General features: G+C 42.5%; 25 protein-coding genes, 1 pseudogene and 1 riboswitch. Of the genes and pseudogenes, 5 read left to right on the top strand and 21 right to left on the bottom strand.

Going from position 1 to position 40942, the window contains the following annotated elements; translation table 11 throughout:
• Nucleotides 1-130: 130 nt before the first annotated feature.
• The 17 genes from V7077_RS24115 to V7077_RS24035 all read right to left on the bottom strand — a co-directional run bounded on the left by V7077_RS24115 (nucleotide 131) and on the right by V7077_RS24035 (nucleotide 32843).
• Nucleotides 131-2413, bottom strand: coding sequence for a glycoside hydrolase family 3 N-terminal domain-containing protein (locus tag V7077_RS24115; RefSeq protein WP_335506682.1), 2283 nt, complete (start codon nucleotides 2411-2413; stop codon nucleotides 131-133).
• A 31-nt stretch (nucleotides 2414-2444) separates the two neighbouring features.
• The gene (locus tag V7077_RS24110) at nucleotides 2445-5570 is read right to left on the bottom strand and encodes an alpha-mannosidase (protein ID WP_335506681.1); all 3126 of its coding nucleotides are present in this window, start codon (nucleotides 5568-5570) and stop codon (nucleotides 2445-2447) included.
• A 176-nt stretch (nucleotides 5571-5746) separates the two neighbouring features.
• A complete protein-coding gene (locus V7077_RS24105; RefSeq protein WP_335506679.1) occupies nucleotides 5747-8746 on the bottom strand; it encodes an endo-beta-N-acetylglucosaminidase in 3000 nt (999 codons plus the stop codon).
• 827 nt (nucleotides 8747-9573) lie between these two features.
• Complete coding sequence (locus tag V7077_RS24100; protein WP_335506678.1) at nucleotides 9574-10449, bottom strand: ROK family protein; 876 nt, start codon at nucleotides 10447-10449, stop codon at nucleotides 9574-9576.
• Between the two features lie 20 nt (nucleotides 10450-10469).
• Entirely contained in the window at nucleotides 10470-11378 is a 909-nt protein-coding gene (locus V7077_RS24095) for an ROK family protein (RefSeq protein WP_335506676.1), read from the bottom strand.
• Between the two features lie 39 nt (nucleotides 11379-11417).
• Complete coding sequence (locus tag V7077_RS24090) at nucleotides 11418-12827, bottom strand: glycoside hydrolase family 1 protein (RefSeq protein ID WP_335506674.1); 1410 nt, start codon at nucleotides 12825-12827, stop codon at nucleotides 11418-11420.
• A 39-nt stretch (nucleotides 12828-12866) separates the two neighbouring features.
• Complete coding sequence (locus V7077_RS24085) at nucleotides 12867-14372, bottom strand: response regulator transcription factor (protein ID WP_335506671.1); 1506 nt, start codon at nucleotides 14370-14372, stop codon at nucleotides 12867-12869.
• Nucleotides 14365-16161, bottom strand: a complete 1797-nt coding sequence (locus V7077_RS24080; protein WP_335506669.1) for a sensor histidine kinase — start codon at nucleotides 16159-16161, stop codon at nucleotides 14365-14367. Before V7077_RS24080 ends, V7077_RS24085 begins: the two co-directional genes overlap by 8 nt.
• Nucleotides 16162-16319: 158 nt before the next feature.
• The gene (locus V7077_RS24075; protein WP_335506667.1) at nucleotides 16320-17777 is read right to left on the bottom strand and encodes an ABC transporter substrate-binding protein; all 1458 of its coding nucleotides are present in this window, start codon (nucleotides 17775-17777) and stop codon (nucleotides 16320-16322) included.
• A gap of 23 nt (nucleotides 17778-17800) precedes the next feature.
• Nucleotides 17801-18790 (bottom strand): carbohydrate ABC transporter permease, encoded by a 990-nt coding sequence (locus tag V7077_RS24070; protein WP_335506665.1) that lies wholly within the window; start codon nucleotides 18788-18790, stop codon nucleotides 17801-17803.
• A 48-nt stretch (nucleotides 18791-18838) separates the two neighbouring features.
• Entirely contained in the window at nucleotides 18839-19768 is a 930-nt protein-coding gene (locus V7077_RS24065; RefSeq protein WP_335506663.1) for an ABC transporter permease, read from the bottom strand.
• A gap of 175 nt (nucleotides 19769-19943) precedes the next feature.
• Nucleotides 19944-23054, bottom strand: coding sequence for an alpha-mannosidase (locus V7077_RS24060; RefSeq protein WP_335506661.1), 3111 nt, complete (start codon nucleotides 23052-23054; stop codon nucleotides 19944-19946).
• 25 nt (nucleotides 23055-23079) lie between these two features.
• Nucleotides 23080-24960: a beta-N-acetylhexosaminidase gene (locus V7077_RS24055; protein WP_335506658.1), complete on the bottom strand. Its 1881-nt coding sequence runs from the start codon at nucleotides 24958-24960 to the stop codon at nucleotides 23080-23082.
• A gap of 294 nt (nucleotides 24961-25254) precedes the next feature.
• A complete protein-coding gene (locus V7077_RS24050; protein ID WP_335506657.1) occupies nucleotides 25255-25872 on the bottom strand; it encodes a YesL family protein in 618 nt (205 codons plus the stop codon).
• Between the two features lie 38 nt (nucleotides 25873-25910).
• A complete protein-coding gene (locus V7077_RS24045) occupies nucleotides 25911-27236 on the bottom strand; it encodes a glycoside hydrolase family 125 protein (RefSeq protein ID WP_335506655.1) in 1326 nt (441 codons plus the stop codon).
• A 15-nt stretch (nucleotides 27237-27251) separates the two neighbouring features.
• The gene (locus V7077_RS24040; protein WP_335506653.1) at nucleotides 27252-29948 is read right to left on the bottom strand and encodes an alpha-mannosidase; all 2697 of its coding nucleotides are present in this window, start codon (nucleotides 29946-29948) and stop codon (nucleotides 27252-27254) included.
• Nucleotides 29949-30167: 219 nt separating this feature from the next.
• A complete protein-coding gene (locus V7077_RS24035; RefSeq protein ID WP_335506651.1) occupies nucleotides 30168-32843 on the bottom strand; it encodes an endo-beta-N-acetylglucosaminidase in 2676 nt (891 codons plus the stop codon).
• Between the two features lie 1166 nt (nucleotides 32844-34009).
• On the opposite strand from V7077_RS24035, the gene V7077_RS24030 reads away from it, so the two are divergent.
• Nucleotides 34010-34663 carry a TerC family protein gene (locus tag V7077_RS24030; RefSeq protein ID WP_335506649.1) on the top strand — a complete coding sequence of 218 codons (654 nt, stop codon included), beginning with the start codon at nucleotides 34010-34012 and terminating at the stop codon, nucleotides 34661-34663.
• 199 nt (nucleotides 34664-34862) lie between these two features.
• Nucleotides 34863-35048, top strand: coding sequence for a hypothetical protein (locus V7077_RS24025; protein WP_215046897.1), 186 nt, complete (start codon nucleotides 34863-34865; stop codon nucleotides 35046-35048).
• A 257-nt stretch (nucleotides 35049-35305) separates the two neighbouring features.
• Here V7077_RS24025 and V7077_RS24020 read toward each other — a convergent pair whose 3' ends face one another.
• Together V7077_RS24020 and V7077_RS24015 are read right to left on the bottom strand one after the other, a co-directional pair.
• Nucleotides 35306-36181 (bottom strand): 5'-methylthioadenosine/S-adenosylhomocysteine nucleosidase, encoded by an 876-nt coding sequence (locus V7077_RS24020; RefSeq protein ID WP_335506646.1) that lies wholly within the window; start codon nucleotides 36179-36181, stop codon nucleotides 35306-35308.
• Between the two features lie 175 nt (nucleotides 36182-36356).
• Nucleotides 36357-36460: riboswitch (purine riboswitch) on the bottom strand.
• Between the two features lie 573 nt (nucleotides 36461-37033).
• A complete protein-coding gene (locus V7077_RS24015; protein WP_335506644.1) occupies nucleotides 37034-37171 on the bottom strand; it encodes a hypothetical protein in 138 nt (45 codons plus the stop codon).
• 166 nt (nucleotides 37172-37337) lie between these two features.
• On the opposite strand from V7077_RS24015, the gene V7077_RS24010 reads away from it, so the two are divergent.
• Both V7077_RS24010 and V7077_RS24005 read left to right on the top strand, forming a co-directional pair.
• Nucleotides 37338-37826: a hypothetical protein gene (locus V7077_RS24010; protein ID WP_335506642.1), complete on the top strand. Its 489-nt coding sequence runs from the start codon at nucleotides 37338-37340 to the stop codon at nucleotides 37824-37826.
• Nucleotides 37827-38255: 429 nt separating this feature from the next.
• Nucleotides 38256-39224: a DUF4352 domain-containing protein gene (locus V7077_RS24005; protein ID WP_335506640.1), complete on the top strand. Its 969-nt coding sequence runs from the start codon at nucleotides 38256-38258 to the stop codon at nucleotides 39222-39224.
• A gap of 142 nt (nucleotides 39225-39366) precedes the next feature.
• Here the strand turns inward: V7077_RS24005 and V7077_RS24000 are convergent.
• Nucleotides 39367-39561, bottom strand: a pseudogene (locus V7077_RS24000) (Ig-like domain-containing protein); the annotation flags it as partial.
• A 269-nt stretch (nucleotides 39562-39830) separates the two neighbouring features.
• Between V7077_RS24000 and V7077_RS23995 the strand changes: the two are divergent.
• Nucleotides 39831-40319 (top strand): hypothetical protein, encoded by a 489-nt coding sequence (locus tag V7077_RS23995; protein ID WP_335506638.1) that lies wholly within the window; start codon nucleotides 39831-39833, stop codon nucleotides 40317-40319.
• Between the two features lie 335 nt (nucleotides 40320-40654).
• Here V7077_RS23995 and V7077_RS23990 read toward each other — a convergent pair.
• Nucleotides 40655-40942 (bottom strand): hypothetical protein (locus V7077_RS23990; RefSeq protein ID WP_335506636.1); only part of this gene is annotated, 288 nt, incomplete at its 5' end.

Here is a 40942-nt window from a genome sequence, read left to right as displayed (position 1 = left end):
TGACTTCGGACAGCTCCGTGTATTTTCTGACTTGTGTTGTCTGAACTTGGCTTGAATTTGGACAGTTCAATAAAGGCTCCAACCACCAGAACAGAGGAGGACTAAACAATATTTAAGGAACTGCTGCCATTTATCCGATAGTCAATTCCGTGCTCAATAAATCTCCAGGATTTCCAACTTCAATTTCAAACCATCCCTGTTCCAGCTTATAGATATTTTGGCTACTGAATACTTGTAATTCCTCCGCCCTAAGCTCGAGCATCACTTCTTTGGTCTCCCCGGCATCCAGCCATACCTTCCTAAAACCTTTTAATTCCTTAACCCTTCTGGTTATACTTGAGCCCTTTCCTTTTAGATAGAGCTGAATCACATCATAACCATCGCGGTCCCCTATATTGGTGACGTACACCGTTATGCAGAATTTTTCACCAGCCAACAATTGGCCAGCTGTTATGGTTTTCCTTGTGACCCGAAGATTTTCATACTTAAAGTCGGTATAAGAAAGCCCAAAGCCAAATGGATACAAGGCAGTTCCGGATTGATCGAAATAGTCCTTCTTGTATCCCCCGTCCTTATAATTATAAAAAACAGGCAGCTGCTTGGAAGACCTTGGGATGGACACCGGCAATCGTCCGCTGGGATTTACCTCTCCAAATAACACCTCCGCTATGGCCTGACCACCCATTTGTCCTGGATACCAGGCACTTAAAATCGCTGGGGCATGTTCCGCAATCCATGGAATCGCATGTGGTCTTCCCTGGATTAAAACAACGATAACCGGTGTTCCTGTTTCCATCACTTTTTGAAGCAGCTGGAGCTGAAGGCCGCCCAATTCCAAATTGGCCACATCCACATTTTCGCCGCAATCCATTTCTTCCTCGCCTGTTGTATTAACAACAGCTCCGTTTAGGTCAAATTGGGCATCAAATTTCCTGGCACTGGAACCACCTAAAACAACGATAGCCACATCTGAACTGCCGGCAAGATGAACGGCTTTCTCGATACCTTCTCGATCACCGGAGCGAATGCCGCAGCCCTTTTCATAAACCACTTCCGCCTCAGAGGCCAGTGAGGTAATCCCCTTCCGAACCGTAATGACGCGGCCTTCCCGCTGGAACGGTGTATAATCCCCAAGCTGATTATAAATGGCGTCAGCATTAGGGCCAATGACTGCTATTTTTTTAACATCTTTTTTGAGAGGAAGGATTCCGTCATTTTTTAACAGAACAATCGACTGCCGTGCCGATTCCAGATTAATTTTCTCAGCCTGCTCCTTATTTTTCATCGGATTGGCTTCCACATAAGGCTGATCAAACAAGCCCATTTTTAATTTAAGCGTTAATACCCTTCTTACTGCATCATTAAGCTTTTCTTTACTGACGAGCCCCGTTTCCACTGCGGTTTCCAAAGTAGTATACACATCATCCCAAAGGCTGATATCTACTCCGTTTTCAAGGGCCAATGCAGCGGCTTTCTCCCGGCTTTGGGTTAAAGCGACCAAATTGTCGAGCGCACAGCCGTCAGCCATCACCATTCCCTTAAATCCGAATTCCTCCCGCAAAATTTGATTAAGAAGATAGCCATTGGCGTGACAGGGAATTCCGTCAATTTCATTGTAAGCTGCCATACAGGCAAGAGCTCCTGATTGGATGGCTGAGATCATCGGCGGAAGATGAATTTCCCTTAATTCTCTTTCCCCGATGGAAGCTGGCGCAGCATTCTTACCTCCTGTTCCGTTGCCCTGGCCCGCAAAATGCTTTAAAACAGCGGTCATTTTCCCCTCTGGGATAAAGTCACTTGGCTCCCCCTGCATTCCTTTAACAACAGCCTCGGATAACCGGGAGGCGAGGTAGGGATCTTCACTAAAGCACTCCTCTGATCGCCCCCATCTTGGATCGCGCAGGATATCCAATGTCGATACGAGTGCCAAATGGGCCCCTTTTGCCCTTACTTCCTTTGCCACGGCGGCCATCAGTTTTTCATGCAATTCGGGATTCCACGTTGCACCTATTCCCAAATTGACAGGCGTAATCATGCTGTCTAGTCCTTGATGACCGTGGGAGCATTCTTCCGAAAGAAGGACGGGAATTCCCAATCTTGTATGTTCCTTTACATATTGTTGAATCAGATTGGCCACTTCAGCACTAACATCCTCCGTAATCCCATTTTCAAAATTAACGGCTGACCATGGGTCGGAACGGAAGAGTCCATAAAGGACTCCGATTCCATCCCATCGCTCTACATGTTCTTTAAACTTTTCCGTTAGTTCATAGCCGGTGTCTGTTTTTCTGTAAACTTCCCAGCCATACAATTTCTGGTTCACCTGTCCAACCTTTTCCTTTAAGGTCATCTTGGACAATAATGCTTCAACTCGTTCATTTATCGCTTCTTTTGCCGTATTAGAATGTGCCATTTTTCCACCTGACCCATGTAGTTTTTTGATTCTACAAGCTTACTAAAATTGTTTTTACTTCAAATGGCTTCAGTGAGGAGGATAGCTTGTTCCCTTGGACGGAAATGTCTGCCTGTCTCTCTTCCAGTAGATTCGTTTCATGTGCTGACTGAACCTGCCCCGCCAAGGATATGAAAATATTCTCTCTGCCGCCGCTAGATTCATACATTCTCAACGTAAGCCCCGTGCCATCCTCTGACGGCTTCACCGTATCAAGAATGACCTGATTGGATTCTATCTTTATAAAAGAATGCGAACTTGGCAGTCTTCCCTGATGGGCAGAAGTACAGAAAACAACAGCTGGGTGATTCAACTCATACCCGCGCTTAACCACTTCAGCCTCTCGCCAGTCACCTTCATGCGGGAAAAGGGAGTACGTAAATTCATGCTGCCCCTGATCTGCCCCTTTGTCAGGCCATTTAGGTGCCCGAAGCAAGGATAAGCGCAGAACATTTTGTTTCACATCATATCCGTATTTGCAATCATTCAACAAACTGACTCCATATCCAGCTTCAGAAAGGTCGGCAAAGCGGTGGCCGCACACTTCAAACTGTGCTTGCTCCCAGCTCGTATTAGTATGAGTCGCTCTTTCCACCGATCCGAACGGGATTTCAAATGTGGCTTTATTGCTAACCACATCGACCGGGAAGGCAACCTTTAATAATTTGTGCTCCTCCTGCCAATCGACTCGCGTTTGGAAATCGATTCGTCTACTGTGGTGATAGAAAACCATATCTTGCTCGATGGTTGACCCGGCCAGCTGCCATTTAAACCGGATCACATCCTTGGCCTCTCCTTTTTGAATGCCCTGCTCAAGAAGGACAACCGGTTCCGCCGGCTGGTCTTCAAAATGGGGGTCCACATCCCATGCATCCCAGAGCATCGGGCGGTCATGGAAGAGCTGGAACTGATTAGCAGCGGCCCCGCTAGGCACCACTTCACGCTGGGCTTTTTTATCATATAGGCGGGAAATTTCCCCCTTTTCATTCCATTCCACCAGGTAATAGTCCGTTCCCCACTCGCGGCCCAATTCCTCCTGTTCCTCGATAGCTTGTTTCCCTAAATCCTTTAACCATACGACTGCATAACCCATTTCCGGAATCTCAGGCACGTGAACTGTTAATTCGATTTGGCCATCCTCCATTTGAATAGTGTCCGTTGGAAGTTCCCGCCCCTCCTGATTGACTGCTCCCATTCCTGCCAATTCAGGTCCACCGGTAATTCTTACGGTCTCGGACCTCATCCAGGACAAACTATTAAAGACGATAATCGGTATTCCGTCGCCCTTGGTATCAATTTGCTTTTCGAGAGACTGCAATGCTTCCTGTCTCACCGTTTCGCCGTTTGCAAAAATTTTCTTGTAATCGGCCTCTGAATCCACATAGACCTCCGGAATGGACGACCCTGGAATAATATCGTGAAATTGATTGAGCAGGAGCAGCTTCCAGCCTTCTTCCAATGACTGAGAAAGATCGGCTCCGGCAAGGTTTCCAGCTAGGCTGCGCCAAATCTCTGCATCTCGGTAAAGGACTTCTGCTTTCCGGTTCCATTTCTTATTCCGGGCATGTGTGGTGTACGTCCCCCGATGAAGCTCCAAATACATATCCCCCACCCATGCAGGTAAAGGTGGATTGGCCTCACGGATCCCATCGAAAAATTCGTGGGCTGTACTGTTTACCACTGCCGGCAAGTCAGGCAAGGAGGCGGAACGATCAATATAATCAATCATTTCTTGTGTCACGCCGCCGCCGCCATCCCCATGTCCATAAAGGAGCATTTGTTTTGGATGGGCATTCTTTTGCTTAAAACTATCCCAGTGACTCTGGATTTCTTGGGGGTGGGTATATTCATTTAATCCATGATTTAAAAAGGACAGAATCTGCGTTCCATCGATCCCTTCCCAATAAAACAAATCATAAGGAAATGGATTAGTGTCATTCCAGTTCATTTTAGAGGTCATAAAATAGTCGATTCCAGCACCCTTTAACAATTGCGGCAGAGAAGCACAATAGCCAAAGGTATCAGGAAGCCACTCAATTCTTGGCTGTACGCCGAATTCATCCTTGTAAAATTTCATCCCATATAGCAACTGACGGACTAACGATTCACCGGATGGCATATTTAAATCGGGCTCTACCCACATGCCTCCAACGACCTCCCAGCGTCCATCAGAAATATGCTTTTTCACCCTTTCATAGATTTCAGGGTAATGCTCCTTTACAAAGGCATAGGCTTGGGGCTGGCTCTGTGCATAGGTAAAGCCTGGATTCTCATCCAGCAGGGTACTCATCGTCGAAAAAGTCCGGCTGCACTTACGAATGGCTTCCTTTACCGGCCAGAGCCAGGCCAAATCAATATGAGACTGTCCTACCATTAACATTTGACCATAGGGGCTGCCCGCCAAATCAGATAGTTTTTTCTTTAAGTCTTCTTCCATGTCAGCAACCCATGAACCGTTCGTTAATGCTTCCGGCGTTTCAGACAGAATCATTTTTTCAACCTCAGTCAAACTCTCAATGATTTTGAATCGTCCCATGTCACCTTCCTGCAGCAATTTCGCGGTATCATAGTAACACTTCACGGTGGCCAGCAGACTTTGGACAGCCGTATTCGGAAGATCAAGAGTTCCTTTCAGAAGGGTTAGTGGCGGGGGATCAAATTCGGCGGGTTCATTTTGATAATTTAACTCATCGAGCGTTTGACCGGCATAGTTATATAATTCTACTTTTATATTGATTTTTTCTTTTCCCCGTGCACTCTCCGGAAAAGGGACATAACTACGGTTCCGATCAATTCCATGGTGGGGCATGCCATCTAATGAAACCAAACCCTCATGGAGCGTCCTGCGGCCCTTTGCACCGGCAAGAAAGGTAAGTCCAAATGGCCGATTCTGCCAGTGAGCGGGGATCGATACTTCCTTCTCCAAAAACATGGTACCACCGGCATCGATTAACCAGTCACCTTCATTAATAGGAAAGCTGTCTTCTGAATCAAACTTATAGTTTGCTGGTGACATATAAATGCCGCGTTTTGCACGCCATTCCTCAATCTGGATAGACTCTAGTATCTGGTGATTCGATAAATGCTGAATAAATCGCTGTATTCTCTCCAAGGTCAATGTTGTTCCCTCCCAAGCTAATATTCTTTTATTTAAAAAAATGCTGTGTTAAATTTTGCTGTTAATTTCCGCTCCAGGCCCTCGCTTTCCGTGATCATTAACCAGCATAAAAAATAAAGAGTATGGCAGATATTTCGTATCTGCCATACCTGATAACTTCGCTGGCTAGCAGCGGTTTACTTCGACCATGTTCTTAAAAAATAGTCCGCGCTAGCTTTTAGCCTGTTTTTCGAGTCTTGTGAAATGCCATTGAATTCACCGCGGTCGATTTGAGCCTTAAACTTCTCTAATTGCGTGGCCGCTTGTTTCAAGCGGCCTGCCTCATAATGTTCCTTCGCAGTGTTCAATGTGTCCGTTAGCATTTCGCCAGCTGTTGCGGTGAACTCTTTTTTCTCAACCAATCCGTTGATGATACTGTAAAGGTCATCTAAGGTCATTCTGACAACAGTAGTAACTTTATTACCTGAATAGTCCTCCATCACAAATTCAAGGATGCTGTTCGTAGACTGGGTTTGGAAGGTGAGCTCTTGTAAATGGGTGCGTCCGCGCACAATATAAGGTTTGCGTCCTTGACTGTAAGTAGTATTGAACGTTTTAGCCACGCCATTTTCATGGACATACAGGTAATGCCAATCCCTTGCGTCCGGTAATCCCCACGTCACGGAAGTCCCATTAATGGTGACTTTTTCTGCCGGATACGCTTCAATGGATTTGTCTATAAACGTGCCCTGATAGCTAATCCAGTCATGGCTGCCGACCTTTATTTTTAGAAGATATTTATCCCCATTAATCGGTAAATTGGACAGTTTTGCTTCTGGCTTGCCATTACTTACGGTGACCGTCTCGTTCACTTCTTTGGCATAGTCATACTCAGTAGAAAGATTTACAGTAACCTTTCCATCGACATCCTTAGGATTTTCCCATGAAACTACCATATCGCCGTTATCCGATTGGATAACTTTGATGTTATGAACCCCTTTTGTTAAATCATATTTGACTACAGTAGGATCACTTTCCTGGCCATCCTGACTCACGGCTGTGACGGAAATATCACCTGATAACCCTTTCATATTCTTGATGTAAAAGACATTATCATAAATTCCGCCAACATAAGCTCCGTTATTATAGACATTGTATTGCTTCACATCATCATAGTCAGCGAGATTCCATGAGATATACATTTCATTAGAATCACGTAGAGCTTTTGTGATCTGAAGTCCTACAGGTGCCTTCGGTTTCTCAATCGACTGATCGCTGATTTTCACCTGGCCGATATTAACCTGATAATTATTGATCTGTCCTTGTGCACCGTTATCAAAAACGATTCCAAAAGCTTCGATCTCTTTGCCTGCATATTTGGACAAGTCAAGATCGGCTGTCACCCATCCATCCGTCTTTTTGCCGGAATTCGGTACATCCACTTTCACAACTTGTTCCGGAGCGTCTTTAAAAAGTAAACCGACACTCATTTTAGATGCATCATCTTGGGATGTTTTATTGTAAGTAAGCGAAAATTTAGAGCCCTGTTTTACTTGTAAATCGGTCTTGTAAAGGTGTAAAAAGTTTTCTGCATCCAATGTGCCATTTACAACGAGTGAGTTTCCGCCGTTATAGGCACCAACCTTTTGATAATTGAACCGTTGGCCCGCATTGTAGTTAGGACCAAAATCAAAGTCTGCCTGCAGCGGTGTGCCTGATGTTTGCATCCACCATTGCCATGTCACAGGAATATCCTGAATATTGATATTGGACCATTCTTCATTGTTACTAACCTTGCCATTGACATAATAGGCTAATCCGCGGCCCATGTTAAAATTAGAGACAAAGTTGGAGCCCTGAATGACACTGCGTTCAGCGATATACGCAGCAACACCATCCCAGTTATCCCCTTTTGCCGCTACATCGGAAAGGGCAGCGTTTGCATTTCTACCCGTATTAGTTGGATCAAGATTAGGGCCTGTCCACCATGCACGATCACGAATAAACGACATCCATTGGTAATCGCTGTTGTTGCGACGCATCGTATCCACTCCGCCAAGATCTTCATCCAAGCCATGATGGGTAAAGTCCGCTCCAAGCATGGCGATACTGTTCATCGATTTGCCTATGCTGTCCAAATTATTTTTAAGATCGTTTCGATGAAGGCCAAATTTGTCGCCGCCTGCTTCCACACCGGCAAACACAGACTCTAGAGGATTTAAACCTAAACTCTCTGCAAGGGCCTTCGAATTTGACAACTTTTGTTTGTTCCAATTGTAATTTAAGAAAATCGACTGGGCCAGATCGCCATATTGCGGATCCTTTAAAAACGGACTATTCCCGGTGGTGAATTCGTTGTCGTATTTTAATTTACCAGTTGTATTATTAACTGCATCGTACCACTGGACATATAAACCACTATTTCGTAAAACCTTTAAAAACTCTTTATAAGTAGGGATATCTTTCACAGCTACCCCGGAAAGCTCTTCTTGGTTAAAGAAATAGCCGTCATATCCATAATACTTAGCCATTTCGATCAGTTTTTCAGCAACAGGGAAGTTCCCATCCTTGTCTTTGACAAGCATTTGCGTATAGGTTTGCGGGCCCCTGTCATTGCTTGAGAAGAAAATAACAGCAAGGGATTTGACTCCGTTTTTATGGGCGGCATTCGTATAAGCCGGATTTGGGATATTTAATGCACCAAATTCAAACCATCTTTCATACCATTGAAGGCTCGGATCATATAAATCTTTTGGAACATCGGCTGTCGCCATTCCATGCCAATAAGAGTAATAATCAACATACTGCCAGTAAGGAAACGTATACTGCCCGAATTTATTCGTATAGGCGGTACTGTCCATAAAAGCATTCCCATAGTCACCTGCAATATTAAACATTTGTGTTTCCGGGCTCAAATTAGGGTTTGCCTGTGTGGCGGTAAATGCTTCATTACGTTGTTGTAGTGGGACTCGCGACCTGAGCATCTCTGAATCTTTATCTGTTTCCGGTTTCCACTTTAAAATGTCATTCGATGTATATCCGTGCTGGGTTGGCTGATTTAATCCGGTTGCGTTGCTGCCTGTATATGGCAGTGTATCCCCCGCCAAAGCTGAGGTTGCAAAGCCGGCCTGCAAGGTAAAAAGCGCCGAAATTGTGACGATCAATGTTTTTTTCGTTTTTCCCATTCGTGAAAACATCCATTTCCCTCCCCTTTTTTCCGCTTAGCTGCTTAGACAAAAGAAGTAAGTTGATCACCTACAATTATGTAAGGCATCAATAGATTCATTGATGGATAGCTCCGCCCCCCTCTTTAATGAATAGGTTACATTTCATCCCATGGCTCCCCTTGAATGTAAGCCTTTCCACTATTTTAGCAATACTATTCTTATCCTCCTATTGGCTAAAACATAGATTCATTGGTTAAAGTAAAGAACACTGTTTAACAATTCAGAATGTTAAAGTCGTGCTGCATGAAAAATGCCCTTCATCTAGGGATAGGACAAAACTTGATTGTACTCTCTAAATCTGTCCTATATACAGTGGCTATTGGACAAAATTTTAATTCCCTCCAGTATTTGTCCAATAGCTATAACTCTATTAGACAAAATCCCCTTGAACCAATTAAAAATTGTGCAATAGATGGGCTCTATTGCACAATTTCCTTATCCAACTTCACGAATTTGTCTAATAGACAGCGGCTATGGGACAAAATTTTTAGATTCCCTCCTGTAATTGTCCAATAGCTATAACTCTATTAGACAAAACCCCATCGAACTTATAAAAATTGTCCAAAAGAAGGTCCCTATTGGACAAAATCCTTATCCACCCTCTCCAATCTGTCCAATAGACAGCGGCTATGGGACAAAATTTTAAATTCCCTCCAGAATTTGTCCAATAGCAGCAACCCTATTTGACAAAACCCCATTGAACAGCGGGGAAATTGTCCATTAGTAGAGCCCAACCTCTCGCCAAGCCGCCCCCACAAAAAAAACGTACCACTCTCCCGAGTAGTACGTTCCCTCTATTAATATACTTTCCTACTCTCACCTAATGCCTGCCGCGCCAATAAAAGCGCCCCTGTAATCCCTGCATCATCCCCCAGCCCAGGGCTTACAATATACTCCGACAGCTCCGGCAATGTAACATAATCACGCAGAAACTGCTCCAAATACTGATAGATAGAAGAGAATACTTGTTTTTGGTTCATCACGCCGCCGCCTAGGATGATCCTTTTTGGAGAAAGAATCAGAATATATTGCATCAGGGCCTGAGCAATATAGTAGCCCTCCAATTCCCATACTTCCTCCCTTTCCGCCAAGCGGATTCCTTTTTCTCCCCATCGTTCTTCAATGGCAGGCCCTGCCGCCAGCCCCTCCAGGCAATCACCGTGGTACGGGCATCTTCCCTGATAGGGATCCCTTGGATGACGTTGAACCAAAATATGTCCCATCTCCGGATGTGAATGCCCTTGAAGCAGCTGTCCCTGAACAAGCGCCCCTGCACCAATTCCTGTGCCAACCGTAATATATAAGCAGCTGTCCAGCCCTTTGGCTGCACCAAAGGTCGCCTCGCCTAATGCGGCCGCATTTACATCTGTATGAAAGCCAATGGGAACATCAAAGGCATTCTGAATTGTTTGCACAAACGGATAGTCCTTCCACCCTGGTTTTGGTGTAGACGTAATATACCCGTAAGTCGGACTTTCCCGATTGACATCAATAGGGCCAAATGAGCCAATCCCGATCGCCTCCACTGGGTACTTTTTAAAAAAATCAACGACTTTTGGAAGGGTTTCTTCCGGGGTAGTCGTGGGGATTTGAATTCTGTCCGTTATCTTTCCTGTTTCGTCTCCGACAGCACAAACAAATTTTGTCCCTCCCGCTTCAATCGCACCAAGCATTTACAATTCCTCCTAGTCTATTATTCTTGAAACCGTCCCTTGTCATTCAGAAAATGAAACAAGGCCCCGATTAAGTTGGCATCGTTACCAAATTGACACGCTTCCACTTCAATAGCTAACGTGGAAATCTCATTTCTCAGGCCCTTTAATTCATGATTGATTCCGTCAATCACTTCCCGGCGTTTGCTAATCCCGCCGCCAATGAGGATTTTTTCTGGGTCCAGGGCATATTTCAAATTATAGATACCGATTGCCAGCCTCTTATAAAACTCGGTAAGGCATTCTTGGGCAATCGAGTCGCCTTCTTCCGCCAAACGAAATACCTCTTCTCCGTCCAGCTTCCCTTTCCCAAGCAATTTTCCCTTTTTCACTTCCTCCACAAGGGCATTGGTGGAAGCCACAAGGCTCCAGGTTCCTTGCAGCGGCTCTTGGAAAGGGGCTCCCATAATCATGTAACCAAACTCCCCGCCGTGCAGCGAGGCCCCGCGTAATATCGATTGATTCAGGACAATACTGCCGCCAATTCCTGTGCCTATCACAATACAAATATAGTAATCCGTTCCTTTGGCTGCACCTAACCAGCCTTCCGCCAAAGCAGCGCAATTGGCATCATTTTCGATCGTTGTCTGAAGTCCTGTCCGTTCCTTTATGATTCCGGTCATGTTGACTCCATGGATATAGGGAATCGCACTGGCTCCGCCAATAAAGCCTGTTTTTACATCTACAGATCCTGGAGAACTTACGGCAATTCCTTGAAGTTCAAAGTCATCCGAATATTGTTCGACTATTCTTTGTAAAGTCTGCAAGAAGATCTCCAATCCATCTTTGGGGGTCATCAACTTGCCGCTTTTGAGTTTCTTGGCCGTTTCATCCATAACCGCATATTTGATATATGTACCTCCAATATCGAATACCATGTAGGCTTTCATTAGCATCCCCCTACGTGTAAATTGTTCGTCTCACCAAGCTTAAAATCCATTGTTCTCTGCCAGCAGCTTATACCATCGGCCAGATTTTTTTATGGTTCGTTTAAGACCATTATTCAAATCTACTTCTACCAATCCGTAGCGGTTCTTATAGGCGTTTGTCCATGACCAGTTATCCATGAATGTCCAAATATGATATCCCAGACAATTGGCTCCTTCCTGAATTCCTTTATGTACCCACTTTAAGTGTTCTTTCACAAACTCAATCCTGTAGTCATCCTTAATGAATCCTTCTTTGTTGCGAAACTTCTCTTCTCCCTCAACCCCCATGCCATTCTCCGAGATGAAGAAGGGGATATTTCCATAATGGTCACGAAGATCGATCATTATGTCATAGATGACTTCCTCGCATATCTCCCAGCCACGATGCGGATTGATTTTCCGCCCTGGCATGATATAAGGATCAAATAGATGTTCCGGCATAAACGGAGTATTCTCAGGCTCCGGCTTCTCCTTCGCTTTTACACGGCGCGGCTGGTAGTAGTTCACACCTAAAAGATCAATCGGATTCTCTCTGATCACGTCCAAATCACCGGCCTCCACCGTTGGAAGCAGCTTTCTTTCTTTTAATAGATCAACCAAATCACGCGGATACTCCCCTTTTGTGACCGGATCAAGAAAACTGCGGTTAAAGAACAAATCCGAAATATGGGCTGCGGCTACATCCTCCGAATCATCCTTACTTCTTGGATAGGTTGGCGTTAGGTTCAGGATGATGCCGATTTTCCCTGCTATCTTCTCCTTCTTAAAGGCCTCTACCGCCTTGGCATGGGCCACAATCGTATGGTGCGCAACAACGGCTGCCCGTTTGAAATCTGTTACATTAGGATAATGCCAATTATATAAATAGCCTGCCTCGACTGGAACAATCGGTTCGTTAAAAGTAAACCAGTATTTCACGCGGCCTCCAAATAAACGGAAGCAAGTTCTTGCATAATTCACATAGGCATCAACGACTTCCCGGCTTTCCCAGCCGCCTTTTTCCTGCATACACATCGGCATATCAAAATGGTATAAATTCACAAAGGGCTCTATTTTCTGGGCCAGCAGCTCATCGAAGACTTGATTGTAAAAGGCAACGGCCATCTCGTTCACTTCCCCAGTTCCATCCGGAATTAACCGGGACCATTGAATCGAGGTCCGAAAGGAGTTATGCCCCGTTTCTTTCATTAACTGAATATCTTCTTTAAAGCGATGATAGAAATCCGATGTCTGCTCCGGGCCAACCTGATTATGAAAACAATTAGGCTCTACACTATACCAATAATCCCAGATACTTTGCTTTCTTCCACCAGCCATTGCGGCCCCTTCCGTTTGCGGACCGGATGCGGCACTTCCCCACCAAAACTTTTCAGGAAAACGATAGTTTGGTTGATTAATATTTTTTTCCATCTATATCACCGCTTCTCTCTATTAAATGGTAATCCACGATTAAATTTTCCTCCACTCACTCGGTGTCGTGCCAATGATTTTCTTGAATTGTTTATAAAAGTAAGTAGTGTCTGAATACCCGACCTTTTTTCCTATATCCCCTGCTCGATAATGGGTGGTTTTCAGTAATTCCTTTGCTTTCTCTAATCGGTAGCGATTAAGATATTCTGAAAAGACAACCCCTACTTCCTTTTGAAACAACTGCCCGAGATAAATGGCATTGACATGGAACTGCTGCCCCAATGTTTTTAAGGACAGCCCCTGGTCATAGTGGGCATGGATGTACTGGAGCACATTCTGTACAATTGGGCTTCGCAAATGAACATGATTGTGAATGGTCAAGATTAGCTCATAGCAATATTCAGTCAAGATGGTCCTCATCTGCCCGATATCCGAGCAATAAACAATCCGTTCAACGACAGCGGTGTAAAGCGAAAGGTCATCCGGCTGCAGGGAATAATGAATATAGGAAATTAAATCAAAAGTATATTTTTTTGCCACATGAGGGGAGATGATTGTTGATTTTTCTGTTAGTCCCTTAAAGAACAAATCAATCAATTTTAATGATTCTTCCTCCTCATTCATGAGCTGCTTTACAATATTTTCCTTGAACTCCTGCTGACGTTTCAGATCTTCCTGGCGGTCGACTGCTAGTTTATCTGTCAGGAGCACATTCGGTTCTGAGTATAGCTGAAGGGAGCTATGTTCCCTAGCCACCATAAAGCTTTCTTCAAATTCATCCATCGTACAGACGGGCTTTCCCATCGCCAAATAGAATAAGCCTGTCCTTCTTTGTTCATTGCGGAGATCATCCACAAGGCTTTGATGCTGCCTTTCCAGCTCCTCTTCACTCGCACCGCCGAAAAAAATCACAATCTCTTGATTAGGACTATAGAAACATAACGCCGAGTATTGCTCTTCAATATGGTGCCTGACACCATTTACAACCTCTGGATTGTGGTAATGTTCAATAGTTAGGATTGAAACTGCGTACATTGTCTGGTTAAATTTGATTTGGTATAAGGCCAATCTTTCGAGGCAGTTATGCCTGTCCATTTCGCCATTTAGATAGCTCCATAAAGTATTGTCCAGCAGGGTGGCTGTTTCCTGTGTCTTGCTGCCTGCCGCTTCAGCCTTTAATTTTTGTCCAAGAACTTGAAGCGTTTTCAATAATTCCTCTTCATCCACAGGCTTTACCAAATAATTTTCAATTCCTAATAACAACCCTCGCTTGATAAAATCAAACTCTTGATATCCTGTTAAAACCATACTTTTGGTCTCAGGCCGGATGCTATTTACTTCTTGTATCAAGTCTAAGCCGGACATTTCCCCCATCAATATATCCGTAATGAGGATATCGATCGGATATTTCTTAATATAGGAGAGCGCTTCCTCCCCGCTTTCTGCTGTATGGACGACTTCAAATCCATAATCTTCCCAATCCAAGATGGCCGCCAGTCCTTTTGTGATGATGGGTTCATCATCAGCCAATAGCACCTTAAACATGGTAAAGCCCCTGCACTGGAATGGACAAAGTGACCCTTGTTCCAGTGTCTTTGCTGCTTTTTACCGAGAGCCCAAACTGGTCCCCATACTTGAGTTTCAAACGTTGATGGATATTTCTTAATCCTATTGATTTCATTTCATCGCCCTCTTCACCATTAATATGTTGGACAATTTTGGCCAGTTCATCTTCAGACATACCTTTACCGTTATCTTCTATACAAATTTCGATTTTTTCACCAAGATTGGCCGCATAAATGTTTAATTCATTATCGGACCGATTCTTTTTAAAACCATGAATAAAGTAATTCTCAATAATCGGCTGAAGAACCAATTTTTGAACAGGGATTTGTTCGATCTCCTCTGGAATATCAATATGAACCTGCAGTTTATCCGGGTGTTTAAATTGCATTAATGTTAAATATTGTTTGACATATTCCATTTCGGTATAGAACGCTACGATATCTTTTGATTCCAACGAGTAGCGAAACAATTTTGATAAATGGAAAATCATCTTACTGGACGTTTTGGAGCCCTCCAAGACAGCTACCATTCGGATGGCTTCAAGCGTATTAAATAAGAAATGGGGGTCGATTTGCGCTTGAAGTGCTTTTAATTCAGCTTGCTGCTGCTTCATATTGAGCTTGTAAAATTGCTCAATGTAATTATTCAATTCGTTGAGCATGGAATTCATGTTAGAGGCGATACTCGATAATTCATCTTCATGTTTGGATTCGGGAATCCGTGCATCCAGGTTCCCCTTTTCCACTTGGCGAATCGTCGCAACAATCTTATTTATACGTCTTGAATAATTTTGCATAAACGAATAAGACAGCAAAATGGCCGCTAGGATAAGGAAAGTGATCACGACCCACATGGTTCCCCTGACAATCGATAGCTTGCGCCACCCTTGATCCGTAATCACACTGACAAACGTATAATCACCCTTGCTGGCAATGGTATTGATATAATATTTTTCAGATTTATACTTAATCTTTGTTTCATTCGTTTCTTGTTTGACTTGATGGATCAAAGCAAGAGGAACACCCTCATTATGCGTATAAACAATTTTGCCGTCTGAATCAAGTATAAAGAAGGAAGCCGGTGCCCCTTCATCTCTTTTGACCATTTTATTTAACCGTTCAGTAGAGTAATAGACGGAGATCTCCCCTAGTTTCTCAAGCGTGACCGGATTATTAATAACCACCTTTTTGGTGATGGTATCTTTTAATTTCCGCCTTTTTGGCAGTCCGGTTCCATTTAGATTAGTGCTCCCTTCCTGCATAACCGCATTTGACTGCGCTTTCGTGTCAACGATACTATTGTTCCATCGAAGATAGTTATTGATGAGTAAATATTCAATTCCATCATTATCTAGTGAACGTAAACTAATGGCATTAATATCACTATCTTGACTAAAAAAACCATTAAAATAGGTATCAAGATTGCTAGGAAAATACGAGTGATCCTCTGTAAATCGATCAAGACGGTATTCTAAATATTTCCCATAGCCATTATGGAGCGCAAAGGAAATATCATCAATCAAATCCCCTTGAACGTAAATATCCCTGACTGCTTTATTAATAACTGAATCTTTGGTAGAAAAGTAATCCTCTACCCGTTCCATCGTTCTTGTATTAACATTGACTTCCTTCTGAATAATGATATCAGAATAATAGTTTGTAATAGTCACGATCAAGATGATCACCGTTACAATAATCGTGATGGAGGAGGTTAAAAAAAGCTTATTAAATATTTTTTGATGAAAACGGCTGTATAGTTTCAAATTCATTTCCAATCCCTCAAGGCTTGCATATTTTTTCAGTTCAAGTGTAACACAGTGGAAAGGATCGAAGACGAGATAACTTCCCTTGCCGTTCTAGGTAAATAAATCCAATTCTTAAAATAAAATCAAGCTGGAATAGATCACCCAGCTTGATTCTATCTTTTTTATTTTTGTGTACTTTTCCACTCATCATATTGCTTTTGAATTTCTTTTAATACCTTGTCAAGTCCAGCTTCTTTCAGCTTTTTATTGAATTTTGGCAGGTACTCTTCTGGGTCAACGGAACCTGTAGCCAATGCTGGATAAAACTCTTTCGAAATGTTGGTAATCGCAGCAAGCTCGGAACGAACTGAATCACTATTAAATTTGAAACCAAGTGACGGTGCCTTTACAGCAGATGCGTTAAATTCCTTGAATTTGTCCCATTTATCCTTTGGATCGTCTTTATATAGATACAAGATAAAGTGGTTTCCTAAAGAGTACGATGGCATGTTATAGCCGTCGATACGTGCAGGCAGGTCTTCAATGGTACCGTCAGAATTCTTCTTGTAATGTGTGCCTTCAATTCCTTTATCAACTAGGTTGCGAAGATATGGGTCAGTGTTAAGCAATGTTAAAAATTGCATGACTTTTTTCGGATTTTTCGATGTGGCGGAAATCGCTTGAATAGAACCAGAAACAGAATCATTGATAATCGTTGGCTGCTCAGCAGGAACAGATACTAGTTGATACTTAGCAGAACGAGACCAGAGTAAATCAGCATATGGCTGGGAACCACCCATACGGACAAACCAGTTTTCTACATCCATCGGCCAGCTGTCTTTGCTTGTTGCGGCATCTTCTTTGAGATAACCGGCTTTATAATACTTGCGCATTGTTTTAAATTGTTGCATGGCAGCATCTGTGTCAAATGGATTAATTACTTTGTCTGTTTGACCATCAAATGGGAAGGCTGCAGGCATTTCATTATTGAATACATAGTCAAAGCGAAGTGGTGCTTTAAAGGTTGCCATTGGTGTAATTTTAGGTTCATTTTCTTTAATGGTTTTCAACATTGGCTCAAGGTCTTGTAATGTTTTTACCTTGGAAAGATCAAAGTGGTATTTATCTACAAGGCGTTTGTTAAACGTATACACATCTTGTCTGGCAACCTCTTTGTTAGCAGGAATACCATATAGTTTTCCATCTACCTTATTTCCTTCCAATAGGTCAGGATTAATCACGTCTTTAAGTGCTTTGCCTTCATTATTTAACAAATCATCAATGGCGAGGAATGCACCCTTTTGAGCATTTTGAACGTAGGAGGTTCCATTAGTAAAAATAAGGTCAAAAGATTCCCCTGAATTGATCATGACTTGTGATTTTTGATCCCAATCACCCCAGTCAATTTGCGTCATCTTCACTGTGGCATTGATTTTTTTCTTTGTGTACTTGTTGACTTCTGCAAATACTTTGTCAGCATCTTTTTGCGGGGTTCCGATGGTGTACCATTTAATTTCATATGGCGCATCTTTAACGCCCTTTTCTGATGTGGCACTACTGTCTTTACTGCTGCAAGCAGACAGCAGGGTTCCCGCTGCCAGAACGGATGCGAGAACAATACCTAGTTTCTTCTTCTTCATTTCTTTTCCCCTCTTTCTGTTGATTATTCTTTAACGCCGCCAATTGTCAGCCCGCCAATAAAATACTTTTGGAAGAACGGGTACGAAACTGCAATTGGTAAGGTGGCGATTACAACCATAGCCATTTTGGATGTTTCTTGCGGGATGGTATCAAATAAACTTGTCTGCATGATCGCAACATCCATATTCTGCCTCATGAATTCGAGATTGGCCTCAATTTTCATGAGTAATGCTTGAAGCGGTACCAGATTAGGGTTATCAATATAAAGTAAGGCGGTAAACCAGTCATTCCAATAACCCAGTGTACTAAACAAGGCAATCGTGGCAATTCCCGGTAAGGAAAGCGGGAAGATAATCTGGAAGAAAATTCTCCATTCACTTGCTCCATCTATTCTGGCCGATTCTAAAATCGATTCAGAAACAGACTTTAGGAAGAACGTTCTCATGACAATAATATAAAACGCATTCATTGCAAGCGGCAGGATCAATGCCCAAATGGAATTTTTCAAATGTAAAAATTGTGTAACAACAATGTAAGTCGGAACTAGCCCCCCGCTGAAAAGCATCGTAAAGAAGGCCAGGAATGTGAAAAATCTTCGATATTTAAATTGCGGTCTTGAGATTGCGTAAGCATAAAAGGTAATCATAAACACACTAATAATTGTACCTAAGATGGTAATATAAATCGTGACACCATAAGAGCGGAAAAAGGAACCCTTCATACTCCACAGATAACGATAAGCATCCATGCTCCATTCCTTCGGGATCAGCTGAAAACCATTCCTGACAATACTTTCTTCATTGGTAAACGAAATAATAATGACATAGAGAAAAGGAAAGACACACGCGAATGCGAGAATCCCAAGCAGCACAGCAACAATGGTATTTGCGACCGGATGCAAATGTTGAGGGTCTTGATACTTTTTCCTGGTTGTCTTTATCTTCCCACTTTTTATTTCTTCTACAGACTTTGAAATAGCAAGTGATGAATGGGTTTGTTCTAGTTTTGGCATAAAGTTAGCCGCCAGGCGACTTTTCCTCCCTTCGTAAAGAAGTGAATCTTAAAACAAGGCACTTTCCTCATCCACTTTTCTGACAATGTAGTTCGTAATAATAACAAGGATAAATCCTACAAGCGACTGATAGAGACCTGCTGCCGTACTCATACCAATATCCCCAAGATTCATAAGACCGCGGTATACGAATGTATCAATAACATTTGTTACTCCGTAAAGGGATCCCGAATCTCTCGGCACTTGATAAAACAATCCGAAATCCGAGTTGAAGATCCGGCCAATATTCATGATCGTTAAGATGATCATTAACGGTTTAAGCATTGGCAAGGTAACATGTTTAATCTGCTTCCACTTGGAAGCGCCATCAATCATTGCCGCTTCATAATAACTCCGGTCAATCCCGACGATGGAGGCTAAGTAAACGATACTGCCGTAGCCTACACCTTTCCAGATGCTCATAAACACGAGAATATACGGCCAATACTTGGATTCGCTATACCATGAAACCGGGTCAACATGGAACCAGCTAAGAATGTTATTTACCAAACCGTGTTCATTACTTAAGAAAGTGAAAACAAAGTAACTGCCAATAACCCATGAAATAAAATGTGGGAATAAGATAGAAGTTTGGTAAACCTTTGACAGCCTCTTATTGATGAGCTCACTGAGCAAGATAGCTGTCGCTACTGCAGTGACTAGCCCTAATACAATAAAGACCAGATTATACAGTAAGGTATTTCTTGTTATAATCCATGCGTCATTTGTACTAAATAAGTATTTGAAATTGTCTAGGCCAACCCATTCACTGTGCATGACGCTGGCAAAAAAACCATCGGGGTCAATCCGGAACTTTTTAAAGGCCAATACTTGTCCAAACATCGGCAAATAGGAAAATAGCAAAAGCCAAATTGTTCCTGGTAAAACCATAAGCAGCCAAACTCGATTTTTATAAAGATCGTTGAATATCCTTTTCATCTTTCTCCTCCTCCCACTTATATGTAAGCACTTCCATACCCTTATTCTATAGGGAAAAGGAGCCTATTTATAGTTGACTAATTTAGGATTAAGTGCAAAAATCTTAGATATTTTTACAGCAATTATCAATAATAGAAAAAACCGACCAGGTGCGGCCCAGTCGATTCATTTTAACCTATAAAACTCTAATAGTCTTAATCTCATACGGTTTGATTTCAACCTCAATCGATGAGGCAGATTCTTCTCCGATTGCCTCTTCCATTAAGTTGGTCTCCACCCATGAGGTGATCCCTCTTGGAACCTCGAGAGACACACGTCCCCTGCGTCCTTCATATTCATGCAGGCGGATGATAAGCCCGTTACCATCATGGGCTGGCTTAATCGCATCAATCCTAACATGGTCCGAATCTATTTCCAAGAATGACTCCTCTTTAGTCCATTTCCCGCTTGCAGCCAAAACAGGGTCGTTTAAATCCCATGCTTTCTCCACCGTTTTCGCTTGGCGCCAATCCCCCATATGCGGATAAAGCGAATACACAAACGAATGTGTTCCCTGATCCGCTTGTGGATCCGGATGAATCGCTGCTTTTAATAAAGTGATCCTCATCGTATTTTCTTTGATGTCATAACCATATTTGGAATCGTTCAGTAAACTTACCCCATAGTCCGGCTCTGACAGGTCAGCCCATTGATGGCCAACGGTTTCAAATTTGGCCATATCCCAGCTGGTATTCCAATGGGTCGGGCGCTTCACATTTCCATATTGAATATCATAGGTAGCCTCGGTTGCGCGGATATCCACTGGGAAAGCAGCCTTTAGTAATTTTCTCTTCTCATGCCAATCCACCGTTGTTTCAAAATCAATACGACGGTCATTTTTGTAAAATACCATCCGCTGAGAAATTTCAGAATGGTGATACGTCCACTTGGCAAGAATCGTAAACGTCAATTTCCCATTCTCCACTACTTCAAACGTCTCTAACCGGCGGATTTCTTCCATTTTTTCTTGATAAAAAAGATCGATATCCCAAGCATCATGGGCAAGCGGCTTATCTTCGAAAATTTGCAGGATATTCCCCTTTTGGTTTTCAGAGAGAACCTGACGCCCCGCTTCCTTATCAAAAAGCGACGTCATTTGACCGAATTCATTCCATTCCACAAGGTAATACGGTGTCTCCAACTTACCTTCCTGATAGGTAAAATTCGATTCCGCTTTCTGAACGGTTCCCACAGGCTCAAAATATAAAGTCTTGGCACCAAAGGATGGCAGGGTGTCGACCTCAATAAGCCAGCCGTTATCCCGTTTTTGATGGGTTAGGATTTCTCCCTTACTGTCCTTCCAAACACCAGCAGCAAAATCGGCAAATTGAGGGACCGTCACGTTCCTCTTACTCTGCTGATGGGTCGCGTTAAAGAGCACAACGGAGCGGTCAGCTTGGTCCACACCATGCTGAATGATACGGGATTCCACGTTTCGAACTAACTCGTGCGCCTCTTGGTATTCTTCTTTGGCATCCTCATACACCTCATGAATGGAGGAGCCGGGGATAATGTCATGGAATTGATTACGCAAAATAATCTTCCAGCCATCTTTCAGTTCATCCATTCCGATCCATTGGTCCTTTTCTGATAGCCACGTGGTAAGGAATTCAGCCCGTCTGTATAATAGCTCCAATTTTCGGTTCATCCTCTTCATAAATGCCTGGCTTGTATACGTACCCCGATGGTATTCAAGGTACAGCTCGCCATCCCATTTATGGATATAGCCATCCGCTTCTAAAACATTTTGATGCAGCTTGTCAAAGAATTCCCCAGCTGTCGAAGTTTTCACATTCGGCATCCCTGGCAGCGAATCCAATCGGCGGCGCATTTCTAGCATATGACGGTTGACGCCGCCGCCGCCATCACCATATCCATAAGAAAGAAGCAAATCCTTGGATAAATCCTTATCACGATAACCTTTCCAAGTGCCCTTCACCGTTTTCGCAGTAATAAAGCCATTGTACGTATAGAACCAAGAGTCCGGAGAATTCCATGGCTCTGGAGTCGTAATAAAATGCGTCAAAATCTCCGTCCCATCGATTCCCTTCCAGTAAAAAGTATCATGCGGCATCCGATTATATTGGTTCCAACTAATCTTGGTCGTCATCATCGTTTCGATGCCCGATTTTTTTAAGATTTGCGGCAGGGCCCAGCTGTAGCCAAACACATCCGGCAGCCATAGATACTTGCAATCGACGCCAAACTCTTCTTTAAAAAAGTTTTTCCCATGAAGGATTTGGCGGACTAGCGATTCGCCGCTCGGAATATTGCAGTCGGCCTCAAGCCACATCGCGCCGCCGGCTTCCCACTTACCTTCCGCCACTCTTTCCTTTATTTGAGCATAAATTTCAGGATAATCACTTTTGATATAGTCATAGAGCTGCGGCTGGGTTTGCAAGAATAAATAGTCAGGGAATTGTTTCATAAGATGCAAGACCGTTGAAAAAGATCGAGCGGATTTCTCCCTTGTATTTCTTAACCGCCAAAGCCAGGCCACATCAATATGAGTATGTCCGATGGTGTGGATAGTGATATCGGATGATTTGGGAATGGACTGTACCGCCTCTGTCAAGCTTTCCTCCGCCTCATAACAGGACTGATAAAATTCCCGACTGCCAGGCTTGGTCCAATTAATCAACTGAAGGGCATCTGTTAGCAGCTTTTTCAAAATGGTATAGGCAGAGTCGGACTCACTTGTTTCTTTTAACACCTCATGAGCAGCCAAAAGCGTATAATAGAGGTTATCTACCTGGCGGTCGAGCCAGCCAATGGCGGCCATTTCCAGTTTAAATTCATTTTCTTTCGGAATCCCTCCGCCCTCAAGTCCTGACCAGAGCCTGAAATCCAAGCGAATCGGCCCTTTCGCCGTTTGGTCATCAAAAAGGACTTCTTCATGGTTAGAATCGACCCCTTGATAGGGTTTACCATTGACAAAAAGCAGGGATTCAAAGCCTGAGTTATTGCCTCCGCCCGTTTTTCCAAATGAAAATAAACCAACAACCTGCTGATCGGCATAAGGCAAATGAGAATCAATCTCGGCATGAAGCCAAATATAGCGATCACGGCCCTTCCAGTAGCTGCCGATTTTCATGACTTGTTGTTCATCATAAGCAGCCGGCGGATAGGCGCCGATTGCCCCATCATCTTCCAGTACGTAAAGCTGGTGGATGGACACAAGGTCCCGGTACCGGTACCCTTCCAATTCCCTGATGCGCTCTTCAAATTTTCTTTCTGTTAAGAACATATTTTCACCTCGTAAGGACTAGTTTTTATAATGAAAAATTTCCTGCCGTGACGATTCGGTGATAGACATTGCCGCCTATCAGCCCTTCAGCAAATTCCCATGGCCCATCATGCAGCAAGCGTTCTTCTTCTAATTCCTCCAACTGGGAAATCCTTCCCTCAAGCCAATCCTGGATCCGGTATTTGGCTGAATCGATCCTAGTTAGGATGCCGCCATAACGAATATCAATCACTTCCCAGCCAAATGGCTTGTAGGCAGCAAACCAGACGTTTCGATGTTTTTTCCTTAAAAGATCCACATCTGATTTAATTTTATCCAAGGTCATAAGAATGGATTTCATTTGCTCATAATTGCTATTCCGGTAGGCCTCCGTGATTTTAATGCCAATTTCCGCTTTGTCAGCCAGAACCCTCGCCAGTTGTTCATATAAATCAAACAAACTCTCCCAGGCTGGATTCTCCTGTTTGGCTTTTTCAAACACGGGCACGAGACGCTGATAGTGCTCCCCTAAGGAAAGTCCGCGGATATTCTCATCATATAAACCGATTAAACTATCTTGGTAGAGCAGCACCTTCGACGTCATGGAAGAATTCATGTTATCTTTCATTACACCCGGTGTTTCATCCAATAATTTCAATTTCATAAAATCGGCAAAATGGCCATCACAGCAATATTCAAACCGCTCGGACACCATTTCCATCGACACTTCTTTTTGGTAGGTGTGCTCGGCAAACAATTGCAAGATCGGAGAGGCGGCCGCAAACGGTGTTTCTGCTCCATTATCCCCCCACAAGGTTACGAAGATTTCCTTAATTCCTTCCTGTTTACAGGCAGCCAGTGCCGCTTCGGTTGTCGCAATCGCCTTGCCATAGTTTGGCGCCAGTCCACTCCATGTCCAAGCCCCGCCGGCAAAAATTGGCGAGGTACCGAGAAGCTTATGGTTCTGAAAATCCCGTTCATATACTTCTTGTTCGTTTCGATAATAGTTCCAATAAACAAGCTCCACATCTGGGATTCCCTCTAAGATATCCTTCCGAATGCTGCCGCTGTCATCCTTATAGGGACTGTTTTCTGCAAACAGCGGGAAATACATATCACTCCAAATCATCGGTTTCAGTCCGAGCCTGTCGGTAATGGAGACAACCTTTTGGAGATGCCGATTCATCAGATCAACATGGTTTTCAAACCCATGCTTTTCTAAATACTTACCTAAGCCAAGCTGGAAGGTCTCGTCCATGCCAATATGAATCCGTTTCGTTTGAAAGGGCTCTGAGGCTGCTCTTAGACAGCTCTCTAAAAACTCATACGTTTTGGGCTCATCAACGAGTAAGATGTCATCTGTGTCTTTGAAGCTTTGAGCATAATTCCATTTAAGTGCCTCCCTTAAGTGACCTAGCGTTTGAATACAAGGGATCATTTCAATCCCGAGATTTGCGGCATATTGATCACATGCTCGTAACTCCTCTGACGTATACCTTCCCCGCATATAGCCAAAATACGGATATTCCTTTACCTCGTACGTGTCCTCCGTATAGAGCATCAGGGTGTCTAATCCCATCACCGCCATCTGCTGGAGCAGCTTCTCTACTTCCGCAACGGTCGGAACGGCATTTCTGGACGCATCGAGCATCACACCACTCATGGTAAACTGAGGATTTTCTGTTAAGTCGAATTCGGTGATTTTTTGAAAATTCTCAAGCCAAAGTCCTAAAGCCCGGAAAAAATGAATCGGCCTTTCAAACGAAATCTCCCCTTGCCCACTTTTATTTGCAGCCCTTAGCGGCCCTTGGTGATTTCTCACTTGAATCGGATAACCGTCAGTAGAAAGCTGAATATTGAATCGTTTGGATAGCAGCTTCAGTCCAGCCTCTATCGAAGTTGTGTCTCCCTTAAAGGATAGTTTCACTTGTAATTCCCCCTGTTTTTGTCCAGATTGTAGTCGATTTAGTGTTGCAGATGTTTTTTAGCTATGTTTAAACACAAAAAGGCGTGAATGTGAGTATTTTTTTACTCTAAATAAATAGGTTGATAGATTTATCAGCGGTTTTTTTAGTTTATCAGCAGTTTTTTGAAATTTATCAGCAGTTTTATAGAGTTTATCAGCAGTTTTGCGGTATTTATCGGCAGTTCCTTCATATTAGTTGCGATTCAGGAATTGCCCCGCCTCACCTCGTATCACAGCTACATTCAACAGCACAAACTAACCAACATGTACCCTCTCCAATTGAGTAAACCGGCTAAGACAAATCCTCATCATCCAATAAGCAGGAGCCACCGCAGAAATAAACGGGATGAGGCCTGGATACCGATTAATCAAATAGCCAATCACCATTAACCCGATTCCAATCAATAGACTGAAAGGCAAACTGGTCAATGTAATTAAAAAGGACTGCTTGATATATTCCTTATTGGAATACTCATAATGGACATAGATGGCAAAGAAATAGCCTGCCGCCATTAATAGGACAATCACTAAAAGGTAAAGAATAAGCGATATAAAGCTACCTAAAACACCTGTTAAAAAGCCCTCTGTAATCCTGATATCGATAAAAAGAAACAGGCCAATGCCGTAAAAAACAAGGCCTATTCCATTGCTTCGCTTCCATTCTTTAAAATACACTTGCTTAAATGTCTTCCAAACAGCGAGATCGGTATCCTTCCGCAGCCATCTCCGGACAATCGTAAAAAGGGCCACAGTGGCAGGGAAAAAGCCAAACACCCCTAATCCCAAGGCGGTAAAGACAATCCAGCATACATTTGCTGTGATTGCCCTCCAGATCCACTCACAAACACCGATGATCCTTGAACTTTTTTCCATAACGGCACCAGCCTTTCGAATCGTCGATCAAAATGAACCTACGCTTGATTAATTTTCAATAATTGTTGATGAAGGGGACTGCCTTTGACTGCTTTCCCTGTCAGACTTAGCACGAATTCACTAAACATCGTATTCGCCCATGCAAACCAGTCCCTTGTAAATTCCTCAGGGCCGTCAGCGTTAAAACCTTCATGCATAACATTTGTACCGCCATCTGTGTTTTTAAAATAAGCTAAGATCTGCTCTTTTTCCGCTTCACTCGTCGAGGTCATCCCTTGGATGGCCAGGGCGATATGCCAAATGTAGTGGTCTGGCGTATGCGGGCTGCCGATGCCCTTGGCATACTTCCCTTCGTAATAGTACGGATTATCCCTGCTCAAAAGAAACTTTCGTGTATGGATATACGTCCGATCATCAAATGGCAGGTACCCTAAATAAGGGGCCGCCAGCAAACTTGGAACATTGGCATCATCCATTAACTGGCTTCGGCCTTCCCCATCTGTTTCATAGACATACATCTCGCCATAAATCGGGTGTTCCAATTTCGCATACTGTTCAATTCCCTGCCTGATTTCCTCACGAAGCGTTAAGCATTCTTCTTTTAACAAAGAATCCTTTAACACCTCATCACACATTTCAGCCGCATACCCTAATACCGCGACGGCAAACATATTGGCTGGAACGAGGTATCCGTAGGTGCAGGCATCATCACTTGGACGGAACGCACTCCAGGTCATTCCGGTTGGGACCACACGCCCCCCTTTTCCTTGGCGGATTAAGGTATCCGATTGGCGTACTTTGGCCCGTTCAAACCTGTATGGGGATTTTTTTTCATGATCCTGCTCCGTTCTCCAAACCTGGATAATCGTCTCGAGCACTTCTTGGAACATTTCTTTTATATAAGCTGTACGTCCTGTTGACTTCCAAAATAGATAGGCAAGCTGGATTGGATAGCATAAGGAGTCAATTTCATATTTCCGTTCCCAAATATGGGGTGTCATTTTGGTAAGATCACTTTGATGCCCCCTGCCGTTAGCCGTTTCATTAAATGCATTGGCATAAGGATCATGTAAGATAAACGCAAATTGCTGGCGAATGACCCCTTCTAGTAAATCGGCCAGTTCTACATCCTCTTCTGCCGCAATCAAATAAGGGCGTACTTGGGCAGCAGAGTCTCTTAACCACATCGCTGGGATGTCTCCAGTGACGACAAATGTTTTTCCATCCTCTAATTTTTTCAACGTCGTTGTATACGTGTTAACAAAGCATTGTTCAAACATACGGTGTAATTTTTCATCCCCAGGAAAATATTCCTTCACATGCTGGATTAATTTTTGCATCGATTTTGGAATTACGGCTGTCATTTTTCCCTCTCCTATCTATCTTTTTGGTTGAAAACCTAGTGTAATAATTTCATAGCCAGCCACATCATACTGATCGCTAGACTCATTGGTTTGTACTTCAAGTATCGTACTCTTGTAAGTTGAAAAATCTGGTATTGATGCTTTAAGGCTAAGACTTTCTGGCGCAGGATTAAACCAGCGGATCATCACGTCATCACATTCTTCCGCCACTTTCATAGATGACCACGCAAGGCCCTCAGACTCCCACTCGACAAACTGATGGACAGCTGGCAATGTACCTTCATGAGCGCTTGTCTGGATCGCCTGAAGCGGCACTTTATATTGATAAGCATCCACAAATGCTTTTGACGTAACCACATCCTCTTCATGCATGAACACCTGCCACTCGGCTGTCTGGATCCCTTGGCACTGGGCCTCTGGTGTCGGGAAGTAACCCCAGTCGCCAAGCTCTGCAGTGGAACGAAGGACAGTAAGGGCAATCGTTCCATCTGCTGGCAGGATTTCATATTCCTGAAGACCATCCGTGGCTACCGTTAAGCCGATTTTGTCGTCTGCAAGGCTCGAGAAGCGCTGCTGATGATGACAGAAGCTAGGATTCTCCCATTCTTTTTCCGGCGCATTCGGGCGGTTCGCAATCTCAAAAGCACTGTCCGCCTGATGTTTTTCCGTTTGCAATCCGGTTGGGAACAGAACACGCAGACGATGATCGGCCGCTTGATTGTCAATGGTCAGTTTAAAAGCAGGACCCTTCATTCCTTTTTCAAGAGTTACAACGGTACGGAGCGTGAGGACGCAAGTTTCAGATGATCGGCCCGACCTTCTTTCCTTGTGCCAAATCAAGCGATTCCGTTCGTCCGCTAATTGATCGTCCGCTGATACCGGGATGGTTAGGGTATGTGTAAATTCAAGCTCTGTCCTTAGTGGTGTTTTTTCAATGAACCGAAATTCGGCCGGTATACCCTTTGTTGTAATCGGATCCTGTCCTTCTGCTTCCTTGAACATATATTCATTTCCAACATCCCCTGTGTCCTCGTAGATTCCGAGATGATAGAAGGTCTTGCTGTCCGCTTTATTCGTAAGATCATAGGTGCCATCCTCATGAAACTGGATGCGTACATATTCATTTTCCATGACCAGACTATCATCGGCCGAATGATCTTTAAGCTGGCCGGCAGACTCCTGACACGGAACAAGATAGAACGTTTTGTAACCAAATGCGGGGATATCTTCTGCAAAGAAGCTTAGCTTAGCCCGTTTGGCAAAAAACGACTGGCGGAATTTGTCTTCCGGTAAATCATAGCCAAACTCAACTACTGGGTTTTCCAGCTCAGATTCAATGATCTTGCCAGCTACATCCACCAGCTTGTAGGCTTGCATCTCTCTTTCCTGTAAATGTGCCGGGATTTGCTCAAAATGCATCTGGGAAAAGTACACCTTCTCCAGATCGACTATTTTTGTGACGACTTCGTTTTTGTTCCATCCTGTTGTATTCATAACCACAAGGGGTATTCCGCCCTCTGGTGCACCCGAGGTATCGATTTTTTCGGCAAGCGCTGCTGCCTGTTCCTGGACAAACACCTCGCCCATTTGCGAAACCGTTTCAAAGCGGGTCACCATTTCACGGTGCACCTCATCCACGCTGCAGCCGCAAATGCTGTCATGCGGATGGTTTTTCATCAGGGATTTCCACATGAAGCGGAGATATTCTCTTGGGTAGGCTCCGCCTGCTAAAAAGCCCATGCTAGCGAGCGGTTCGGCGATTTTCTCCAAGAGGGTTTGACAGTGATTGTTCCATTGCTTCAAATAAATCCGGCTCGATGCGGTATTGACTAGCGTCGACCAGCCATCGGTCCGCTGATTGCGCAACTCGCCTTCAATAACCTGGAGCTTCTCAGGAAGAGCTGCTTTTAATGCCTCTGTATATTCATCAAAGCTTGAATGCTTAAAGGTGTAATCTGGATACAAACGAGATGCGGTTTCAATCGCCTGCGGAATCGTTTTTTGCAGCGGCTGGTGGTCACATCCGTTCATAAACAATAACTGATTGGTAGACGCATATTTTTCTGCATCACGCAGCTTTTGATCCCAGAATTTTTTGGCTTCCACATCGTCTACCGGGATTTCATTACCGTTGGAGTACCAATTCGCAAAAAGAATCCCCAATACAGTGGAGCCGTCTGGTGCTGACCAAATCATCTCGGAATAAGGTGATTCATATTCGGGAGCATCTGACACGGTGTTATTAAAACCGGTCGGTTTGACACCCCTTCCAAAAGCAGCCGTATCAATCCCCGCTTGCTTTAACAGCTGAGGTGCCTGCCCATAAATGCCAAAGGTATCAGGAAAATAGCCAATTTTTGATACATGCCCATAGGCTTTGCTATCATGTAAACCAATTTGCAGGTTTCGGACATTTGCTTCAGAACTTGTTAAAAAAGCATCCTGGAGCACATACCATGGTCCGATATACAGCTTTTTTTCTTCAATTAATTGTTTAACAATTTCCCGATTTTCTGGATGAACCGCAAAATAATCTTCCAAAAGAACAGTTTGGCCATCAAGATGGAACGCTTGAAAGGCATTTCCTTCTTCTTTAAACTGAGCAATCATTTCATTCATCAGCTTAATGAAGTAATAACGGTGCTTTTCAAAAGGCAAATACCATTCTCTGTCCCAATGGGAGTGTGAAATAATATGCGCAGTTTTCTTCATTGACTCATACCCGCTTTCTCTTAAAATCGCAAAAACGAAAACGCTATCATTTTGACTCCATTTTAACAATCCAACACAATGGCGCAATAGATTACAAGTAAGTCCTATGGATTTTACAGTGTATCTAAAAATAGTTCATGAAAAAGGAAGCAAGGGGACGGTTCTCTTGCTTCCAATCAACCTTCCCCTGCTTCCTTCAGACACTATGGATTGGGATATCTATGGATTCAGGTATCCATGGACTTCAAATTCATAAATTCTCGCAGCTGTATCGCCGCCTTGGGTTGGCTTGTCAACCAACAAACGGACATACCTTGCGTTTGTTAAAGTGATGCTGTGCTCCGAAACAGCCGCTGTGTTATCGGTCACCTTCACTGCCTCTGTCCAATTTACTCCATCCAAACTTACTTCAATTCGGAATGCCTGAGTGTTAAAGGCTGACGGCTCTCCGCCCGCCTCTGCATGGCGGATGACAAATTTGGAAATGGCATATTGGCCGCCAAGGTCGACCTGTAACCAATGTGGAGGAGTCCCCAAGGCACACCATTTACTGTTGTCCGTCACCTTGCCATCGAACGCGAACTTCGCTGCTTCAGTCGGTGAACAGTGTCCGCTGGCGATGGTGGTCTTGTTCAATGCCACATTTTTAATGTCCTTCGCTGCTTCAGAAATGGTGATCATTTCCTTTTCAGTAAGGACACTTTCACCCTCGCTGTTTTTCGCAATCAGGGTAACTGAATAGACGCCTTCTTTATCATAAGTAACGACCGGATTTTCCTCATGGCTCACAGCAGGAGTTCCACCCTCAAACTGCCATTCCCATTCTTCCGTTACTTCAGATGACTTATTCACAAAGTGAATTTCCTGCCCAGGAGCCGCTACCGTTTTATCCGCACTAAAATCAGCCTCCGGCTTTGGATAAGGCGGCCAATCAAACGTAACAGTCGTTGGCTCGCTGCGCTTGAAACCTTTGCTCACCGCTACAATTTCCAATGTCGTGCTGCTTTCTTTACCGCTGCGCTTAAAATTGGATAGGTAATAAACCTGGTTAGGAGTAGCGCCAACAAACTCTTTCTCATTGTTCGGCAGCTTCCGGTAAATTTCATAGTGGCTCACATCAGAATCAGACTTCTTCCATTCGAGAGGGACATCCGCGTAGATTCCCTTGTTGAACTCCACTTTATTGACCTTTGCCTCAGTCGGAGCATCGAGGGAATCATGTTTTTCCTGTTTATTATAAATCTTGATTTCTCCGATATTGGTCGTAAAATCTTTGACGTCCTTGTCACTCTTAACAAGTAGAGAAAGAGCTGCAATTTTTTTACCACTGTATTTATTAAGTTTAATAGTGTCAGTCGTCCACGGTTGGTCCGTTAGTTTTTTCACATCGAAAAACACAAATTGGCTTGGGTTGTCCGTGAAGCTGACTCCTACTTTCATGTTTGGCTTTTTCATATCCGTTTTGTAAGTCAACGAGATTTCCGTATCCTTTTGGATCGGCAGATTGGTTTTATAAAGCTTGATATGTGCAGGGTTGTCCGATTCAATCGTTCCAGAAAGCTTTAACGAACTGCCGCCATCATAAGCCGTATCCCAATCGAAATTGACGTCAACCGCTTGTCCGCCTTCCTTCAGCCAGCGCCAAGTCGGAAGGATATCCTGCAGACTGCGGTTATTCCAAGACTGTTGGCTCACCGTATTTCCATCTGTCGCAAAAAACTTGCCGCTTCCTGTATTAAAATGAGTCACAAAAGGAAGTTCCTGAATCGCCGTTTTAGCAGCAAAATAGTTGGCCATCCCTTTCCAAGCTCCATTATTGCTGGTCGATGCCGGATTTCCGGACTTTCCAACCCAGAATTCATTTTCCTTTTGGTAAAACTCCTCCATCGTGGAAGCCGTTTTAAAGGCCCAGTCCGGACGATAAATTCCTAAAGAAGTTAATGGTGCTTTGCCCTCAGGGAAAATCCCCTCCCAAGCAACATTTGTACTAGTCCCCTTTGCTTCCACATCGATCCCGGTAAATACATCATACGGGCTTCTGCCAAGTTCCTGAGCTTTAGTAGCAGAAGACTGCTGGTTGCGCCACCAGAAGTTCAAGAACATGCTGTCAGAAACACGTGTTTGCCCGTCCTGCAGGAAGCTTGCGTTTTGGGCGTTCAACGCGTTTTGCCAGCTAACCTTCCCATCTTTCGTCATCGAATCATACCACATGATCTGCATGCCATCTGGCTTATGCTTCTGAAGATAGACAAGGAAGTCCTTCATTTTTTGAGCCGTTTGGGCATTTCCGCCTTCGGTCTCCTGGTTAATAAACCAGCCGTCAAATCCATAATAGCTTGCTGCTTCAATCAGCTTATCCGCAGCAGGAAAGGAGCCATCCTCCCGCTGAGCCAGCATTTGGTTCAACCACTCGACCTTACCGCCATATACAGTCGGCGGAAAGAAAACGTTTCCCAAAATGGGTACACCGTTTTTATGGGCCGCGTCAATAACGTCCGCACTTGGCGGCACGATGATTCCTTCGCCGGAAGAACCCGCCCAATACACCATTAGGTCAACGTATTGCCAATAACTGAAGGTATTTGCCAAAAACTCTTTCCCGCCTTGTGAAGGTACACCGCTTGTTGTAGGGTTGAGCGCAGACAAAGCCACTAGCTTTGCATCTGACTGGGCATGGTCATTGACTTTGTACAACACATCCCGTTTTCCTAATGGAATTTGGCTGCGGTTAAACACAGCATTCGGATCGTTCTCTGGCGTCCAGTTCAATAATTGCTCGGGATACCAATAAGATGATTCTGGCTGTTTGGCATAACTAGTGTTAGGTGATAACCCCACAATCAAGAAGCATAAAAAGAAAACCAGCCACCAATAGCGCTTTTTCATGTTTTTCATTGTTTCTCCTCTCCCTCTGTCTATTTTTTATATTGAAGCTTATGTAAGCATGCTTCCCCTTTTCCTACGTCGGACTGGAAATGATAGCGCTGTCAAATTTATGACCCGAGTTTTTTCTGTCATTCATTCCCATTGGGCTCTTTTTTCTCACATCTTATTCTGAGCGGTGGGCTCCGTCAATGTATGCATAAAATGTGATTTAGTTTTTCCATTATCTCTAAGGTTTTTCCATTAAAACTATAACGCTAGGGGAATAGCTCTTTAAGGGGATATTCGGAAGTCTTTTCGCGGAAGGTTATTTTATAGTAGAATCTTTCGGAAAATTTCTTTATTGCCCGCTACAAGAATCGTCCTCATGGTTCTTTGAGAGGAAGCAAAAGAATGGCGAATCGACAGCGTTTCGACCCCTTTCCCTATAGGCTATACTAATCAAACGTTTAATTAAAAATGCCGAAATGTTCATCCCTCTTAATTTCCCCTTCAATACTAGTAAAAAGATTGTCGAGCAAGGTTAGAATACTTCATAAATAAAACTTCAATTTCCCGGAAAATTCTATTGTAATCGACTCAACCTACATCCTTCTTGTCAAATCGCTATATTTCGAAACTAATCAAACATTTGTTTAAAAATAATCCTATCCACGTCATTTCTGTATTTGTTACCATAATTGCGTGAAATAAATGTCGAGAGCTGCCTTATTTAATAGAGCTCTAGAAAAACATATCCTCCCTCAACCTAGCCCGGATTTGAGCATGTTTAAGCCATATTCTTTGGAACAATACCAAGTCTTACTTCCCATTCAGATAGACATAAAAACAGTGTCAGCCCGAGATAAAAACGGACTGACCCTGTAATATTCTATTAATAAGAAACGCTCGCTTTTTCATTTGAATATGATTTTGATGCCATGGCAATTCTTTATAAAATTTCACTAGGCTAACGACTCTACTTGGTCTCTCCCTTCATCTGTCCCCTGGCAGCGACACTTACTGGACTGCTCTCAAGTGTATAGGAGCATAAGATACGTTCTCATGCCATTAATCAGAAAAAAGAAGCATGAGAACCGTCCCTGTGATCTTTCAAATCCGGTCTTTTTTAAACCTCTAATAAATATAATGACTTAGTTAGCTTATATTCAGAGGTGAACATTTTGGAGATTTTTGGTTTGTCTTTTGCGGTTCTTTTGGAGGTTATTTTAATCAATATTGTATTAAGCGGAGATAACGCAGTTGTAATCGCAATGGCATCACGTAATGTTCCAAAGAAGCAACAAAAGAAAGCCATCTTTTGGGGAACAATTGGAGCTGTTATTTTACGTTTACTATTTGCAACAGCGATTGTTTATCTACTAGCCTTACCTTTCGTAACTTTTATAGGCGGTCTACTTCTAGTGTATATTGCCATAAAACTGCTAATAGCTGATGATGAAGACGATCATAGAGTAGGCGGTTCAAGTTTAATTTCCGCTGTCAAAACCATTATTACTGCTGATGCCATCATGTCTCTTGATAATGTCCTAGCTATTGCTGGTGCGGTTGAAGGAAATATAGCCGGTATAATGATTGGAGTTATTGTTAGTATTCCTCTTGTTGTTTTTGGCAGCCAATTAATATTAAAAGCAATGGAAAAGTACCCAATAATCTCTTATGCTGGAGCTGGAATATTGGCTTGGACAGCAGGTGAAATGATGGTTAGAGAACCTAAATTAGAGTCTATTCTTCCAGACGATTTACATTTATTGATTCCTACTGCTATTACCGTTCTAGTCATATGTTTAGGATATTTATCCAATAGGATAAAAACAGCTAAAGAATGTTAAGAAAAAGTGAACTGGAATATATCTATTTCAACTTTGCTTGGAGGCGACAATATTTTGTCGTCTTTTTTGTTGGGTAAAATTACTACATAAACCGTCCCTGACCTTATTTATATGAACGAACTATTTGTTACAAAATTGACATATTTGTAATCCTAATGTCATATAAATTTATCAATCACCTAGGAAGGAGGAAGAACCAATGGATAATCGGATTTTCTTGTTTCTTGCTACCATTTTATCTGGTTTTGCACTTATAAAAGTTCCTTTAGCTGATTCATTCCTTGAAAGCATATCACCTGTAACAAATGTCCTTGGCATTCTAACCGTTCTTGTCTTCTCACTCGTCTTAATTTATAAAGGTGTAAAAAGTTTGTTCCAAAAATAATGAGGAGTCAGATGGGAAGCACTCTATATGGGTGCTTTTCTCCTTTATTGCTCTATACAACACATATGCAAACAATCTCACCCGTTTGTCAAACTCCGGGCGTTACCTGGTTTTGAAACAAGATCCGCCTCTAGTCACAAAAGAAGCATGAGACTCCCTTGGATTATGGTAAAAAATTTGGATGTATTTCATCATTTAAAAGAAAACAGCTTAGAGTTTCACCTCTAAGCCGTTTTCATCGAATGGAGCACCCATCCTTACTTTTTTATTGTTGAGATATATTGTTTCACAACGTCATAAACATATTCTTGGTTTGCTGCCGCAGTGTTAGGGTTGTAGGCCCCGCCATTTGTTTTATTATTCGAGAGGATTCTAATGCCTAAAAAAGCTACATCATAGGCATCGGCAATTTGTGCAGCCGCAGCCCCTTCCATCTCTTCTACAGATGTACCGTACTTTTCATGAATCCATTTAATACGATCTACTTCATTGTTCCAAAAGTCTGCTGACCCGATCGTACCTTCCACAACCTTACCTTTCGTATATAAGTGCTTTACCGCATTAGCCGCTGCAAGCAGTTCTTTATCTCCCTCATAGTAACGAACCTTATTGGCATTCGCATCTGCTCCGCTTCCTTCAGAAGCCATTAAGTCCATTGGAATCCATTGACTTGGGTCCATTCCCTCACCAGCATTTTTCGTTTCTGTTTTTAAGGAACCGATGTTGGTTACTCTTTTTCCTAATACAATATCAAATACGTTTAAAGACGGATCATGTCCTCCGGATGTTCCTTGATTGATAATTGCAATTGGTTTATATTTTTCAATCGCCAGCGCGGTAACGGCTGCTGTATTTTCCATTCCCTTGCCAGTTTTTGCAACAATAACAGGATACCCGTCAAGTTTTCCTTTATAGAATACAAAGGTTCCTGACTTTTCTACTTTTACTTTTTCTAATTTCTTTGCGAAATTCTCCGCCTCAATAGGCATTGGACCTTCAATTAGAATCGGTCTTGTGGCACCTTCTACTTTTGTTTCATGTAGTAACGAAGACTTCCAGCCTGCAAGCATTGATAAGAGCAAGATCACAATCGCTGTCCATGAAACATACTTGTTTAAGAATCCTTTTTTCATTAAGTATTTCCCCTTTTCTCTTGTTGTGGATATACTCGTTGTTTCTTCCAAAGAAAAAGGTCTAGAGCAGTAGAACTTTTCTACCTTCTAGACCTACGAAAAGTCAAAGTATCAATAGTTTAGCTAAAATAACCCCTACACTAAACATACATTGGCAGCCATAAAAACGATGGCGTGTTACAATACTTTAACTCGTAGTCTAGTTCTTACATTGGGAACCAGGTAGAAACGCTCAGACCATATTTCTGAGTATATACGAGTAATGCTATTTAAGATGATTACTATACTAGACTAACAAATATCCTATAGGTTTACAAGCAGAAAGGTGAACAATAATTTAAAATAGAAATATATTGTTCGTGTTTTAAAGGTAAAAGGAACACTTTTTGTACATTATCAGTAAATCAATTCTTCTTTAGCTCTTTATACCAATTGCCTTTTTTTATTCATCAGGCCCCTTCTTGTGAACCTATGTCTTCGAATAGTTTTTCAAATACCTCGGACGCTTCTGTATCCATTTCAGCAATCAGGTGAATATATTTAACTTCTTTTCCTGTCAACTCTCTATTTAGCCGCTTTGAAATAAAACGAACTAATTGTTTATATCGTTCCTCTTCTTCCGTTACAAAGTAATAGCTTCTAAATATTCTTTTCTAGTCATCATTTCGAACTCTCCTCCCTAACCCAATCTTGTCCAAAATCCCATAAAATTAAACACATTCTTCGATAGATTAGGAGAAGGTAATCTATGAGAGGAAACAAGAGACCTATCCCCTTACATGTTTATCAGATTTCAACAAAACTTGAGGTGTGACCGGCACTAAATCTAAAAGGCAGAGATGCGATTGCTCTCTACCTTCCTACTACCTGATCCTGATTACTACTAGTTTCAGCAGCCTGTGCGTCTGCTGTAGTATCTGATTTACTGCTTGTTCCGGAAGCTGGTTCCTCTACGGTAGTGTCTGGTTGACCGCTCGTTCCATCTTCCACTGGCGTTTCCGGTTGGCCGGTAGTAAAAACGAAATATAGATTTTGATTTTAAAAAGTATTTTCCGGGTATCCCAATATCGACAATGTTTTAAGTTAATCCTATTACGATTAAACTATAGAAAAAAGTGATACGAGGGGAAAATTTGTATGAAGTTACAAAGATTAAATGAAGCTATTCTATCCTGTATTAATGATCTTTACATTGCTATTACTGCCCTCACAGAATTCACAAACATATGCAAAAACGAACATTACAAAACCCCCGAAGGTGGAAAAAGCAACCACCTACATAACTTCATTCAAACAGATTAATGGGAAATGGGCAGGAAAATTTGATTATATCCAATGGTATTTCGGCAAGCCTGCTGATAGAGATTTCCTAAAGGATTGCAAATGCCAGAAAGAAATGGATGTTGCCCCAGACGGGTACTGGATACGAAACGTTAATCCTAAGATACGCACCTTTACCATTTCAAATAATGCCCAATATATCTTACAGACACGTAGTTTATACGAAATCAAGTGGAATGAAAAGGTAACCAGAAGTCAGTTTATTACGTTCTTGAATCAGCGGGATAAGCACCATCAGATTCCTTTTCATCTCGAGATAACAAATGGGGTTGTAACAAAAATTACAGAACAATATATACCTTAATATAATAAGCCCATTATTTCTAATACAGAGATAATGGGCTTATTTATGTTGAACAATTTTTTAAAATTATCCATCCATAACAAAAAGGCCAAACTACGCCCCCTCTGCTTTAACTTATATCTCCAAATATTGATAAGATAGGAGACTATAACAATCCATAACGCTGATAAAGCGGGAAGTTACTCACCACTTTTCTCTTTTGTTAAAACGATGGCTGGTTATTCACTAGTTTGATTGTTAGCATTTTTATTTTTCACTATCCATAAAAAGGGGTTTTATAGTAAATTAGTAATAGATTGAGTGAAAATCGGTGTGTGCGTTAAAACACAGTCGAAAAAGGGTTCTTCCAGTCAGCACCCGACACAGGTAAAGGGGGAATAAGATTAAGCGGTTTTATGTATTGTATTTTAATTTGAATAGGTGATGAAGGTGAAGAAAGTACTAATTATTATCGGGATGTTGCTCATTGGGGCTGGTATAGGCTGGGTAAAGGACCAGATTACAAAACCAAAACTCGATTCAACAGAAGAATTGACTAAGGCGATACAAAACAGACAAAAAGCAGAGGCAGAAAAAAGTAAAAGCATGGAGGTCACAGTCCAAAAGGCAGAAGCAGACAAACCTGCTGCCGCCAAAGCTCCGGTCCAGCTCGTAGACCCGCTAAAGGTGGAAGTGCTTCAATCCTCGCTCCGGCCATCAGATGGGGATGAGAGCAAATTAGTAGTCCAAGTTTCCGTTACAAATTTAACAGATTCCGCAGTGCATTTGAATCCTGCTTATTTCAGTATTGTTATAAATGGGCAAACATTCTCTCAAACTGGTCGTGCGCTCGATTCTTTAAAGGATCAGTTTCCATGGGTTGATTTGCAGCCCGGAACAAAGAGTATCGGATATGTAGGTTTTGAAGTGCCTGCGGTAGACCGTTACCAGCTGCTGGTGGAAAACTCCAGTATTCAGAATGTAGGAAGCCAATATACTGCCTACGATAAAGTAGATTTTTCCACTACTAGTAATTCGGCGGCTGCAGGGAGCAACAGTACCGCTGCCCAACCAAAAGGGCAGTCTGTGGTTGTTAATTTTCCGGAGGAAACCATAGATTCCGTCCTAAACAACCCCAATAAGAATAATATTACGGAAATTGTGATTGCCGAAAATACTCTTGGTGTTAGTTTAACTGGATTAAGTACATTGCCCCAGTTAACAACCTTGCGTATTTACGATATCAAGCAAATATCAAATATCAAAGAGATTATCAATTCAAAAACTTTAAAAACGATTTATGTAGGGAATGACAGTAGTGAAGGAGATATGGAATATTTTCTCCGTCAACATGGCTTGAGCAATAATGTAGACGTTGTTTATTCCGACGGTGTAAAAAATGACTTCAAACGAAAGTAAGCGGCAGGACGGCTTTTCAAGGAAAGGGCCGTCCCTTTAGTTTGATGTTAGATCCGAATCAGCGTGGTATTCGGCCGATCGGCACAAAGGATGTCAGATTATTTCTCAACTATTAACCAAAAACCCCTTCTGCATAGAAAAATTACTCAATTGATCCAGTTTTTAGTTCACCAAAGTAACTCTGCTGCCAAGCTTGGCTGTTAACTGTTACAACTAATTGCGCACCAGCCTTTTGAATTGGTACCGTGATTGAAAACTTACCATCTGCCCCAGTTGTTCCTGAAACAATAACAGTACCATTCACTTTGATTTCAACTTTAGAATCAATTTCTGCCTGACCTGTTACAACTCTTCAATAATCTCATCCTCTACTTTTTTGGGGGGAATAATTTTCCAGTCCAACTAATTCGTTATTTATATAATAAACACTATAGTAAGTCCTTTCATTGCTTGCACTATTGTTGATGGTCATAGAAAGTGGAGTCCTTTTAAATTGAGGCAAGACGAAGCTTAAATAGAAATTTTGTCGAATGGATTACCTAGACTTTTTGCCAATTCCTTTTTATACTAAAAGTTGTTAAATTTTACCATAAGGAGTGATTTTAAGTGAAAAATCGCTGTATTAAGTTCATGATCGTAAGTATCGTTTTTTTATTTGCACTTTCTTCTACATTGATGGGCGTTGGTAAAACAGAAGCTGCATCAGGTCCTCCAAAGTATTATTCCAAGTCTGAAGCTAAAAAACTAGCTGGTAAGAATTTTATGGAGTTTGGAAGTAATTCCTTTGGATATAAGCTTGTTGCAAAAGATGCCAAAATTACCTATGTTCATTTCGGTTCATATAGTGATTATAAAAGTACATGGGACAGTAAACCTGTTCCGCTAAAAGGTGGAGGAACTCTTGGCGAATGGTTTTCTAATAATGCAAATGGTTTTCTTGAAAATGTCATTAGTATAGTGGGACCATGGATTTGTTGGAAATGGTACGGTTCAAATGGACAATTAGATATGGCAGAAGTAAAGAGAGCTCCTAAGTTTACCTATACAGAGCAATGGCTTGGTAAAAAATTATTTTGGTCAGGAATAAGAAAATAGTAGTTTATTATCTTTAAAAGCATCCGTCCAGGGTGCTTTCAAAGATGAAATTTGATTGTCGTTATAATAAAATATGCAAATAATTATCCCCTGTTTTCTCGAGGTATGGACTGTTAGAAGACCGAGATTAAGTGAATCGACCCAGCCTTCTAAAAGCACGATAAGAAAGCAGTAAAAGGAAGCATTAGACCGTCCCCATGCTTCCACCATTCAGGCGCTAGAGGCCGTTCCCACACAATAAGGGAAACAGTTGAAACCTTCTTAATAAAATTTTGGTTGTCTTCCTTAATTAAAAAATGAGCAAAGATTAATTCCCTTGCTCATTTTTTAGTTGCTTATAAGCTGCTAACATAAATACTTATTGGGGTTACACTACTAGAACCGGAATACCTAATATAATAGGTTCCTGCACTGGTGCTAGGTAAAGTCAAATATGCTGTAAAACTGCCACCTGAATAGCTATAAGTACTCGTGTAAGCTTCTCCGCTGTCTCTTACTCCATTTCGATTGGCGTCTAAATACACATAGCCTGATTGGTAACTTGGAAAATCACTTCCATAAACTGTCACTGAACTGCCTGGCTTTCCACTTGTCGTGTAAGTCGTGATTTTTGCCGCATTTAA

Source organism: Neobacillus vireti, assembly GCF_036962465.1.
Taxonomy (GTDB): domain Bacteria; phylum Bacillota; class Bacilli; order Bacillales; family Cytobacillaceae; genus Neobacillus; species Neobacillus vireti_B.
This window is presented reverse-complemented; position numbering and strand designations above follow the sequence as displayed.

Excerpts from the sequence above, each read along its gene's own strand:
- V7077_RS24060 (WP_335506661.1), bottom strand. The coding sequence starts at position 23,054 with ATGTTCTTAACAGAAAGAAAATTTGAAGAGCGCATCAGGGAATTGGAA.
- V7077_RS24010 (WP_335506642.1), top strand. The coding sequence starts at position 37,338 with ATGAAGCTATTCTATCCTGTATTAATGATCTTTACATTGCTATTACTG.
- V7077_RS24020 (WP_335506646.1), bottom strand. The coding sequence starts at position 36,181 with ATGAAAAAAGGATTCTTAAACAAGTATGTTTCATGGACAGCGATTGTG.
- V7077_RS24085 (WP_335506671.1), bottom strand. The coding sequence starts at position 14,372 with ATGTTTAAGGTGCTATTGGCTGATGATGAACCCATCATCACAAAAGGA.
- V7077_RS24035 (WP_335506651.1), bottom strand. The coding sequence starts at position 32,843 with ATGAAAAACATGAAAAAGCGCTATTGGTGGCTGGTTTTCTTTTTATGC.
- V7077_RS24040 (WP_335506653.1), bottom strand. The coding sequence starts at position 29,948 with ATGAAGAAAACTGCGCATATTATTTCACACTCCCATTGGGACAGAGAA.
- V7077_RS24090 (WP_335506674.1), bottom strand. The coding sequence starts at position 12,827 with ATGGAAAAAAATATTAATCAACCAAACTATCGTTTTCCTGAAAAGTTT.
- V7077_RS24115 (WP_335506682.1), bottom strand. The coding sequence starts at position 2,413 with ATGGCACATTCTAATACGGCAAAAGAAGCGATAAATGAACGAGTTGAA.
- V7077_RS24050 (WP_335506657.1), bottom strand. The coding sequence starts at position 25,872 with ATGGAAAAAAGTTCAAGGATCATCGGTGTTTGTGAGTGGATCTGGAGG.
- V7077_RS24025 (WP_215046897.1), top strand. The coding sequence starts at position 34,863 with ATGGATAATCGGATTTTCTTGTTTCTTGCTACCATTTTATCTGGTTTT.
- V7077_RS24075 (WP_335506667.1), bottom strand. The coding sequence starts at position 17,777 with ATGAAGAAGAAGAAACTAGGTATTGTTCTCGCATCCGTTCTGGCAGCG.
- V7077_RS24065 (WP_335506663.1), bottom strand. The coding sequence starts at position 19,768 with ATGAAAAGGATATTCAACGATCTTTATAAAAATCGAGTTTGGCTGCTT.
- V7077_RS24100 (WP_335506678.1), bottom strand. The coding sequence starts at position 10,449 with ATGCTTGGTGCGATTGAAGCGGGAGGGACAAAATTTGTTTGTGCTGTC.
- V7077_RS24105 (WP_335506679.1), bottom strand. The coding sequence starts at position 8,746 with ATGTTTTCACGAATGGGAAAAACGAAAAAAACATTGATCGTCACAATT.
- V7077_RS24095 (WP_335506676.1), bottom strand. The coding sequence starts at position 11,378 with ATGAAAGCCTACATGGTATTCGATATTGGAGGTACATATATCAAATAT.
- V7077_RS24045 (WP_335506655.1), bottom strand. The coding sequence starts at position 27,236 with ATGACAGCCGTAATTCCAAAATCGATGCAAAAATTAATCCAGCATGTG.
- V7077_RS24080 (WP_335506669.1), bottom strand. The coding sequence starts at position 16,161 with ATGAATTTGAAACTATACAGCCGTTTTCATCAAAAAATATTTAATAAG.
- V7077_RS24070 (WP_335506665.1), bottom strand. The coding sequence starts at position 18,790 with ATGCCAAAACTAGAACAAACCCATTCATCACTTGCTATTTCAAAGTCT.